Origin of the sequence: Nocardia sp. NPDC057668 (assembly GCF_042799795.1) — a bacterium.
Lineage (GTDB): Bacteria > Actinomycetota > Actinomycetes > Mycobacteriales > Mycobacteriaceae > Nocardia.
In genome coordinates this window covers 1455319-1512989 of record NZ_JBHVIC010000001.1, presented here as the reverse complement: position 1 = coordinate 1512989, position 57671 = coordinate 1455319, and the positions used below count along the sequence as shown (strand labels likewise).

Sequence of the window (57671 nt, the reverse complement as noted above, 5' to 3'; positions counted from 1 at the left end):
GGAACGCCATGCCGCGGCCGGTGTAGCGCTTGGCCAGCGACACCACGAGTCGAAGGTTCGCCTCGAGCAGGTGGTTCTTGGCCCGGTTGCCGTCACGCATGATCCACTGCAGATCACGGCGCAACTGAACGGTGAGCTTCTCGCCCTTCTCCGCGAACTCGCGCAGCTTCTCGGTGGCGTAGAGCCCGGCCTCGATGCGCTTGGCCAGCTCCACCTCCTCCTCGGCGTTCAGCAGCGCGACCTTGCCGATCTGCTTCAGGTACGCGCGGACCGAGTCGGCCGAAGCCGTCAGCTCGGCATCCTTGCGCGCCTGGCGCAGGGCCTCGGATTCCTCCTCGTCCCAGACGAAGTCGCCGGAGGCCTTGTCCTTCTCGGAGGGCTCCTCGGCCTCTTCGGCCTCGGGAGTCTCACCCTCCTCGGCTTCCTCGGCCTCGTCCTCGACGACCTCGTCGACCAGATCGGTCTCGTCGACCTCCAGGTCGCCGAGATCCTCGAGCTCGACCGATTCGTCCTCGGCGATCTCGATCGGTTCGCCGTCGGGCCCGATCTCGGCCTTCTTGGCGCCGGCCTTCTTCGGAGCAGCCTTGGCGGCCTTGGCGGGCGCCTTCTTGGCGGCGACCTTTTTGGCTGCGGCCTTCTTGGCCGCCACCTTCTTGGCCGGAGCTTTCTTGGCGGCAGCCTTCTTGACCGGCCGTGCTGCGGTGGAATCTGCGGAGTCGGCTTCGTCAGCCGATTCGGCGGTCTCTCGGGTATTCGTGGCTACCACGTACGCCCTTTCGTGACGGTCTCGTGCGGCGTCACGCCAGAGTGGTGATCCGGCGGAGCGGTCTGTCGGGGGATACCGGCGCGAGTGCCGGGTTGGTTTTACCGGCTTGCCGCCGGTCTTGTTCCATTGTAACGATCGAACCAGGCTGCTTACGGTGCGATACCGCTAGACACAGCCATCGCGGCTCCGACAATGCCGGCGGTGTTCTTCAAATCCGCTGCCACAACGGGAGTTCGGTTGGTGAGCAAGGGAATCCATTCGTGGTGGTCACGACTGATGCCGCCACCCGCCACGAACACGTTCGGCCAGAAGAGGTTTTCCAGCGTCACGAGCACCTTACTGACTTCCACGGCCCATTCCGGGTAGCTCAGCCCCTGGCGATCCTTGATCGAGGCGGCCGCCCGGTGCTCGGCCTCGCGCCCGTCGACCTCGATGTGGCCGAGCTCGCTGTTGGGCACGAGCACTCCGTTGTACATGATCGCGGACCCGATCCCGGTCCCGAACGTCAGCAACATGACCAATCCGTGCAGATCCTTGGCCGCGCCGTAGGTGTCCTCGGCGAGTCCGGCGGCGTCGGCGTCGTTCAGAACCGTCACCTCGCGACCGCCCAGCGCCGTGCTGAACAGGGCGCGCGCGTCGGCCCCGATCCAGGTCTTGTCGATATTGGCGGCGCTGCGGACCAGCCCGCCGATCACCACGCTCGGCATCGTGATGCCGACCGGGCCGTCCCAACCGGCCTGGGCCACGACCTTGGCCACTGTCTCGGCCACCGCGGCGGGCGTGGCGGGCTGCGGGGTCGCGACCTTGATCCGCTCCTGGATTAGTTCACCGGTAGCCAAGTCCACCGCGGCGCCCTTGACACCGCTGCCGCCGATGTCGATTCCGAACGCGTGGCCCCGCTTGGACATGACGAACTCCCCGTTCTCCCGGCTGATGAGGTGTGGTGTGCACGACAAGCCTAATGCGCGGTGTGCCGGATCTGTGCTGCGATGGGCATCGTGCCGGAATCCGATATCACCACCACCGCATCGAACACCACCTCGACCTCCGCCGTGGCCGACATCGCCGAACTACGCCGCGTAGCGGTACATCTCGCGCAAACCGCCGCCGCACACGTGCGCACGCGCCGCCCCCAGGTCTTCGAATCGGGCGCGGTCGCCGGGGACGCCGTGCAATCCAAGAGCACCCCCACCGACCCGGTCACCATCGTCGACACCGAAACCGAACACCTGGTGCGCCGCCTCGTCGCCGAACTGCGCCCCGGCGACCACGTGGTCGGAGAAGAGGACGGCGGCACCCTGCTGGCGGACCCGGAGGCCGTGCAGTGGGTGGTCGATCCCATCGACGGCACCGTCAACTTCGTCTACGGCATCCCCGCGTACTCGGTCTCGGTGGCCGCGGTGCGCGGCGGGCGATCGGTCGCGGGCGCGGTGGCCGACGTCGCCGGCGGGGTGACCTACAGCGCCGGGCTCGGGCAGGGCGCGCATCGCACCGGCCCGGACGCGTCGCAGATTCCCTTGCACTGCAATCGGATTGCCGAGGTCTCACTGGCGCTGGTGGCGACCGGATTCGGGTACGGCACCCGCCGCCGCGCGCGCCAGGGCGAACTGCTGGCCCAGGTGCTCCCGCACATCCGCGACATCCGCCGCGTGGGCTCGGCCGCCCTGGACCTGTGCATGGTCGCCGAGGGCCGCGTGGACGCCCACTACGAGCACGGGCTGAATCTGTGGGACTGGGCCGCGGGGGCGCTCATCGCCGCGGAGGCGGGCGCGGAACTCATCCTGCCCGAGCCCGGCACCGGGGGAGCGGCGGGCGAACTGGTGGTCGCGGCCGCGCCGGGCATCGCCGGCGAACTGACCGGTCTGCTCGAAAAACTCGGTGTCACGGCCCCTATCCCGCAGTAGGACAGACCCGTTGACAGAACGCGAATCGCCGCGCCCCGGGTGGGGCGCGGCGATCGGTGAAGCGGTCCCGATGGATCGGTGAAAACGGTTCCGAGAGCCGGTCAGGAACCCGGGTTCAGCACTTGGCGTGCCGGGCGGCCGACAGCAACTTGGAGTCGATCGCCGGCGACGTGCCCGCCGGCGCGTTCTTCAACGCCCGCAGCACCTCCTCGGCGTCGGTGCTCGGCCGCAGATCGCGGAAGAGCGAGCCGAGCACGAAATCCACCGTGTCGTCGCCGCGAGAATCCTCGATGAGTTCCGCGCACGGCGCGACCAGTTGCACCGCCGCGGCGGCCGGGCGCCCGCTCACCCCGAACCGAATCTGGCCGGTGCACTCCAGATCTCCGTTGACGTAGACCGGGTCGTTGCCCACCTGCACGTCCGGCGCGCTGGCGAAACCCAGGTCACCCAGGCCCGCCGCGACGTGCGCGGCCTGCCCGCGCTGCCCGTTGGCGTTGAACACGCGCACCTTGGACTGCGACAGCGGCACCGGCTCCACATCGCGCAGGAACCCCTGTCCCTGACGCGTGCCCATCGGGGCCGGAGCGGGCGCGCTGGTGCTGGACGCCGGGCTGGGCGAATTGCAGGACATCGCACCCTGGTCCGATTCGGCCGTCGTGAGCGCGCGGAACCACACCGCGACGCAGATCACGGCTATGACGCCCACCATGGCTGCCCACGGCTCCCAGCGTCGCCGGATGAAGTGCCGCCCCTTGGGGTCGGTCGAGTTGCCTTGGGTGATCAGTGAAACCACGGACATCACTCTACGAACACGAGAGGTCCAGCGCGCGCAAGGCACCGGTAAGCCGCCCTACTTCTCGGCAAGTCGGCCGGATCGTGATCAGGGCGCGGGAAGATCACGGCAGCGGTGAGCTAGGTCTCGGACCGTTCCCCCGGCGGTGACGATTACCCCTCAGTTTCGAATCACGCGTGTTTTGATTGCGACTTTTGGGCCGGGGTCCGCTATTGTCTGGCGGCCCAGATCGTATCGCCCGGGTTGAATCGGGGGTTCGATTTCGGGAACAACAAGGGCATGTCCTGCGTTGACCGAGCGCGATCCGGTGCGGATCAGGAGCATCCGGCCCGATCGGTGACCGGTGTACGTGTGGCGTACACCACGGGCGGGGCGGCGAAGGCCGGTTCGGTTCCCTCGGGAATCGGGTCGCCGGGAGCCGGTCCGGGATCTACGGAGTAAGGACGAGGGGAAGACGACATGGCAACCGACTATGACGCACCACGGCGTAGTGAAACCGACGAAGTGTCGGAGGACTCGCTGGAGGAGCTGAAGGCTCGTCGCAACGAGGCGGCATCCGCCGTCGTGGATATCGACGAATCCGATACCGCGGAGTCGTTCGAGCTTCCCGGCGCGGATCTGTCCGAGGAGGTGCTCTCGGTCCGGGTCATCCCGAAGCAGGCCGACGAGTTCACCTGCTCGAGCTGCTTCCTGGTGCACCACCGCAGCCGTCTCGCCAGCGAGGCGAGCGGGCAGCTGATTTGCATGGACTGCGCGGCCTGAGTACTTCTGCCGAACAGCCCTGAGCAGGAAGTTCCGTCTGCCCGCGCTCGGGACACCGAGCGCGGCCAGTTTCAGCCCGGGTAACAACGAGCGCTGGCCGGTACTGGCCGGCGCTCGACACAACGCACACATCCGGATTCGTTCGGGTCGATGAAACGCTGCCCCATCAGGCAGCGTTTTTTGGCGTCGGAACAGGCGCCGCGGGGGGAGAACTCAGCTCGCGTTCTCGATGCCGAGCGCGGTCAGCACCCGCTCCGGACGACGGGTGCTGACGAGCCAGTACGGCGTCGGGTCATCGGGATCGTCGAGCACGAGCAGCACCAGCGAACCGATCCACGCCCGGTGCTGAACGTAGGCGGCCGGATCGAGCTGACGGCCCAGCGCCGCGCTCTTGGCACTGCCCGGCACGCTCGCGCCACGCGCGACGAAAGTCGCGGGCAGATGCGCGCGATCGACCCGCAACTCCGGCGTCCCCGACGCGTCGCGCACCACCTCGACCCGATGCCGCGACAGCCACAGCAGCACCCACACCGGAATCGGGAACAGCAGCACGTACGGCAGCCACGCCCGGATTCCCGGTGCGCCCATGTGAATTTCGGCGGCCAGCAGGCCGGTGATCGCCAATCCGACGGGCCACCACCACAGTGGCACCCACAGGCGCTCGGAGTAGAGGGGTTCGCTCTGGCGCTGGGGTTCGGTACTCACCTGAGGGGACTGGTCGGACACGACATCAGACTAGGTCAATGAGTTGGACGCCGAACGCGTAGGCTCGGCCCACGTGACCGGTATTCCGACTGTTCCCCTGCTGCGGCTCGATCCCAGCATGCCCGTACCGACGCGCGCTCACGAGGGCGACGCGGGCGTGGACCTGTGCACCACCGAGGACGTCATCATCGAACCGGGAGAACGGGTGCTCGTCGGCACCGGCCTCGCGGTGGCGCTGCCGATGGGCACGGTGGGGCTGATCCATCCCCGGTCGGGGCTGGCGGCCAAAGCGGGCCTGTCCGTCGTCAACACCCCCGGCACGGTCGATGCCGGGTACCGGGGCGAGATCAAGGTGTGCCTGATCAATCACGATCCGCGCACGCCCATCGAGCTCCGGCGGGGCGACCGCATCGCGCAGCTACTGGTGCAGCGGGTGGAACTGGTGGAATTCGTGGAGGTGGACTCGCTCGACGACACCGAGCGTGGCGCAGGAGGATACGGATCGAGCGGTGGGCACGCGAGCCTGACCGCGGGATCCGGTGGGGTGGGCCAGGTTGCCGGTAAGGAGGCATGACGATGTTCGGGAAGAAGAAGCGCAGCGGTGAGCCGGAGGATTCCGGTCAGTACGGCGACGAGTACTACGACGAGTACGACGACGACGCCGAGTACTCCGACGACACCGACGAGTTCGCGACGCAGGGCTACGCCGAGCCCGAGCCCGAGCCCGCGTACGAGGCGCCGGAGCGTGATGACCGCACCGGCCCCTACAACTACGACGACGTCGCCGATCGGCTGGGCACGGTGTCCGAGCAGCGCCTGGATCTGGGATCGGTCATCGTGCCGGTGCCGCCGGGCGGACAGTTGCAGGTCGAGATGACCCCGGACGGCACCCCGCAGGCGGTGCACCTGGCCACCGAGCACGGCCGCATCACCGTGGCCGCCTACGCCGCGCCCAAGTCCGCGGGTCAATGGCGTTCGGTGGCAGCCGATCTCGCCGAGACCCTGCGCAAGGACGGCGCCCAGGTGTCGGTGCAGAACGGCCCGTGGGGCCGGGAGCTGCACGCGGTCACCGAGGGTGCGGACCTGCGGTTCATCGGCGTGGACGGCTACCGCTGGATGGTGCGCCTGGTCGCGGCCGGCCCGTCCGGCGCGGCCGTCGACGGTGCGCCGCTGGTGACCGCGGCCCGCGCGATCATGAGCGAAACCGTGGTCAGACGCGGGGACGAGCCGCTTCCCGTGCGCGAACCGCTCCCGGTGGTCCTACCCCAGGAGCTCGCCGACCAGCTCGCCGCCGCCCATCAGCAGCAGCTGGCCGCTCAGCAGCAGGCCATGGCGGCCCAGCTCGCCGCGATGCAGGGCGGCCCCCAGCCGATCCCGACCGCCGCCCCCCAGGAGCCGCGCCGCGGCGCCGAGGGTTCGGCGATGCAGCAGCTCGGCCTGAATTAGGCAGCCACCCCGCCCCGAACAGGGCGAGTACGCGAACGGCCTTCGCACCCGACGGTGCGAAGGCCGTTCTGCTGTCATGAGATTCGGCACACCGCGAGCCGACAATGCCGGGTCGTGCCGACCGGGTGCGAATCGCTTCTCGCCCCTCGGCGGTTACCCACCGCCCGGGCACGGCTGAAACGTGCACCCGAGCCGGTGCGGGCCGGACGAGGCGAGAAGCAGGCCGCCGGTTACCGAGGGTTGCGGAATTCGGCGGGGACCCGGGTGGTCAGCGCGAGGCGACGCGGGGGAGCAGGCCGGCGATGCCGCGGGCGCCGAGGATCGCGGGGTCCGCGCCGAGCTCGTCCAGGGTGATGCGGTGCAGGCGGGCGTCGGGGATCAGGGCGGTCCAGCGTTCCGCCACGGCGATCGGGTGGACCGGGTCGTCGACCGCGCCCACGATGTGGACCGGGGCGGTGATCGCGGCGAGGAGGCCGGGTTCGGGCCAGGCGTAGGCGGCCGCTTCCTCCAGGGCCGCGGGCAGATCCGGCCACTGGGAGCGCCAGGACCGGGTCAGGGCGTCGGCGAGCCAGGCGGGGCTCGAGGCGCGCATGCGCTCGATCATCGCGTCCAGGCCGTCGGCGCGCAGCTGGGCCGCGGTGGCGGCGGCGCTGAGCGCGGCGGGGCAGCCGGTGGTGTCCGCGCCGGTCCAGGCGGGCAGGGCCGCGACCACGCCGTACGTGGCTTCGGGGTGCCGGGCGGCCCAGTCCACCGCGACCGCCGCGCCCAGGGAGATGCCCGCGATCAGGATCGGGCCCGACCGCGCGGCGGCGTCCAGCGCCGCGTGATAGCTCTCGATCACGCGCAGCGGGTCGGGATCCACCGCGACGCAGGCAATACCGGCTGCGGTGCAGGCGGATTCGAAGGCGCGGCGGGCGAAGTGGGCGTCGGAGCCGGTTCCGGGCAGGGCGACGGCGACCGCCGGAGTGGGGAGATCGGGCACCGGGCGAGCGTACTGCGACGGGCGCGCGTGGCGAGGGGAGGCACTCACCTCTACAGTGGCGGTGTACGGCCACAGCCGATCGCGTGGCAAGAAACGAACGACGTGCGACCCACGCCGTGTTGCTCTACAGGAGAGCGTGCGAGATGCCATCCACGGGTGGGAAGGACACCCCGTCAGGCTATTTCCGGCGATTGAGCCGGCGCCTGACGGCGGATCTGGATCGATTGGATGCCGAAGAGCTCGCCGAGACGTCCGAAGCGTCCGGCGCGTGTCAGGCGTCGCAGTGCAGGCGCGGCGAAGAGGTCACCATGCTCGGGCGGCTGCGCAGCGTCGAGACCTGTCCGAAGTCCGCGGGTGCGGAATTCTCGGCCGAGTTCTTCGACGGCACCGACAGTGTGTCGCTGATCTTCATCGGTCGGCGTCGCATCCCCGGTCTGGAGCCGGGGAGACGTATTCTGGTCCGCGGCCGCGTCGGCGAACGACGCGACGGCGGCAAGGTCATCTACAACCCCTACTACGAACTCCGTGGGAATTCCTGACGCATGTCGATACCGACCAGCAGCAACGACGAGGGCCGCAGGCCCACCGAGACCCGGAGGCCGCTGGAGGATCGCGGCGCGTACTCCGAGAACGGCGCCGAGCTTCTCGAAGCCGACCGCGCCGAGGTCGAGGCCGAGGAACAGCGCGAAGCCGAAACCCAGCAGACGCTGCTCGAGCAGCTGGGCGGTTTCAGCGGCCTGATCTACTCCTCGCTGCCGGTGCTGGTGTTCGTGCCGGTGAACTCCCTGCGCGGGCTGGGTCCCGCGCTCTGGGCCGCCATGGGTGTGGCCATCGCGATTCTGATCTGGCGTCTGGTGCGCAAGGATCCGATCCAGCCGGCGATCTCCGGCTTCCTGGGCGTCGGTCTGTGCGCCTTCATCGCCTGGCGCATGGGTGAGGCCAAGGGCTTCTTCCTGTTCGGCATCTACGCCAGCCTGGTGTACGCGGGCGCGTTCCTGGTGTCCCTGCTCGTGCGCTGGCCGCTGGCGGGTGTCATCTGGGGCATGTTGAACGGGCACGGCAGCGACTGGCGCGCCGATCGCCGCGCGATGCGCCTGTACGACCTGGCCACGGCGGTCTGGGCCGTGGTGTTCGGCGCCCGCTACCTGGTGCAGAACCACCTGTACGCCTCCGACAGCACCGGTCTGCTGGCCGTGGCGCGCCTGGCCATGGGCTGGCCGCTGACCGCGGTCGCGCTGGTGGTGACGGTGTGGGCGGTGCGCCGGGCCGGTCATCTGCCCGTGGCGTCGAGCAAGAGCAAAGCGGCTGCCCGCGACTGATTTCCGCGGCGCGACCCCGCGACAACCGGCCGATCCACCGCGGATCGGCTGTTCAGGACCTCGACAAGGGCCGTTCGAGCATCAGCTCGAACGGTCCTTATCGCGCTATGAGCCCACCGCGCAACACCTTCGGTAACGGTTAGGGGGTGGAAGGGGGTGCCCACCCCACCCCTGGGGTACCTATTTCGGCGGCGCTGATCATCGCAGGATCGTTATGAGACGAAACGGCGAAAGGATCGCGGAGTTGATTACCGACGGCAAGGCAGTGGCAGCGCAGGACCGTAGCGAGGGGCGCGGTGCGGCGGTGCAGGCAACGGCCTCGCGCAGCAGGCATTCAGCGGGGCGGGGCACCACCACCAAGAACAACAGTGCGGCCACCTCGGAATCGCGGCGCGCGGCAGCGGAATTGGAGAAGCTGATCGGTCCCGCCGCGAGCGGTGACAAGCACGCGATCTCCGACATTCTGAAGATCGTGTACCCGCTGGTGCGGCGCTACTGCGCGGCCCGCATGGGCAATGGCGGTCACCTGCACGTGACGGCCGACGATGTGGCACAGGAGATCTGCATGGCGACGGTGCAGGCCATCCCGCGCTACCGGGATCAGGGCAAGTCGTTCCTGGCCTTCGTGTACGGGATCTCGGCCAACAAGGTCGCCGACGCGTTCCGCCGGGCGCAGCTGCACCCGGCCTACCCGGTGGCGGAGTTCCCGGACGAGGCGGGCCACGAGGCCGGCCCGGAGGAGCGGGCGCTGCAGTCCGAAACCCGTGCCGCCACGCGCGAACTCATGAAGGTGCTGGCGCCGACCCATCGCGAGGTGCTGGTCATGCGGATCGTGCTGGGTTGGACCGCGGCCGAAACCGCCGAGGCCATCGGCACCAGCCCGGGCGTGGTCCGGGTCATGCAGCACCGCGCGCTGAACAAGCTGCGCGCCGAGCTGAAGGTCGCCTCGTGATGCGGCCGCGTTCGGCGCTGGCAGATCGATACGTGTCCGCGCTCGCACCGGAACCGGTGTGGGCGCTGGCGCCGGAGCGGGGGAGCGCGGACGCGCTCGCCCCGGCGATCTCAGGCCGTGACGCCGAGGTTGTTGTCGAAACCGTTGACGCCGAGGGCTTTGCGTAGCTCGTCCTCGGCTTCCACGGACGTGACGAACAGCAGTTCGTCCTCTCCTTCGAGCGAGTCGTCGGCCTGCGGGACGATGACCCGGCCGCCACGCAGAATGGTGACCAGCGCGGCATCGCGCGGCAGCTTCAGCATGCGAACGGCCTTGCCCGCCAAGGGCGTATCGGTGGGCAGTGTGATCTCCACCAGATTGGCCTGACCCTGGCGCAGGGTCATGAGCCGCACCAGATCACCGACCGACACCGCCTCCTCGACCAGCGAGGCGAGCAGGCGCGGAGTGGATACGGCCACGTCCACGCCCCACGAGGTGTCGAAGAGCCATTCGTTGCGGGGATCGTTGACCCGCGCCACCACCCGGCCCACGCCGAACTCGGTCTTGGCCAGCAGGCTGAAGACCAGATTCACCTTGTCGTCGCCGGTGGCGGCGATGACCACGTCGTAGGTTTCCAGGCCCGCCTCTTCGAGCGTCTCGAGCTCACAGGCGTCGGCGTGCGTCCAGACCGCGGCGGGCGCGCTGGTGGGGTCGATGTGATCGAGGCGGCGTTCCAGCAGCATGACCTGGTGACCGCCGCGCAGTAGTTCCTGGGCGATGGATCGGCCGACGGCGCCGGCGCCCGCAATGGCTACCTTCATTGCTCAGTCCTCGCTCGCGGGGGGATTTCCGGCCAGGGCCACGGCCTCGCCGACGGTCCCGGAGGTGGCGGCGATGTAGACGGTGTCATCGGCCTGCAGCATGGTCTTGGCGTTGGGGAGCATGCCCTGTCCGAAGCGGATCAAAAACGCCACGCGCGCGCCGATGGTGTTCTCCAGCGAGTGCACCGTGCGCCCGTACCACTCCTCGTGCAGGGTGAGCTCGGTGACCGCGACGGTGCCGGTGGGGTCGCGCCAGGTCGTGGTGGACTGATCGGCGACCAGATTGCGCAGGAACCGGTCGGTGGTCCACGGCACGGTGGCGATGGTCGGAATGCCCAGGCGCTCGTAGACGGCGGCCCGCTTGGCGTCGTAGATGCGGGCCACGACGCGTTCGACGCCGAAGGTCTCGCGGGCCACGCGGGCGGAGATGATGTTGGAGTTGTCGCCGGAGGACACCGCGGCGAAGGCGCCGGCACGTTCGATTCCGGCGCGGGTCAGCACATCCCGATCGAATCCGACGCCGGTGATGCACAGTCCGGGGAAATCGCGGCCCAGGCGCAGGAAGGCACTGGAGTTCTGATCGATCACCGCGACCTCGTGGCCGATGCGGACCAGGGCGCGTGCGAGCGAGGAACCCACCCGTCCACACCCCATGATCACTACGTACACCGTGCTGTCCCCATTTCCGAAAACCGTGGTGTGCGGTCTGGTTGCTTGTCCGGTTCGCAACCGTACCGCTCTAGTTTTTCCCGAGGCTTTTTCCCCCTCCGGTTGGTATTCAAACCGGAGCCGGGAAAAGCTCACAGCGTCTGCCCCCGCTGTCGCACCCGCATCGGCGCTTTTCTCCGGTAGCAAGCGTACGGCCACGAGATGAACCCGTCGCGCCGTGGACGCGACCGCGCTCGCGCTCCCCTATGCTCGCAAAAGTGTCGAAGTTGACGACGGCCGCCAAACGCATGCTGGTTGGCCGCCCCTTCCGTAGTGATTCGCTGGGTCACACCCTGCTACCCAAGCGAATCGCGCTGCCCGTGTTCGCCTCCGACGCGCTGTCTTCGGTGGCCTACGCGCCGGAGGAGATCTTCCTGGTGCTGTCGGTGGCCGGGTTGTCCGCCTACGTGTACGCGCCGTGGGTGGGCCTGGCGGTGGTGCTGGTCATGGCCGTCGTGGTCGCCAGCTATCGGCAGAATGTGCACGCCTATCCCTCGGGCGGCGGCGATTACGAGGTGGCGACCAAGAATCTCGGTCCCACGGCGGGTTTGACGGTCGGCAGCGCGTTGCTGGTCGATTACGTGCTCACGGTCGCGGTGTCGATTTCCTCGGCGGCGTCCAATATCGGTTCGGCCGTGCCGTTCGTCTCCACGCACAAGGTGTTGTTCGCGGTCGCGGCGATTGTGATTCTGACCGCCCTGAATCTGCGCGGTGTGCGGGAATCGGGCACCGCTTTCGCGATTCCCACCTATGCCTTCATGATCGGCATGTTCATCATGCTCATCTGGGGTTTCACCCGGATCGGCCTGGGGCAGGAGGTGCACGCGGAGTCCTACGGATTCGAGCTGAAGGCCGAGAACGACCATTTGTTCGGCATCGCGCTGGTGTTCTTGATCGCGCGCGCGTTCTCCTCGGGCTGTGCGGCGCTGACGGGTGTGGAGGCCATCAGCAACGGCGTGCCCGCGTTCCGCAAGCCCAAATCCCGCAATGCGGCGACCACCCTGTTGTTGCTGGGCACGATCTCCATCACGCTGCTGATGGCCATGATCGTGCTGGCCCAGGAGGTCGGCATCGTCTACGCGCACGACACCAGCCAGCTGGGCGGCGCGCCCGAGGGCTACGAGCAGAAGACGTTGGTCGCGCAGCTGGCCGGTGCGGTGTTCAGCGGCTTCCCGGCCGGGTTCTACTTCATGACCATCGTCACCGCGCTCATCCTCGTCCTCGCGGCGAACACCGCGTTCAACGGTTTCCCGGTGCTCGGCTCGATCCTCGCGCAGGACCGCTTCCTGCCCCGCCAGCTGCACACCCGCGGCGATCGCCTGGCCTTCAGCAACGGCATCATCTTCCTGGCCGGTGCGGCCGTGGCGTTCGTGGTGCTGTTCGGGGCCGAGGTCACCAAGCTCATTCAGCTCTACATCGTCGGCGTCTTCGTCTCGTTCGTGCTGAGCCAGACCGGCATGCTGCGGCACTGGACGCGGCTGCTGCGGACCGAGACCGATCCCGGGCAGCGGGCGCGCATGAAGCGCTCGCGGGTGATCAACGCCATCGGCCTGACCATGACCGCGACCGTGCTGGTGATCGTGCTGATCACCAAGTTCCTGGCGGGCGCGTGGATCGCCATCGTCACCATGGCGGCGATCTTCGGCATCATGAAACTCATTCGCCGGCATTACGACACGGTGTCGCGCGAGCTCGAGGCGTCGGAGTCCGAATGGGACGGGGTGCTGCCGAGCCGGACGCATTCCATCGTGCTGGTGTCCAAGCTGCACATGCCCACCCGGCGGGCGCTGGCCTATGCCCGCGCCGGACGGCCCGACACGCTCGAGGCCATCACGGTCAACGTCGATGAGCCGGACACCCGGACGCTGGTGCGGGACTGGGAGCGCAGCGACATCTCGGTGCCGCTCAAGGTGATCGAGTCTCCCTATCGCGAAATCACCAAGCCGGTGGTCGATTACGTCAAGCGGGTGCGCAAGGACGCGCCGCGTGATGTGGTGACCGTGTTCATCCCCGAATACGTGGTCGGTCGCTGGTGGGAGCAGCTGTTGCACAATCAGAGCGCGTTGCGGCTCAAGGGCCGCCTGTTGTTCGAGCCCGGCGTGATGGTGACCAGCGTGCCGTGGCAGCTCAGTTCCTCGGCCAACGCGCTGCGCCCGACCCGGCAGATCAGCGCGCCCGGTTCGGTGCGGCGTGGATTCGGAGATGATGCGTGAGTTCGGGAATGGATTGGCGCGGAACGACCGTCGAGGTTCGCCTCGGTGCGCCCGGGCACGGCGGGTTCTGTGTGGCCCGGCACGAGGGCCGGGTGCTGTTCGTACGGCACGGGCTGCCCGGTGAGCTGGTGCGCGCGATCGTCACCGAGGATCGCGGCGGCTCGTTCTGCCGCGCCGACGCGATCGAGATCCTGGAGGCATCGGCCGACCGCGTGGACCCCGCCTGCCCGGTGTCGGGCCCCGGCGGTGCGGGCTGCTGCGATTTCACCCACGCCACCCCCGCCGCCCAGCGCGGTCTCAAGCACAGCGTGGTCGCCGAACAACTGCTGCGCCTGGCCGATTGGGAGCCCGATTTCGAGGTGGAGGTGATCCCCGCACCGATGAGCGGGGTATCGGCGCCGCTGAAAGCCGGTGCGGACGGCTCGGTTTCCGGCGTTCCGGCAGCCGCCGGCGCCCCGTCCCCGTCCGTGAGCGGGACAACTCGGGATGCGGCCGCGGATCGGGCGGGTTCCGGACCCGCGGTGAGTGGCGCGCCCGCCGGTGTCGCTCCCGCTGCCGCCGGTGGCTGGCGCTCGCGGGTGCGCCTGGTCGTGGACGCGCAGGGCCGCGCGGGTGTGCACCGGTATCGCAGCACCGATGTGATCCCCGACCTGCGCTGCCCCCAGCCCATGGCCGGGGCGATGGAGGGCATTGCCGAGCGCACGTGGAAGCCCGGCGCGGATCTCGTGATCGCCGTGGACGGTGACGGCATGCGGCATCTGCTCGAGTTGTCCCCGGTGGTGCAATCGGGCCGGAGCAAGCGCGGCGGCAACGGTTTCCGGCGCGGGAGCGACCGCAACAGCACCGTCGCCCGCCGGGCCGCCGCGCACAGCCCGCGCGTGGAGAAGGTGTTCGACGGCACCGGCCGTGCCGTGCAGTACGTCGGGGGCCGTCGCTGGGAACTCTCGGCCACCGGCTTCTGGCAGCCGCACGCCGGTGCCGCGCAATGCTACTCGGATGTGGTGGCGGAGTGGTCAGACGCTGCCCCCGGGGCATTGACCTGGGATCTGTACTGCGGCGTGGGCGTTTTCGCGGCCCGGCTGGCCGGCCAGGTCGGTCCCGCGGGCGGAGTGCACGGCGTGGAATTCGCCCGCACCGCCGTCACCGAGGGCAAATCCGCCCTGCGCGACCTGCCCTGGGTGGACCTGCGCGCCGAACGCGTGGAGCAGTGGATAGTCGAGCAGCCGCCGACCGCGCCCGATGTGGTCGTCCTGGACCCGCCCCGCGCGGGCGCGGGCAAAGAGGTGATCAGCGCCCTCACCGAGCGCACTCCCCGCCGCATCATCCACATCGGTTGCGACCCCGCCTCGTTCGCCCGCGACCTGGGCCTGTACCGCAACGCCGGCTACGAGCCCGCCGCCCTGCGAGTCTTCGACGCTTTCCCCGGCACCCACCACGTGGAGTGCATCGCCCTGCTGGAACGCTGACTCCGAGTCCGCCGCGCGACGGTCGGCGGTGATGGCGGCGAATGGCGTGGTTCGTTGCCGCCGGTGGCAATGGGGTACGGCGTGCGCACCCGTCCTGTTCGTTCCCCGCGGCGGGCTCGAGCCGGATGTATCAGCCGAGCTGCCAGGTCACCCGGACCTCGGCCGACAGTTCGCTCTCGCCGAGCTCGACGGGGATCGCGGCGGAGTCCATCGGGGCGGACTTCGCGGCGAAGGCGATGCGCGGGGCGGGAAGTGATGCGCCCGAGGTGTTCTCGGTGATCTCGAGCACCGGGCCGAGCGTGCGCCCGGCCCGCGCCGCGTACTGTTCGGCCTTGGCGCGGGCGTGATCCCAGGCCGCGTCGCGGGCCCGGGTCAGCAGGCTCTCCTCGTCGGCGACGCCGAGCGTGAGCCCGCCCAGTCGCACTTCGTCCCCGCCCGCGTCGACGGCGTGCGCGATGATCGCCGCGGGCCCGGGTTGCGCGGGCTTCTCCTCCGCCTCGATGTCGCGCAGCACGACGGTGAGCGAGGTGCTCGCGACGTATCCCACGACCTGCTCGCGATTGGCCTCGGTCCACACGGTCTCGGTGCGAACCGACAAACCGCTGGTCGAGACGTCGCGAGCGGGCACCCCGTCCCCGCGCAGCGACAGAATCAGCGCGTCGGCGCGCGCCCCGGCGCCGGCGTAGGCGGCGGCCACGGTGTCGGCCTTCTTCTCCACGGAGATGCTCACCCGCATGAGATCCGGTGTGGCGCTCGCACTTCCGGCGCCGAACGTGGTGATGGTGCCGGTCTCGCTCACACTGCTGGTCACTACGTCCTCCTAGATCGGTTCCGGGGGCATCCCGATGCTACCGACGCCCGCCCATCCACCCCGCCCGCCGCGCGCCACGAGGCCCGATCCGCTCCGGCTTCCCGGCCCCGCGGCTCACCCCCGGGACCGGCCCCGCCGAACCCCGGCGACTGGCACCACCGAGTGAACGAGCGTACTCTCCATCTATCGCGGTAGGTGCGTTTACAGTGGATACAAAGGGGTTCCAGGGTATGAGATCTCACTATTTCGGTGAACAAGCGTACGTTGAATCGGCGGTTCGGGGGGCGATCCGATGAGCGCCTTCGGCGAACTCGTCCAGGAACTCGCGCAGGCGGGCCGCCGCAGCGGCCGCCGTCTGTCCCGCGTCCGCGTCGACGCCACCCAGCGCACCGTCCTGGAGGTCCAGGACCTGCTCTCGGAGAGCCGCGACATCCTCTTCGGCGCGCTCCGCGCCAAGACCGACGACCTGCGCGCCAAGACCGACGACATCCGGATCAAGACCGAAGACCTGGCGTCTCGCAAGAAGCGCTACTGATCGCTGCCGGGCCGCCACGCAGCCGTGGCGGGAGCGGCGGCCCGGCCCGAGCATATCGGCGAGTTCCCGGCCGTCACCAGGCTGTTCGTCTGGTACGGGCGAAATTGGCGGGTCGGGTCAGCCGCCACCCTCGCGGCGGTCCCGGCACTCGGATATCGGCGAGTGAGCCCCCGGCTGCGGACCATCCGCCGTGACCGGTCGCCGGTCCCGCGCCGCGCCATCGAGCAGGGGCCGCGGGGCGCGACGGTCAGGCCCCGCCGTGCGCCGCCAATGCCCGCACCGCCGCGTCCGTCTGCGAATACGCGGCCGTCGCAAGGCGCTCCAGCAGAGCCAGTTTCACCTCGGGGGCCTGGCTGGTGAGCCGATCGAACTTCTCCGGGGACAGCACGGCCAGGCGGACGGTGGTCTCGGCGTAGATGTCGTTGCTGAAATGCACGCCGGTGAGCAGGGAGATCTCCCCGAAGGACATGCCGGGGGAGAGCGTGATCAGGCGGTGCCGGCGACCGGCGTTGTCCTCGAAGGTGATTCGGACCCGCCCGTCCAGAATGAGGAACAGCCCCGCGCGCGGACTGTCGCGGGCGATCACCAGTTCGCCGCGCGCGATCGTGCGGATCTCGAATTCCCGTGCCAGCCGCACACATTCGTCGTCCGGCAGTTCGGCCATCGCCGGATGCTCCTCGACCCGCAGTGCGGCGGGCACGGTGTATCCGGGCGGCCGGTGCCTGTCGAGCACGAGCTGCTCGCACCATTCGGTGGCGCTGTCCCGGTCGACGAACACCCGTCCCACCGGATCGGCCGGATCCAGGCTCGACGACATGTGCCCGAGCTTGGCGTCCGGATCCACCAGTGCCACACGGCATCCCGCCGCCGCCAGTTCGGCCTGTACGTCGGCGAGCATGCGCGCGGCGATATCGCTGACGTCGCCGACCTCGCGCAGGTCCAGCACCAGCGCCTCCAGGTCTCCGGGCAGCTGTTCCACCGCGCGCACGGTGGACTCCGCGCCCGCGAACAGCAGGTCGCCGGCCAGTTCGACGATGCGCACCCGGTCGCCGTGGGCGCGCAGCAGCTCGAGCTCCTCGGGATCGCGCCGCAGCCGCGAGGGCGCCTCGGCCACCGAGTACGAGGCGCGAATCGCGGTGTGTGCGCCGCGGGTGACGTGCAGGAAGTGCAGGCCGAGTCGATGCGACAGTTCGCGGCACGCCATGACCCCGCGCACGCTGCTGCCGTGCTCGTCCAGTCGCGGCGAGTACACCGCGATGCCGAGCTGTCCGGGCAGCACGGCCAGAATCCCGCCGCCCACGCCGCTTTTCGCGGGCAGCCCGACCGTGGTGACCCAGTCGCCGGCGGCGTCGTACATGCCGCAGGTGGTCATGACGCTGAGAACTTGCTCGACGAGCGGGGCGACCAGGGCGCGTTCGTGGGTCAGCGGATGCACGCCGTTGTTGGCCAGTGTCGCGGCCATGAGGGCGAGATCACGGCAGGTGACGTCAAGTGAACACTGCCGGAAGTATCGATCGACCGCTTCGTCGGGATCGCCGTCCACAATCCCGACCCCGCGCAGCAGATATCCGATGGCCCGATTGCGAAATCCGGTGCGCGCTTCCGAGGCGTAGACGGCCTCGTTGAGTTTCAGTTCCCGCCCCGCGAATCGCCCGTAGCTGCGTTGTATCCGAGCGAACCGGTCGGCCGGGTCACGACCCTCCACGAGCGAGGCCGCGGTGATCGCGCCGGCGTTGATCATCGGGTTGCGCGGGCGCTGTGTCCGGGGGTCCAGACTGATTTCGTTGAACGGTTCTCCGGTGGGCTCCACGTCGATACGCTGCGCGACCGCCGCCGGTCCGCGGTCCGCCAGGGCCAGCGCGTAGGTGAAGGGTTTGGAGATCGATTGAATGGTGAACGGGGTGTGCACATCCCCGCTCCCGTACACCTGACCGTCCGCGGTTGCCAGGCAGATGCCGAACGAATCGGGTTGCACCGCCGCGAGTTCCGGGATGTAGTCGGCGAGTTCACCGGAGGTGTCGGTCCGGCAGAGTTGATATACCTCGTCGATGAGCCGGGCCACCACGCCGGGGGCGGCCGAAATCGGATTTGCTGCGGTCGAATCGGAGTGGACCACGCGGCCACTGTATCCGGGTAATGTGTGTGGAGCCTCACATCTGAAGTGGATGTCGCAGGTGGCGTTCAGTTCCTGACTTAGCGGGCCGGTCGCGGCTCCGTAGACTGTTGCAAACACAGGAGACATCCGGAGGGAGCAATAGCCGTGGGAGTGCTTTCCCGGGTCGACATGCCCGAGGACCTGCGCCGGCTGTCGGTATCAGAGCTGCGTGAGTTGGCCGAGGAGATTCGTGAGTTCCTGGTGCGGAAGGTCGCCGTCACCGGCGGGCACCTGGGTCCGAACCTCGGCGTCGTAGAGCTGACCATCGCGCTGCACCGGATCTTCGACTCGCCTGCCGACCCGATCATCTTCGACACCGGTCATCAGTCGTACGTCCACAAGATCCTGACCGGTCGCAAGGACGGGTTCGACACCCTGCGCAAGGAGGGCGGCCTGTCGGGCTACCCGTGCCGTGCCGAGAGCGCGCACGACTGGGTGGAGTCCTCGCACGCCTCGGCGTCGCTGTCCTACGCGGACGGTCTGGCCAAGGCGTTCGCGCTGACCCGGCAGAAGCGCAGCGTGGTGGCGGTCGTCGGCGACGGCGCGCTCACCGGCGGTATGTGCTGGGAGGCGCTGAACAACATCGCCGCCGGGCAGGACCGCTCGGTGGTGATCGTGGTCAACGACAACGGCCGCTCCTACGCCCCGACCATCGGCGGCCTGGCCGACCGGCTCAGCGCGCTGCGCATGCAGCCCGCCTACGAGCAGGCCCTGGACGCGACCAAGCGCATCGTGCAGTCGATCCCGGGTGTGGGGGAGTCGGCCTATTCGATGCTGCACGCGCTCAAGACCGGCATCAAGGACGCGGTCGCCCCGCAGGAGCTGTTCGGCGACATCGGGCTGAAGTACGTGGGCCCGGTGGACGGGCACGACACGGTCGCGCTGGAGGCGGCGCTGCGGCGTGCCAAGGATTTCGGCGGCCCGGTGGTCGTGCACGTGGTGACCCAGAAGGGCCGCGGCTACAAGCCCGCCGAGGATCACGTGGCCGATCAGATGCACGCGATCAGCCGCATCGATCCCGAGACCGGTGAGCCGGTGGGCGGTTCGTCCGCGCCGAGCTGGACCTCGATCTTCTCCCAGGAGCTGATCGCGCAGGCCGAGCAGCGGGACGACGTCGTCGCCATCACCGCCGCCATGCCCGGCCCGACCGGTTTGTCCGCGTTCGGAAAGCGCTTCCCGGAGCGCATGTTCGACGTCGGCATCGCCGAACAGCACGCGATGACCTCCGCGGCCGGTATGGCCCTGGGCGGTCTGCACCCGGTGGTCGCCATCTACTCCACGTTCCTGAACCGCGCGTTCGATCAGCTGCTCATGGACGTGTCGCTGCTGAATCTGCCGGTGACCCTGGTCCTGGACCGCGCGGGCATCACCGGCGACGACGGCGCGAGTCACAACGGCATGTGGGATCTGTCCGTGCTGGGCATAATCCCGGGCATCCGGGTGGCCGCCCCCCGTGACGGCGCGACCCTGCGCGAGGAACTGGGCGAGGCGCTGCACATCGGTGACGGCCCGACCGCCATCCGATTCCCCAAGGGTAGTGTCACGGAGGACATCTCCGCGGTGGAGCGCCTGGACGGGCTGGACGTGCTGCGCATGCCCGAGCTGCTGGACGGCGATTCGGCGCAGTCGGTGCGCGGCGACGTGCTGATCGTGGCCGTCGGCGCGTTCGCGGGCCTGGGCCTGCAGGTCGCCGATCAGCTGGAGGCCGACGGCGTCGCGGTCACCGTCGTGGATCCGCGCTGGGTGCTGCCGGTCAACGACGCCCTGGTGAAGATGGCCGAGAACTATCGCCTGGTGGTGACGCTGGAGGACAGCGGCCTGCACGGCGGCATCGGCTGTACCGTGTCGGCGGCGCTGCGCGCGGCGGGCCTGGACATCCCGACCCGCGATATCGGTGTGCCGCAGCAGTTCCTGGACCATGCCTCGCGCGCGCGGGTGCATCAGGATCTGGGTCTGACACCGGACGATGTGACCCAGCGGATCAGCGGCTGGCTCGGCGGCAACGCCACGGTCGAGCTCGATCAGGTCGGCGCCGATTCGGTGCTGGTCATCGAGCCCGAGCGGGCGCTCGCGGAATAGGCCGGCACCGGCGGCTTTTCGGGCATGGGCCGCCGGTCTCGCACCGGCGGCATTCCCGGACGGGGTGGGCGCGAATCGCGTAAATTCTGGAACAGGTTTCAGTTTTCTGGTTCAGGAGTTGCGTATGTCCGAAGTCGACCCAGCGTTCGTGCTCGTCGAGAAGCCGCGACCGGGCATTGCGCTGGTCACCCTCAATCGTCCCGACCGCATGAACGCCATGGCCTTCGACGTCATGGTGCCGCTGCGCGAAACCCTCGAGGCCGTGGCCGCGGACAACGAGGTGCGGGTGGTGGTGCTCACCGGCGCCGGGCACGGCTTCTGCTCGGGCGCGGATCTGCAGCACGCGGGCCGGGTCCCGGGGGTGGAGGGCCTGACCAAGACCTCGGTCGCCCGCCGGTCCATGGATCTGCTCAACAACGTCATGCTCACCATTCGGCGCATGCATCAGCCGGTCATCAGCGCCATCAACGGCGCGGCCATCGGCGGCGGCTTCTGCCTGGCGGTCGGGACCGATGTGCGGATCGCGGCCGAGGACGCGTACTTCCGTGCCGCGGGCATCAACAATGGGCTGACCTCGGCCGAACTGGGCATCAGCTATCTGCTGCCGCGCGTGGTCGGCACCACGCGGGCCTTCGAGATCATGCTCACCGGGCGGGACGTGGACGCCGCCGAGGCCGAGCGCATCGGCCTGGTGTCGCGGGTCGTGCCCGCGGACAAACTGCTGGAGAGCTGCTACGACACCGCGGAGCAGATGATCCGCTGGAGTCGGGTCGGCACCGAGCTGACCAAACGCATGCTGTGGAGCGGGCTGGAGGCGAGCAGTTTCGAATCGCATATGCAGCACGAGGGCACCGCGCAGCTGTACGTCCGCCTGACCACCGAGAATTTCGACGAGGCCATTCGCGCTCGGCGCGACCGCCGTCCACCGGTCTTCGAGGACTGAAGTCGGCCCGCCCGGGTCTTCCCGGCGTGCGACGGCTAGATCTCTACCGTCCGGTATGGATTTCGGCCCAGGACGCGCCGGGATACGGATTCGGCCGACGGCCGGTCCCGGGGTGCGGATCCGGGCTAGGAAGCCTGATCTTTCGCGGGGTAGAGCGCCCCGGCCAATCTCGGCACCGATAGCTCGCGCTGCCAGTCCCGCGCGCCGCCCGCGAGCAGGAAGTCGTCGATGAGCACCGGCGCGTCGCCGTTGGCGGCGGTGCGCGGCAGCCCGTCCCAGCACATGCGGCGCAGCAGGTCCGGGGTGAGCAGGTTCTCGACCGGCACGGAAACCTCGGTGGACAGTTCGGTCATGGCCGCGCGGGCGCGCTGCAACCGGGCGGCGGCGGCGGGGTCGCGGCGTTCCCAGCGATTGACCGGCGGCGGCCCGTCGAACGGCTGGGTCAGCGGCGGCAGCTCGTTGTCCGGCAGGGCCCGGGCGCGCTCGACCGCGCCGAGCCATTCGCGCGAGTAGCGGCGCTGACGCGGGCCGCCGTACACCGGCAGCGCGCGCAGCTGTGCGATCGACTTGGGTTCGCTGGTGGCCGCGGCCACGATGGCCGAATCGGGCAGTATGCGGGCGGGGGCGACGTCGCGGGACCGCGCGAGCCGATCGCGGGTGGTCCACAGTTCGCGCACGATGCCCAGTTGCCGGGTGCGGCGCAGGGTGTGGATGCCCGAGGTGCGCCGCCAGCGATCCGATTTCGGCGCGGACGGTTCGGCCAGTCGCACGTGTTCGAATTCCTGTGCCGCCCAGTCGGTCTTGCCCTGTTCCGCCAGTTCGGCGGCGACCGCGTCGCGCAGTTCCAGCAGCAACTCCACGTCGAGGGCGGCGTAGTTGAGCCATTCGTCGGGCAGCGGGCGCGTGGACCAGTCGGCCGCGCCGTGTCCCTTGCGCAGTTCGCGCCCGAGGAGCCGTTCCACCATGGCCGCGAGTCCGACGCGTTCGTAGCCGGCGAGCCGGCCGCCGAGTTCGGTGTCGAACAGCCGCGCCGGGTACAGCCCGAGTTCGGCCAGTCCCGGTAGATCCTGGTCGGCCGAGTGCAGCACCCATTCGAGCCCGTTGATGGCCTCGGCCAGCGGGGTCAGGTCGCCGTCCACGGGAATGGGGTCGATGAGGAAGGAGCCCGCTCCGGCGCGTCGCAGCTGGATCAGATAGGCGCGATTGGAGTAGCGGAAGCCGGACGCGCGTTCGGCGTCGACGGCCAGCGGGCCGGTGCCGGCGGCCAGCCGGGCGGCGGCCGCGGCGATGTCGGAGGCAGTGTCCAGTACCGGTGGTACACCGTCCGCGGGCGCGAGCAAGGGGACCGCTGCGGTGGCTTCGGGCTCTTCTGGTACGGACATGGTCTTGAACTCTACGTGTAGGACAGGGGCGGCCTGCGTCACGTCGAGTAAACGTCGGACCGCGACACGGCGCCGGGCTGTTCGGAATCGTAGTTGCCCGGCGCCGATTTGGTTGCGGTACACGTGTTCCCGAGCGCGCCACGCCGAGGGGCCGGCGCGGGCGCGTTCAGTTCGTGTCGTCGCCGGGCCGGACGTCCAGCGCCGTGACCCCGGCGGGCGGGAGCCCGGCGGCGTAGGCGAGCACCTCGGCGAAGGCTTCCACGTGCGGGCGCATCTCGGTGTCGCCGACCGTCCAGGAGGCGCGGACCTCGAGCTGATGCGCGCGTGGCGGCCCGGCGATGTCGCCGTAGCGCACCGAACTGGTCGCGGTGACCGTGCCGCCGAGGGCGGTGAACGGTGTCCGTGACTCGAGCGCGTCCACCAGCCAGCTCCACGCCACCTCGGGCAGCAGCGGGTCGGCCGCGAGCGCGGAGTCGATGTCGGCCTGGAGGTAGGCGACCAGCCGGAACACGCCGTGCCAGGCTTCCTGCCCGTCCGGGTCGTGCAGCAGGATCAGCCGCCCGAAGGCGTCACCGTCGGAGTCCACCGGGACCACGTTGGTGTCCGGGCGGGTCACCTCGGCGCCCAGGGCGTAGGAGTAGGGGGCCAGGCGCTGCGGCGGCCGGATCGGAGCTAGCTCGATCCTTGGATGCACGGTTGCGGTTCCCATCGCATCGACCGCGGCGCGGAACCCTGTGGGTTCTTCTGGCTCCGGGGTCGGTGCGGCGCCGTCGCGGAAGTCGAGCGGTGTCACGTATGAGGACGGTAGACCTCTCGGGTGCGGTGTAGTGAGAGGCGCGCCGCCGGGGGCATTTACGATGGGCTGCGATGAGCACTCACAGCCGCCGCCACTTGCCCGATGCCCCCCTTCTCGTCGCCGCGTCCGGTGGCGTCCCGCATCGGCGTCCGGTGTGGTTCATGCGCCAGGCCGGACGTTCGCTGCCGGAGTACCGCGAACTCCGCAAGGGCGTGGGCATGCTCGAGTCCTGCTTCGATCCGGAGCTGGTGTGCGAGATCACCATGCAGCCGATCCGCCGCCACGATGTGGACGCGGCAATCCTGTTCTCCGACATCGTGGTTCCGCTCAAGGCCGCGGGCATCGATCTGGACATCGTGGCCGGCGTCGGCCCGGTGGTGGCCAACCCGGTGCGGACCGTCGCCGATGTGCGCGCGCTGCCGCGTCTGCGCGCGGAGGAGGTCGGCGCGGTGACCGCGGGTATCGGCCTGCTGCTGGACGCGCTGGATCAGACCCCGCTCATCGGTTTCGCCGGTGCGCCGTTCACCCTGGCCTCGTACCTGGTCGAGGGCGGCCCGAGCAAGAACCACGAGCGCACCAAGGCCATGATGCTCGGCGATCCGGAGACCTGGCATCAGCTGCTGGGCGTGCTCACCGACATCACCATCGAGTTCCTGCAGGCGCAGATCGCGGCCGGCGTGGACGCGGTGCAGCTGTTCGACTCCTGGGCGGGCGCGCTGACCCTGGCCCAGTATCGCGAGTTCGTGATGCCGCATTCGGAGCGCGTGTTCGCCGAGGTCGCGTCGGCGGGCATCCCCCGCATCCACTTCGGCGTCGGCACCGGCGAGCTGCTCGGCGCGATGGGTGAGGCGGGCGCGGACGTGGTCGGCGTCGACTGGCGCGTCCCGCTGACGGACGCGGTCCGCCGCGTCGGCCCCGGAAAAGCCTTGCAGGGCAACCTCGATCCGGCCGTCCTGTTCGCCGGCCCGGAGGCCATCGAGTCCGAGGTGCGCCGGATCGCGCACGAGGCCGACGAGGCGATCGCGCTGGGCGCGACCGGCCACATCTTCAACCTCGGTCACGGCGTGCTGCCGAACACCGACCCCGAGGTCATCACCGCGGCGGTGAAGCTGGTCCACAGCCTGCCTTCGCCGCTCTGACAACGTCTTTCGCAACCCGCCACGACGCGGTCACCACCCCGCCGGGGTGACCGCGCCGTGCCGGTGCAGGTGGCCGAGCGCCGGCCGGTTGCGCTGGGCGTCGCGCTGCAGCACGCGCAGTGCGAGGCGCTCCACCACCTGCGGCAGGGTCAGTCCCAGATCCGCCGCGCGCGCGGCCGCCAGCTCCAGGACCAGTTCGGGATCGGCCGGGTCCGGATCGCTCAGGACCTCGTCCAGCACCATTCCGCTGATGGCGGCCTGCCGCGACAGCCGGCGCTCGGGCAGCCAGCTCAGGACCCAGTCGCCCTCGGATGCGGCTACGTGCCAGGCGATTTCGGGCGTGATGTCGCTGGTGACCAGCCCTGGCGAGAATGTGAGTGCCATCTGCGAAGCGCCTCCTTGCGTGCCCGGGCCTCGCTGCGCGGCCCTGATACCATCATGCGTTGCGCTGCCACGTGGTGATAGAAACTAAGCACAAAGTTCCCGGGTCGATGCACACCCAAACATTCTTATCTAAGCTCTTGAGATGAACGTAGTTGTGCGGTAACAGCACTCGGTCAACCGGAATCGTTCTGCCCGGCTTCAGGCCCGGTGTCACGCGCCCGCGGGCATCGCCGCAGGTCACGAGTTACCGGTGAGTTTCGACGTGCGGATGATATTTAGATGCTTAGACTCTGTCCCAGCGTGGCACTGGACGCATCATGCACACGACACGAATGGGAGAAGCGCTATGTCCGACTCGCCCGCGGGTGAGGAGCAGATCGGCCAGGTGATCCGCCGGTTACGCAAGGAACGCGGCCTCACCCAGGCGGATCTCGCGGCCGGGGTGGGCCGTTCCCGCAGTCTCATCCAGCAGATCGAGAACGGCACCCGCATCCCCCCGCAGGACGTGCGCGAGCACCTGAGTTCGCTACTGGGCGAGGCGCTCTCGGCCCCCGACACCGAGGACGCGGACCGGGCGTCCAATGATCTGCGCATGCAGTTCAACGTGCTGCTCGGCAAGGATCCCGACGCTGTCGCCCGCGGCATGGCCATCGCCCAGAACCTCATCGACGCCGCCGCCATCCCCGAGCAGTACTTCCCGCTGCGCGAGATCGCGGAGCGCCAGCTCGAGCAGGCCGAAGAGGTGCTGGTGCAGGTGCCCTCGGGCAATGCGCAGGTGCGCGAATGGAATACGGTGCACGACTGGCTCACCGTGCTGCGCTGCGCCCGCACGTCGGTGCGCGCCATCCACACCGCGGACCTGGGCACCATCACCGGCGACGTGGGCGACGAGTATCTGGAGGAGATCCTGCGCCTGGCCCGGACCGGCGTCTCGGTGCGCCGCCTGTACGTGGTCGACGCCATCGAGGACGTGTTCGCCTACGGCATCGGCCTGTGGCGCCAGGCCCGGGCGGGCGTGGACGCGGGCCTGGTGGATCGCCGCTTCGCCCCGAACGCGCCCAGCATGCTCGTGGTGGACAACGGCTACGTGGTGCGTGGTGATTACGACTTCTCCCGCCGCGAACGCACAGCGACTCGCTTCTCCACGCTCAAGCACGACATCCAGTTCGCCATCCGCGGCTTCGACAAGCTCGACAGCTTCCGCACCACCGGAAAACTGGTGGAGATCAACAACATCGTCCGGCAACCCGAACTGGCCGACTATCAGCACCTGGACGAGAAGGGTCAGGGCCTGTTCCGCGCGGCCCTGCGCCGGGCCTGGGAGCAGGCCGGTTCGGACTCCGAGACAGGTGGTGGCGGCCGGTGATCGAACCCACGGCCGCACTGTCCGCTGTGGATCCTCTCGCCGCCGAGTTCTCCGGCGCCCGCCCCCGGTTCCCGGGCGCCGATCGCCGCGCGTACCAGGGTGTCATCGACGCCTACCACGGTGAGACCGGCCTGCCGCTGGACCCGCGCGCCGCGCAGGCCCTCGACACCGCGTGGCACGAGGTGCGGACCGGAACCCAGGGCGCGGACTACCGGGACCGCGATCTCTACGACAAGCATCAGCCGCTGATCCTGCGAAATCTGGCGGCGGACCGCCTCTTTCAGCGCCTGCGCGCCCCCGGCGGTGACCTACCCGGGGTGCGGGTGGATCCCGGCGAGGTGATCGTCTGCCCGTACTCGAGCACGGTGCTGCTGGAGGAGGCGGTGGCGACGCTCGCCCGCCCCGGCGGGGTCCTGGTGTGTCCCGAGGGCTACTACAAGAACGCCGAGTCGCACGTTGCGAAATACGGCATGCGGTTGGTGTCGAGCCCGTCGACCGCCGACGACCGCTTCGCCATCGACCCCGATGCCCTGGCCCGCTGTTTAGAACAGCATGCGCGCCAGGGAAATCTGTGCGGGGTCCTGCTGACCCTGCCCGGCAACCCGGTCCTGACCGAGTACACGGTGGAGGAGCTGACCGCGATCGGCCGCGTCCTGACCGCGTCCCGCGTCCCCGTGATCTGCGATATGTCCTTCGATCTGCTGAGCGCCGCCCACGTCCCGATCGCGGCCCTGACCGTCCCGACCCCCGGCGGCCCGGTCCGCCTGTACGACCGGGTCCTGACGATCACCGGAAACTCCAAGGCGTTCAACGCCTTCGGCCCCTGCAAGCTCGGCGCGGCCTGCACGGGTGACAGCGCGTGGCTGGCCCGAATCGAGGCGCGCTTGCGGGTGTCGTTCCAGCGCGAGAGCACCCACCTGACCCGCGCGGTGCTCGAACACACCACCCCCGAGTACCTCGCCGCGAACCGGGATCGCCTGCGCCGCCGGGTGGAACACGCTCGCGACCTCGTGGCGGGCATCAACGTCAGGGCCGGATCGACCGTGCTGCGCCCGCTCGGCAGCTCCGACGGCATGTTCCTGACCGTGGAATTCGCGCCCGGGCCGCAGCTTTCGGCCCGGGCGCGCACGAGCGCGGAGCTGGAACGGCTGCTGCTGACCGAGGCCGGAATCGAATGCGTTGCCTTGGATCGCACCGGTTCGTCCCGCCTGGGCGTGCGGTTCAATGTGGTCGCGCCCCGTCTGGGTCCCGGCTTGGAGTCGCCGGCGCTGCTGGACGAGCTGTTCGATCGCCTCGAAGGTCTGCTCCAGCGGGTAGGGGCCGTGCCCGTGCGCGGAAATGCGGTGCCGGAGCACCGGATTCCCGTGCTCGCCTCATGATCGTCGGGGTACCCCGGGAGACAGCGGCACGCGAGTCGAGGGTGGCCCTGACGCCGCCGGACGTGCGCACCCTGGCGGGCAGCGGCATCCGGGTGGTGGTGGAGCTCGGTGCGGGGGAGTCGGCCGGTTTCTCGGACGCGGCCTACGCGGCCGCGGGCGCCTTCCCGGCGTCCTGCCCCGAGCGGGTGTTCGACGGCTGCGATGTCGTGGCCTGGGTGAAACCGCCCGCCTACGAACTGTCTTCGATGCCGCTGCGTTCGGGCCACGTGCTGCTGGGCTTCCAGGATCCGGTGCGCCGCCGCGACCCCATCGACCGGCTGCGCGCCCGGGGAGTGGAATCGGTTGCGTTCGAGCTGATCTCGGATCCGCTGGGCCGGGATCCGCTGTCCGCCATGAGCGGCATCGCCGGGGCGGTCGCGTATCGGGAGGGCCGGGCGCTGGCTCGCGACGCACTCGGCGCGCGGCTCACCACGGTGGTGGTGGGCTGCGGCCACGCGGGTCTGGCGGGAATCGCCGAGGCGGCGCGCCACGGTGATCGGACGGTGGCCGTGGGCTCGCGCCTACACCGGGGCCCGGCCGCCATCGAGCGCGGCGCCGACGAATTCCAGCTGGCGGCAAGCCCGGAGTCTCTCGATCACCTGCTGGCGCGGATCTCGCCGGACCTGATTCTCACGGCGGCCGGCAGGGGGACGCTCGCCCCGTTGCTCCTGACCCACCGGACGCTCGGCCGGCTGCGTCCCGGCACGGTTGTGGTCGACCTCGCCGGGAAGGCGGGCGGAAACTGCGCCGCTACGTACTGTGATGACACCTATACGCTCGCCAATGGTGTTGTCATCAGTCATCGGTCGAACTATCCGGCCGACCTTCCTCATGTTGCCAGCCGAGCTTTCGGGGCTGCATCGGTTCGGATTCTGCTCCGCCTGGATGAATTCCGTTCCGTTGGGGAGTTTTCGCGTTCGGAAGAGAATTCTGATCGGTATGATTGTGTGAAAATGGTTGTATCACAATCGAATTGAGCTATTCCCGGTTGCTATTGGGGAGTAGAATGGGGGTATGAATTCGGGAAGGGAATCCGCCATCGCGCAGAGTGCACAAGCATTCGCTGCCGCGGTGGAAGGGCTTCTCGAATCTCCCCTGTATTCGTTGTCCGATGACGAGGTCATCGAGATCATGCAGGACATCGAAATCGGCTTCCGCAAGCTCGAAGTGGCGAAGCAGCGTTTCGCTCTCGAATGTGGTGCGCGGGGGCTGTCCTCTCGGGCCGGGATCAAGAGCCTGATCGTGTTCCTGCAACAAACGCTGCGGATCTCGCATTTCGATGCCGCTGCCCGGGTGCGGAACGCGGACCGGCTCTCGGCCGTGTCCGAAGGGTCGGTTCAGCGGCCGCCGGTGTTCCCGCACATCGCCGCCGCTCAACGCGCCGGGGAGATCTCCGCCGACCATGTGCAAGCGATCGTGAAGGTCCTGGACCGGATCCCCGCCAGCGTGGAACCGACATTGAAGGAACTCGCTGAACGCTCCCTGACCGACTACGCGCGCACCGGCGACCCCAAGGGTGTGACCACACTCGGAGTGCGGGTACTGGCATACACCGACCCCGACGGGGTGTTGACCGAGGACAACGACCGCCAGCGGATGCGCGGGATCTGCATCGGCCGCCAGCGCGCGGATGGAATGTTCCCGATCTCGGGTTTGCTGACTCCGGAGTTGGGTGCGGTGTTCCTGCCGATGTTCGCCAAGTTCGCCCGGCCCGGCATGTGTAATCCCGATGACCCGGAAAGCCCGCACACCACCGCGGAACTCGGGATCGACACCGAGTCCGAAGCCGATGACAGTGACGCCGATGCTGCCACCGTCACCGCGCGTGCAGTGTTGCGGGCTGCTGCCAAGCGTGATCACCGCTCCGAAGCGCAACGCAATCACGATGCGCTGCTTCGGTTCCTGCACCCCGACATGGGACCCACCAAGCTCGGCTACCACCGCGGCCTGCCGGTCTCGACCGTGGTGACCATGCGCCTGACGGACCTCGAGCAGCGGACCGGGCTCGCTACCACGAACACCGGGGGCACGCTCTCGATCACCGAAGCGATCACGTTGGCCGCGCGTTCGACCCCGTACCTGGTGATCGTGGATGCCAACGGCCGTCCCCTGCACCTCTCCCGTGGTCAACGCCTGGCATCGGTAGAGCAGCGCCTGGCACTCACCGCGGTCGAGCGCGGGTGCACCCGCCCCGGGTGCGACGCCCCCGCCACCCGCTCAGCGGTCCATCACATCACCGAGTGGGCTGATGGCGGCGACACGGACATCGAGAACCTGACCTTCGCGTGCGATGCCTGCCACGCACAGATCAACACCGGCCCGAACGGCTGGAAAACGATCACCATGCCCGATGATTCGGAGCATCCGGGCAAAACCGGGTGGATACCACCACCACACATCGACCCAGCTCGCAGACCACGCGTGAATTTCAGTCATCACCCGCGTGTGCCGAGTCCTTCGGGGATTCCGGGTATCCCGGCGCGGCGACTCTGCTAGAGCGCTGCCCTACAGCCGGAACCCAAACCCCAAGAGCCAAGAGACAAAGAGCGGCATCGGTGTTCACTCCAGTGGCCGACGTAGCCGAGACCCGCACGCACCCTTCGCGTTCCGGCGGGGTTCGGGAGAACAAGCAAGAGCAACGAGGCAGTGCTGGTCACTTCGCCTGCCGTACCCGACCTCGGCTCCCCAGCCGGGAGCGCTTTCACCCTTCCAGCGTGGCTGGATGACTGTGGAACCTTCTCGAGCTTTACAAACACAAGACCCGTCATCGCTGAATACTGGTACTGCCTTAAGGGTGATTGTGGTGAGCGGTAATCGATTCGAGGGTTGCTTGTACCCCCGCCGGTGGTGGATCCCTTTTATCGGCCCGGTAGGGCTGGTATCGCCGTCGAGGCTCCGAACCGGTCCCCGCTGCTACTCCGTTATCCAGGCTGCTTTGCCCCGGGAGGGCTGGAACCGTAGTCGAGGCTCTCAACCGGTCCCCGCTGCTACTCCGTTATCCAGGCTGTTTTGCCCCGGGAGGGCTGGAACCGCAGCCCGACTCTCCCCAACCGCACTCCGCTGGTTCTCGTTATCCAGGCTGCTCTCCCTGCGGGGGCTGGGACCGCAGCGAGACCCCCGACCGATCCCCGCTGGTTCTCGCTATCCAGTCGTCTGTCAACGCAACCAGCCCCCAACGCGCCGATACCCCGAAAACCTGGCAACGCATCCATAAATCCCGACCCCGTCTATCGGCCCGGCAGCCACGGCCCCCGCAGAACCCCTCCCCACCGGCACCCGGGTTCCCGCCGCAAAGCCCCAACGTCATCGCCCACGCCCCCTCCGATCCCCCCACCCCCTCCCGGAGTAGTTTCGACCTGACCCCACCCCACCAAGGAGCCCCCCGATGCGCATAGCGATAGTCGGCAGCGGAATCAGCGGCCTGACAGCCGCCCACCGCCTCCGCAAAACCCTGGGCCCCACCCCAGAGCTACTGCTCATCGAACAACGGGACCGCATAGGCGGAATCCTCTACACGACCCCCCTGGCAGGCGATCCGATAGATCTAGGCGCTGAAGCCTTCGTGGGCCGCCGCCCGGAAATTCCAACCCTGATGCGCGAGCTGGGCATCGAGGATCAACTCGTCTACCCCGCGGGCCGCCGCCCCCTGGTCTGGTCCGCAGGCAGCACACACCCTCTCCCCGCTGCCACTCTCATGGGCATCCCCGCTACCGCTGAATCGGTCTCCGGCCTGGTGGACGCCGACACTCTGACTCGCATTTCCGAAGAACCGAATCGCCCCCTGACCTGGCAGCCCGGCACGGATATCTCGGTAGGCGCACTGGTGGCGGATCGCTTCGGCGAACAGGTGGTGCGCCGCAGTGTGGACCCCCTACTCGGCGGCGTCTACGCGGGCACGGCCGATTCGATCGGTGTGCGAGCCGCGCTCCCCACCCTGGCCGCTGCCCTGGACGCAGGCGCGCAGAGTCTCACGCAAGCTGTCGCCGATGCCCTGCCCCCGCCCTCCACCGCTCCGGTCTTCGGCGGTATTCGAGATGGCTATGGCGTGCTGTTGGAGGCGCTGCGAGCGGCTGCCGACGCGAAGGTCGAAACTCACACCGAGGCAATAAATCTCACTCGCGCTCCCACCGGCTGGCACCTGGATCCGGTGGGCGCGGTGGATGCGGTGATTCTCGCTACTCCCGCTCCAGTGACCGCTGCCTTCCTGCGCACGATTGCCCCCGAAGCAGCCGAATTGGCCGGCGCTATTCAGCTGTCCTCGTCTGCGGTCGTGGCACTGGCTCTCCCGCGTGAAACCGCTCTGCCCGATAATTCCGGCATTCTGGTCGCTACCGATGAATCGTTGAGCGCCAAGGCTTTCACGCTCTCCAGTCGCAAATGGCCACACTTGGCCGAGCGCGATGTAGCCCTGGTCCGCGCGTCCTTCGGCCGCTTCGGCGATGACACCGCACTGTCCCGCTCGGATGCCGAGTTGATCGCCGCTGCCGTTGCCGATCTCACCACTGTCACCGGTGTCGAGATCGAACCCGTGAGCACGGTGGTGCAGCGCTGGCCCGGCGGTCTCCCGCAGTACGCTCCCGGTCACACGGATCGCATAGCCGAACTCCGCACGGCGACAGCCGGACTCGATCGTCTGGCGCTGGCCGGTTCCTATTTGAACGGCGTAGGCGTACCGGCCTGTGCGGCTTCCGGCGCTGCGGCCGCCGATCGCATTGCGGCTCAACTGAGCTGACGCCGGCGCCTTCGGAGTCGGACACGGAGACGGCTGTGACGATCGTGCCAGCGGGCCGGGCTCGATGCGGTCGCTCGGTTCTCGCCGATGCGGTGGCTCGGGAACTTCTCGGCCCGGGGCCGCCGGATGCGTGTGCGGCTCTCTCGCTGCCCCCGTGCTTGCCCTCGTCGTCCGGCTGTCCGGCCGGACGACGCGCGGCCCGCAGATCCGACATCCACTGCTCGATTGTGCTGCGATCGTCCCCGGTCGGCTGATTCTCGAGCGCATCATGGGCCGGATGCGGTTGATCCGCACTCGACCGGCCGCGCGGTTACGTCAGATCCGACGTATCGGTGTTCGCGCCACACAGCACCACGGCGATTCGCTCACCGGCCGCGGGTCGATACGCTCCCGACAGCAGTCCCGCCAGAGCTGTCCCCGCCGCATGCTCGACCGCGAGTCGGTAGTCGGCCCACAGTGCACGCCGCGCTGCGATGATCTGCTCATCGGTCACCAGTATCGATCGCACATCGGCCACACTCGCCGCCGCGAGAGCCATGTCCGATGTCCGTTGTGCGCCCAGTGAGTCCGCTGCCACCGAATCGACGGTGACGTCCACCGGATGTCCCGCTGCCAGCCCGGCATTGAAGGCTCGGCAGTTCTCCGGTTCGACCGCGATCACGCGAATGCCGTGGTGCGCCGCTGCCGTGGCCACTCCGGTCAGTAATCCGCCACCGCCGACCGCGATCACGATCGTGTCGAGATCCGGTACCTGATCGACGATTTCGTCCAGCAGTGTCCCCGCTCCCGCTGCGATGTACGGGTCGTCGTACGCGTGCGAGCGCAGTGCGCCCGATGCCGCGGCGTAGCGCTCGCATTCGCCCGCTGCCTCGGCGTACGAATCGCCGCCGGTGAGTACCTGTGCTCCGAGTTCGCGCAGTCGCGCGACTTTCACGGCCGGTGCGGTGGCGGGCAGGAAGACGGTTGCGGCGGAATCGACCTTGTGTGCCGCCCACGCGCACGCTACGCCCGCGTTGCCGCCCGAGGCGATGGTCACGCCGGTGCGGGGCAGTGTGCCCGATTCGCGATGCGCGAGTGTGAAGTTCACCGCGCCGCGGGCTTTGAAGCTGCCCGCGTGCTGCAGATGCTCGAGTGCGAGCCAGACCTGGCAGGTGCTGTCGCCGGTGGGAATGCCGCCCGGGTCCATGGGTGCGAGCAGGACCGGGCGGATGTGGCCGGCGATGCGATCAGCGGCTGCTTTCACGTCGGCGTAGGTCGGTTGCACTGCGTTTCCTTCGCGGGTCGGTCGGGATAAGCGGTCGGGGAGATGCGGTTCCGTTGTGCGGGCACACGACTGGCTCCGGACCGATGCACTGGATAGTTACACTGTAACTTACGCTGGTTGCATGCCCAGGACGTCGAAGTCGCTCGAAGAGGCAACGCCGGAAGCCATTGCCCGCGCGGGTTTGGCGATCATCGATGCGCGCGGGGCCGCGCAGCTCAGTTTCCGGTCCATCGCGACCTATCTGCACGTGTCGCACACCACGGTCGTGCGCCGCGGTGGCGGTGATTTCTCGGGGCTGCTGGATCTGATCGCCGATCATCTGGCCGAGGAATTGCCGGAGATCGATCGCACGATGGGTTCCTGGGATGCGCGCACCGAACAACGCTTCGCGGCCTGGTACGAGTTGCTCGCCGCGCGTCCCGGTCTGGTGCTGCTGCGCGGTACGCGCCCGCTGCTGGGTCCCCGGCTGCTCGCACGCCTGTCCGAACCGCAATTGGCCGATAATCTTTCAATCGGCCTGCCCATGCCCGCGGCGTTGCGCGCCTATCGCCAGATGTACCTGTACACGCTCGGCTGCGCGGCGCTGGTGGAGTTGCACGATGCGAAAGCCGTTCGGCTGCGCACGCGTTCCGCGCTGGCGGCGCTGGATCCGGAGGAATTCCCCCTGCTCTCGGGCAATCTGGACGGGGTGATGGACGCGATCACCGATGAGTCGGTGTTTCGCGATGGTCTGCGCAGGCTCATCGAGTCCTGGGCGGCTCAGGCCTGCTGATCCGGCGGTGAACGTGCGTGTGCCGTCCCGCGATATCAGGCAGTATCGCGGGAATGGCGGATGGCGGGCAGGAGAGGCGAATGGTGTCCGGGATGGGAACGCTCGAACGGCCGGCGCGCTGGGATGTGCTGCGTGATCGCACGGTGTGGACGGTGGCCACCCTGAGTTTTCCGCTGGTCTTCGCCGCGCTGTCGGTGGTGCTGGTGACGTGCGAGGTGATCGCGCGGCGCGCCGGGGTCGACGCGGGGCTGGTCACTCTGATTCAGCCCGGGCTGCTGCTGGGATCCGCCGCGCTGGCGGGGCTGCTGTACTGGCTCGGCGGTCCCGCGATGCGGGGTCTGGCCGTGGCGCTGGCCGTGGACGCGGTGCTGCTCGCACAGTGGGTGCTGTTCGAATGACGGCGCCGAGCTCTCCCTCCTGGTTCGGCCCCGCTGGTTTCCTGAGTGCGATCGTGGCGTTCGAGCTGTACTGGCGCAATGCCGAACATCTGGGCGTGCCGTTCAGCGTGGATCCGATCTGGCTGCTCTGTCAGATCGGAATTCCGTTCGTGCTCATGATCTTCCGCGGGCTGCCCCGGCAGATCGGCTTCGGTCTGCTGATCGGCTGGCTCGGGCATCTGCTGGTGATCGGCCTGCTCATGGCGGCCGGCGGTATTCTGGCCTTCGCCCCGGTCACGACCGCGCCGCCGTTCCTGCTGGCGCTGGTGGCGGTGGTGCCGATGCTGGTGCTGGCCGCCGTCTGCTTCGGATGGGACCGCCGCCGACGGCGCTGACTCGCGATGGCACGATGGGGGCATGGCGCGACTCGATTACAAAGCCCTCAACGACACCATCCGCTACCTCATGTTCTCGGTGTTCCAGGTGGAGCCCGGTGTGCTGGGGGATGATCGGACGGCCGCGATCAAGGAGGCGCGCGAGTTCTTCGATTCGCTCGAGGATCGCGGTGTGGTGGTGCGCGGTCTCTACGATGTCGCGGGCATGCGCGCCGATGCCGATTTCATGATCTGGTGGCATGCGGAAAAGATCGAGGAGATTCAGGCCGCGTACGCCGATTTCCGCCGGGTCACCGAGCTGGGCCAGGCCAGCAATCCGGTGTGGAGCAATGCCGCGCTGCACCGTCCCGCCGAGTTCAACAAGAGTCACGTGCCGGCGTTCCTGGCGGGCGAGGAGCCGGGCAATTACATCTGCGTGTACCCGTTCGTGCGGTCCTACGAGTGGTACCTGCTCCCCGATGAGGAGCGGCGCAAGATGCTCGCCGATCACGGCAAGGCCGCGCGCGGCTACCCCGATGTGCGCGCCAATACCGTGGCGTCGTTCGCCCTCGGTGATTACGAGTGGCTGCTGGCCTTCGAGGCGCCGGAGTTGCACCGCATCGTGGATCTGATGCGCGATCTGCGCGCGACCGAGGCTCGCCTGCACGTGCGCGAGGAGATTCCCTTCTTCACCGGCCCCCGCGTGGAGGTCGAGCAGCTCATCGCGTCCCTGCCGTGAATTAGCCCACACTCCCGCCACTTCCGCGTCCCGGCCGTAGATTTCGGCCGGGCCGCCCCCTTTTCCCGGGTCGCCGCCCCGTAGCTCGACGGTGCCCGAAAAATTCGGGGCATGCGCACCCCCGCATACGAGCCGTATTCTGCTGCCGGACTCGATCTCCCCGCGACGACGTCGGCCGCGGCAGGGCCGGCTACCGAGGGGTGCCGCCGCGGGGAGATCGAGCGGTGGACGGCCCACCCGTTCAGTGCGGAATAACCCCCGCGGGCCGCGGAGCGCTCCGCCCGCCCAGATGCGCTTCGATGACCCGCACGACTTCGTGCATCTCCTCGGTCTCGACCAGCGCCGGCAGATATTCCACTGTTTCCGCCAGCGCGGGCAGATCCACCGCCAAATACATTGCCATCAGCGGGTTCACGAACAGCTCGGTGCCGCCGGTGCGATCGGTGGCGTGCACGTTCCCGAATTCCCCGCGTATGGCCCCGGCGATCTGCGAATGAACGATGCTGGGCCGCAAGGGCGTAGTGGCCAGCGCGTGTTCGACCGCGTCGCAATAGGCCGCCCCTTCGGCGCTGTCCGGTGAAATCGACAGCGCGCCGAGAAACGCGTTCCGCCGCTGGAGTGCTGCGAGATTCTCCAGGACATGCGCGTGACACACGCCGTGATAGGCGTCGATTCCGAATCCGATCGACACCACCAACCGGTTGAGGCCGTCGAGTCCCGCGGTGGCCGCGAGACTGGTCATGTCCTCGTGCGGGGTTCCCAGCGTCGCTTCGTCGCCGCGCAGCAGAATGTCCGTACCGCCGTCGATGAGCACGAGGGCGTCCGCGCCGAGGTGCTCGATGAGCGCGCGGTAGGCCGAACGCAACGGTCGCACGCCCGATTTCGGGAATGCGTACACGAGGGCCTCGCGCCCGGTGCCGGCCAGCCAGCGCGCGAGGGTCCGCTCGGGGAAGTAGTCGTCATTACCGGCGGTCTCCGGGGTGACCGCGGCGACGCCGGGCGCCAGCCAGTCCTCGAGCGGAGTGTGCCGTAGATCGCTGAACGACAGGTTCGCCAGGTGCACCCGCTTGCCCTGGGCCGAGAGCGCGATCGCCAGCGGCAGCCCGCCGTAGACGTCGAAGCCGCCGCCCGCTCCGGCGATGAGGATCGTGGACGCGTCCCGTAGCCGGGTGAACAGGGGTGGCTCGGCCAGACGGAACATACTCACCTCGCCATCATGCGTGGGAAAAGCGGTTGCTGCCAGGGGATTTCGCCGGAGTGGGTGGTGGCCCCCATGAATTGGGGGCAGTGCTGATCCTTCCGAATGGGGACATCGAACCTTAGGTTCGGACCGTCACCGGTGCGCGGTGGCCGATGTCGGTGAGGGTGAGGCGGATCCATTGGGCGAGTTCGGCGATTCGGAATTCGGGGCGGTTGTGCCCGCGCCGGAATTGGTGGAGCGATTGCGACGCCACTTCAGCACCATCACCGGATCCGAACTCGGGCCCGATGACGACTATTTCGCGCTCGGGCTCGTGAATTCGCTGCGCGCGATGGAAATCGTCGCCTACCTCGAGCGCACCTTCGAATTCGAGGTCGATATCGAGGATCTCGACCTCGCCAATTTCCGGACCGTGCACCGGGCCGCCGCGTTCATCGCCCGCAAGTGCGCGGCGGGCGTGGCGACGAACGGCGTCCGGTGACCGATCTCGGCGCGCTGCTGCTGGCAGCCGAGACCGATGCCGCGGCCTGGGATCGCGCCGGGCTGCCGGGCGAGGTCATCATGACCGCCGCCGCCTCCGGCCTGCTCGGCCTGGATCGGCCCGGCCGCTTCGGCGGCGGTGACGCGGATGCGCTCGAACTGGGTCGCACCGCGGCGCGGCTCGGCGCGGTGTGCACGTCGCTGCGCTCGCTGTTCACCGTGCAGACCATGGTCGCGGCCACCGTGGATCGCTGGGGCACCCCCGCGCAGCGGGAGACTTGGCTGCCCGCGCTGACCGCCGGCGATGCCATCGCCGGTCTCGCGGCCACAGAGTTGGGCGCGGGCAGTGATCTGTCCGGTGTGCGAACGACTTTCACCGGCGACGGCGAGCTCCTGCGGGTCTCCGGGCGCAAGCTGTGGGTCACCTTCGGCGCGGTCGCCGATGTGCTGCTGGTGCTCGGCAACGCGCCCGACGGTCCGGTCGCGGCCCTGGTGCGCACCGATCAGCCCGGTGTCACGGTGGAGCCGGTGGCCGATCAACTCGGGCTGCGCGGTGCGCGAGTGGCCCACATCGACCTCGCCGATGTGGCGGTCCCGGCCGATCACCTGCTCGCGCGCCCCGGCTTCGGTCGCTCCCACGTGATCGGCACGGCCCTGGATCACGGCCGTTTCACCATCGCCTGGGGCTGTCTGGGCATGGCCGAAGCCTGCCTCGCCGATGCGAGCGCACACGCGCGCGAGCGCACCCAGGGCGCTACCCGCCTCGCCGATCACCAGGCGGTGCGCGCCATGCTGGGCCGCAGCTGGGTGGATATCGAAGGGGCGCGGGCGCTGTGCGAACGCGCCGCCGATCAGCGCCGTACCCGCGAGCCCGCGGCCCTGCTGTCCACGATCGCCGCGAAGTACGCCGCCGCTGCCGCCGCGGCGACGGTGAGCGAGCGCACCGTGCAGATTCTGGGCGCGGCCGGGTGCGCCCCGGATGCCCGCGCGGGCAGGTTCTTCCGGGACGCCAAGATCATGCAGATCATCGAGGGCGCGCGCGAGATCGCCGAACAGGACATCGGCGAGTTCGTGCTGCGCCGCGCCGAACCGCTCACCAACGGACTCCCGCGATGACCGCCGCCACGCCGATCACGCTCGGCCCGGCCGCCCTGGTCTTCCCGGAAACCACCTGTGCGGTAGCCGATCTGGCCGAGCTGGAGCTGCTGCCCGAACAGCGCCGCGCCCACGCGCTCGCCCTCGGCATCGACCGGATCCCTTGCGCGCCGGACAGTTCCGAACTCGATCTCGCCGCCGAGGCCGCGTCGGCCGCGCTGACCCGATCCGGTCTCCCCGCCGCCGAACTCGATGTCCTGCTGCTCGTGGGCGGCCGCGCCCCGCAATACCTGCTCGCCTCCGAGGCCACCCGCCTGCAACACGGCCTCGGTGCGACCCGCGCCTTTGTGACCAGCGTCGGCGACCTGGGCTGCGTGTCGATCTCGGCCGCCTTCACCGTGGCCGCGGCGCTGCTGCGCGGCAGCGATCAGGTCCGCACGGTGCTCGTGGTCACCGCCGCGAAAGCACCGACTCCCGCCCGCTATCGGGCGCCCATGACCCTGCTCGGCGATGGCGGCGGCGCGGTGCTGCTGACGAAGGACACTCCCGCGGGCCGCTACGAACTGACCGACCACCTGGTGCACAGCGACGGCCGCTACGCCGACCTGTTCCGCATCGACTATCGCGACGTCCCCGTTCGCGACTGGACCGAGGACTGCGCCGACGAGGCCACCTACAGCTTCCGCCTCGCGGTCGAGAGCCGCAAACGCTTCGAGGCCATGAACGCCGAGGTGCTGGCCCGCAACGGCCTGCAACTGTTCGACATCGAATCCGTGCTGATGCAGAACCTTTCGGCCGGCGCCTTCGCGTTCTGGGAGGAAGCCCTCGGGGTGCGCATCGACCGGGCCTGCCGGGACAACCTGGCCCGGTACGGCCACCTCGGCTCCCTGGACGTGCTGGTCAATCTGGAACTCGCCGCCGCGCAACAGCATCCGGGCGATTACGCGCTGCTGATGAACAGCAGTCCGGTCGCCGCCTGGAGCACCACCCTGCTGCGCCGCCTGCCCGACTCGATCACCGGAGGAACCCCGCTGTGACCGCCGTTGTGAAATGCCTCGTCTGGGATCTGGACGACACCGTATGGGACGGGGTGGTCCTCGAGCGGGACGCGGGGGAGCCGCGGCCCGAGGTGCGCGCGGCACTCCGGGCGCTCGACGACCGCGGCATCGTGCACGCGGTGGCCAGCCGCGGTGAAAGCGGTCCCGCCACGGCGCATTTGCGCGCGCACGGGCTGGCGGAACTGTTCACGGTGCTGGAGATCGGCTGGAACGCCAAGTCCGAGGCCGTGCGCCGGATCGCCGAAACCCTGAACATCGGCCTGGACGCGATCGCGTTCGTGGACAACGATCCGGTCGAACGCGCCGAGGTCGCCGCGGCGCTGCCGCAGGTCCGCTGCTACGACGCGGACGAGGTGTCCGGCCTGCCGGACCGGCCCGAGTTCACCCCGGGGGTGGTGACCGAGGATGCCCGGCGGCGGCGCGAACGCTATCGCGCCGAGCTGGATCGGCGCGATACCGAGGCCGCCTTCACCGGTTCGGACGCCGACTTCCTCGCCTCGCTCGGCCTGGTGCTGACCGTGCGCCGCGCCACTCCCGCCGATCTGGACCGCGCGCACGAACTCACCGTGCGCACGAATCAGCTCAACACCACCGGCCGCACCTTCGACGCGGCCGAACTGCGCGAGCTGATCGATTCCGGCACGCACGAGGTGCTGGTGGCCGCCCTGCGCGACCGTTTCGGCTCCTACGGCACCGTCGGCCTGGCCGTCACCGAGTTCCGCGACGGTGATTCGGTGCTCCTGCTGCTGCTCATGTCGTGCCGGGTGATGTCGCGCGGGGTCGGCGGCGCGCTGCTGGCCCACCTGATCGACCGGGCCCGGACGCGCGGGCACCGCTGCGTCGCGGAGTTCACCCCGACCCCGGTGAACCGAATCATGCTGGTGACACTGCGATTCGCCGGATTCAGCCCGGTCGAGTCGCCCACCGATCAGGTGCTGCTCGTGCACGAGCCGACCGCGACCGCGCCGAGCACCGCCCACGTTCTGCTGCGCAGCCCCGATTCCGCAGTGCGCCCGGGCGATTTCGCCACCGCGCTGCTCGGCCAATTCACCCGCGTTCCCGATCGCGTCGCCGTGCGGGTCGGCGACCACACGCTGACCTACCGCGAATTGGACACCGCCACTGCGGCTCTCGCCGCCCGCCTGACCGGCGCGGGCGTGCGCCCCGGCCGAATCGTCCTCTGCTATTTCCGCCAGAGCCCGAACACCGTCGTCGCCATGCTCGCGGCCCTGCGCGCGGGCGCGGCCTGGTGCGTGATCGAACCCGGGCATCCGGAATCCGCGCTGCGCACGCTGCTGGACGACATCGACTGCGGCGCGGTGATTTACGACCCGGCCGAACCCGGCACCTCCCCGGACGAGATGGCGGCGCTGTTCGCCGGGCGCCGGCCCGCCCTGCTCGCGGTCGGCGGACAGACCCCCGTCGCCGATCTCCCCGGCCCGCAACCGCCCGGTGCGCCCATCTACGTGCTGACCACCTCCGGCTCCACCGGCACGCCCAAGGCCGTGGTGGTCAGTCACGCGAACGTGGCCGCCATGCTCGCCGGCCGTGAATACCCCCACCGCGACGGCGAACTCGTCACCCTGTCCACCTGGCGGCTGACCGCCGACGGCGCGCTGATCCTGAGCCTGTGGGCGCTGACCCGGGGCGGCACCGCCGTCTTCCCCGCCTATCGCGAGCTACCCGACGCGGCCGCGGTCGGCGCGCTCATCCGGTCGGCGGGGGTCACGCACCTGTCCGCGACCCCGTCGTTCTATCGACTCCTGCTGCCGCACCTGGCGGTCGACGCCGCGCCCGAACTGGTCTCGATAGCGGGTGAGGCGTTCCCGCCGCCGCTGGCCGCCCGGCATCGCGAGGCGCTGCCCGAGGCCGTCCTGCTCAACGAGTACGGCCCGACCGAGGCCACGGTGAGCTGCCTCTGGCACACCGTCCTCGCCGGGACCGATCCCGAGACCGTGCCGATCGGCACCCCCGTACCGGGCTCGTCCGCCTATGTTCTGGGCCCCCAACTGATTCGGCTCGCGCCCGGTGAGATCGGCGATCTCTACATCGGCGGCGATCAGATCACCGACGGCTACGCCGCCCGCCCCGCGCTCACCGCGGGCCGCTATGTGGCCGACCCCTTCACCGAGGATCCGGGCGCGCGGATGTACCGCACCGGCGATCTCGCCCGCGTGGACGAGCGGGGAGAGATCGAGTTCCTCGGGCGCGACGACGCCCAGATCAAGATTCGCGGGGCGCGGGTGGAGCGCCACGCGGTGGAGGCGGTCATCGAAACCCATCCCGCCGTCCGGCACGCGGTCGTGCTGGATGTGGCCGATGCGGACGGCATCACCGAGCTGTTCGCCTTCGTTGTCCCACGGGATGTTTCGAGCCGGCTGGACACCGTCGAGCTGACCCGGTTCTGCGCCGGGCAGCTGGTGCCCATGGCGGTGCCGAGCCGTTTCCTGCCCATCGACACCCTGCCCATCGCCGCCGCCGGAAAGCTCGACGAGGCGGCCCTGCGGGCCCGGGCCCGCCGGCGCGCCGCGGGCGCCGCCGTCTCGCGGGCGGGCTGGCGCGAGCGCGAGCGCGAACTCGCCGAACTCTGGGAGCTGGTCCTCGAGCACGGCGAATTCGACCGGGACGACTCGTTCTTCGAACTGGGCGGCAATTCCCACCGGGTCGTGTTCCTGCACCTGCAGCTCGAACAACGCTGGCCGGGCGCGCTGCGCGTGGGACGGCTCTTCGATCTGCGCACCATCACCGAACAGGCCGAGGCCATCGACGCCGCCCGCACCGGGCCGGCCGATCCGCCCGGCCCCGATCACCCCGGATCCACAGGCGATTCCGCGCTCGCGCCCACCGGCGCGGTCACCACCGCGGCGTTCGAGCTGTGATCCGGCAGGAGCACCTCATGTCCGACACCGTCAGCAGCAGTGCCGATTTCGCTGCCCGGGACGGCGATATCGCCGTCGTCGGCATCGGCGCGCGCTTTCCCGGCGCCGCCGATCTGGCCGAGTTCCGCGCGAACCTGCGCGCCGGGCACGACGCGGTCGGCCCCATGCCCGCCGAGCGCATCGCCGCCACCGGCCTGGATCCCGCCGCCGGGTACCTGCCCATGGGCCACCTGACCGAGATCGAGCAGTTCGATCACCGCTTCTTCAACCTGTCCCGCCGCGAAGCCTCGGTGATCGACCCGCAGCAGCGCATCGCCCTGTCGCTGGCGCAGCGGGCCGTCGAGGACGCCGGGTACCCGATCGCGCACCTGGCCGCGAGCGATACCGCGGTTGTGCTCAGCGCCTCGCAGTCGAGCTACCACGCCTTCGCCGTCGATCCCGGACCGCTGAGCCTGCTCGGCAACGCCGGATTCGCCGGCGCGGCCCGGATCGCGCATCTGCTCGGGCTCACCGGACCGTGCTACAGCGTGGACAGCGGTTGCAACAGCGCCCTGGTCGCGGTGCACCGGGCCTGTCGCGAATTGTCCGGCGGGGACGCCGATTACGCGCTCGCGGGCGGAGTGTCGGTGCGCGTGCCCGGCACTCCGTCCTGGGGCGGCGGCGTCTTCACCGAGATCCTCTCGCCCGGCGGCCGTTGCCGGGCCTTCGACGCCGACGCGGACGGCACGGTCGGCGGTGAGGGCGGTGCGGTGCTGCTGCTGACCACCGTGGCCCGGGCTCGCGCCGATCGCGCGCCCATCCACGCCGTCATTCGCGGCAGCGCCACCCTGCACAACGGGCACGCCGCGGCCACCATCAGCACCCCCAGCGCCACCGCCCAGGCTCGGGTCATCGCCAAGGCGTGGCGATCGGCCGGGGCGAGCACCGCGGCGGCGGGCTATCTGGAGACGCACGGCTCGGGCACCCGGCTCGGCGATGCCATCGAATTGGAAGGCATCACCGCCGCTTTCGGTGATCACCCGCTGCTGCCGATCGGTTCGGTGAAGACCAATATCGGCCACCTCGACCACGCCTCCGGTATCGCGGGCCTGGTCAAGGCCGTGCTGGGCGTCGCACACGCCGAGCTGTACCCGAGCCTGCATTTCAGCAGGCCGACCGGCGACATCGATCTCGCGGCCGCCCGTATCGAGGTGCTGACCGCGGCCCGCCCGTGGCCCGGCGACGCACCCCGGATCGCGGGGGTGAGCTCGTTCAGCCTCGGCGGCAGCATCGCGCACTGCGTCGTGGCACAACCACCCGCCGAACCCGCCCGCCCGGACCGGGGCGCGGATCGGCCCCGCCTGGTCGGCATCTCGGCGCGCACCCCGCGAGCCCTGGCCGCCTTGACCGCCGATCTCACCACCGCCCTGTCCGCACCGGAGCCGCCGGCCCTGGACGACATCGCCTTCACCCTCGGCGTCGGCCGCGCCCACTACGCCCACCGGTACGCGGTAACCGCGTCGAGCACAGCGGATCTCGTGCGGCGACTGCGGGCACTGCCGCCCGCCGACCGCACGGCCGCGACCCGCCCGCCCCGGGTGGTGCTGCTGCTGTCCCCGGACGCCCAGCCGATACCGGTCGATTCCGGCGCGGCCCTGCCCGCCCAGCTGCCCGCGACCGGCGCCACCGCGGCGGTGCTGGCGGGCCAGTGCGCGATCCACGATCGCCTGCGCGACTGCGGCATCGAGTTCGCCGCCATCCTCAGCGCCGGCTCGTCCCGCTTCGTGTCCCGGTACCTGCTCGGTTCGCGGGCCGAGGTCACCGCCGCCGAGATCGAGGGCGCGGCCGCGACCGTGGACATCGAACGACTGGCGCACGCGGCGCGCACCCTGACGACCCAGGGCCCGGTCGTCTTCCTCGAACCCGCTCGCGGGGGCCGGCTCGGCCAGCTGCTCGCCGCCGAACTGCCCGAGGCCGAAATCATCGGCCCCGCCGACGATTCCGCGGGTCTGCCGGGCCTGCTCGGACAGCTCTACACGGCCGGGGTCGATCTCGACTGGGGTGCCTTCGCACCGGCCGACGCCCGGCGTATCCGGTTGCCCGGGCATCCGCAGCTCACCTCCCGCTGCTGGATCGACATTCCCAGCCACTGGCATACCGGCGCACAGCCGCCCGCGGACACCGCGGCCGCGTCCACCTCCGTCGTGGCATCCACGGCCGCCGGACCTGATCCGGACCGCTGGCTGCGCGCCACCCTGGGCGAATTGCTCGGCGCGGACACCGATCTCGACGGCGACGCCGACTACTTCGAGCTGGGTGGCAATTCCATCATCGCCGTGCAGCTGGTGGAACGCATCGAGGAGGCCTTCGGCTTCCGCCCCAAACTCCTCGATATCTATGAGCGGCCCCGGCTTTCGGAGTTCAGCGCGCTGCTGGCCGCGGGCGCCGGCCGCGCCGCGGTGCCCGCGCGCGCGGCGATCCCGGCCCTGGTGGCCCATGACGAGCCGGTCATGTCCTCGGGGCAGGAACGGATGTGGTTCCACCACCAATTCGATCCCGGCACCACGCTCTACAACTATCCGGTGGTGCAGCTGCTGCGCGGCGGCATCGACATCGATGCCCTGCACGGCACTTTCGAGGATCTGGCCGAACGGCACGAGACGCTGCGCTACAACTTCGCCGAGCAGGACGGCACGCCGGTGCTGCGGATTCGGCCCCGGCTGGGGGAGTTCTTCCGCCGCGTGGACGTCTCGGCCGCCCCCGATCCCACCGCGGCCGCCCACGAACTGGTCCGTGCCGCGGCGCAGCGGCCCTTCGACCTGGCGAACGATCCGCTGGTCCAGGTGCTGGTGATCACCATCGCGCCCGAAACCCATGTGCTCCAGCTCAGTTGCCACCACGCCGTCACCGACGGGGCGACGCCGACCATCCTCGCGCGCGAGATCCCCGAGCTGTACGCCGCGCGCCGGGCGGGCCGCCCGCACACCCTGGCCCCGCTGCCCATCCGGTACCGCGACTACGCCGCCTGGCACCGCGAACTGCTGGCCGGTTCGGCACTGGATCACGAACTCGCCTACTGGACAGCGAAACTGGCGGACGCGCCACTGCTGCACCTGCCGACCGACTTCCCGCGTCCGGCCCGCAAGACCTTCGTCGGCGACCTGTACCCGTTCACCATTCCCGGTGCGCTGCTGAACGATCTGCGCGGCCTGGCCCAGCGCGAGTCGGTGTCGCTGTTCGTGGTGCTGCTCAGCGCGCTGTACCTGACCCTGGCCCGGCACAGCGGTCAGCGCGACATCGTCGTCGGCACCCCGACCACCGGCCGGGGGCGGCGCGAATTCGACGATCTCATCGGCTATTTCAACAGCACCGTCGCCCTGCGCGCCGACTTCGGCGGCGATCGCGAACTCCCCGAACTGCTGGCCCGGGTTCGGTCCGTGGTCCTGGAAGCCCTCGAACACCAGCAGATTCCCTTCGACCGCGTGGTCAACGCCCTGGTGGAGCGGCGCGATCTCGCCCGCACCCCGCTGTTCGACGTCCTCTACATCCACCAGGTGACCCCGCGCCTGAAACGCGTCGACGAGGCCGCCACCGAACTGTTCGACCCCGATCACTCGGCCGGTCACGAGTACGGCGGATTGCCCACCGGCACCGCGAAATTCGATCTCACCCTGGTCACCTTCGAGTTCACCGACGACCCGGACGCCGATATCGGGGCCTGCTGGGAATACAGCACCGAGCTGTTCACCCGGCAGACCGTCGCCCGGGTCAACGCCGATTTCCTGCGCATCCTCGAAACGATGGCCGAGGCCGCGGTGAACGCCGTCGCGCCGCCCGTCCTGGCCGCCCTCATCGACGATCCGCGCGCCCGGACGCCGGAAACCCAGGTGCCCACCGACTTCCCGCGCACGGGGCTGACGAGCCACACCCTGGATACGGTGTCGGACACCGTGCGGCCGGCGGAGGTGTACTCCGAATCCGCGCTGCACGACACGGCCCTGGCGGCCTTCGCGGTGCTGCTCACCTGGTACACCGGCGCCGATCGGGTCGCGATCGGGCTGCCGGAAACGGTTACGGGACAGCCGGGTACGGCCGAGCTCGACCTGAGCGGCGATCCGACCTGGACGGGCCTGCTCGAGCGGGTGGGCGCGGCGGCGCAGGCTCCCGCGGTCGGCGGCGCACCCGCGGCGGTGAGTTTCCACGGCACGTCGACCGGCCCGGTCTCCGCCGAACCTCGAACCGAACTGGCGCTGTCCTGCACCCGGACGCACCCCGGCACCGTCGTGCTGCGCCTGCACTACGCGGCCGAACTGTTCGAACACGCCTCGGCCCTGGCCATGCTGGCCGATCTGCGCAGGCTGTTCGAAGCCCTGCCCGCGCGGCCGGCCGCCGCGGTCCTCGAGACCGCGAGCGCGGCCCTCGACAGCGAATTGGAGGTGATTCCGTGAGCACCGAAACCCTGGTCGGCGTCGTCGGCGCGGGCGTGATGGGAACGGGTATCGCACAGTGCCTGGCCCAGTCCGGCATTCCGGTGGTCGTGGTGGAATCCGACGCGACCGCCATCGCCCGCGCGCAGCGGGAACTGCGCTCGGCGCTGCGCCTGGCCGCCCTGCTCGGGCGCGGTGCGCGCGGCACGACCCTGGAAGCGGTCTCCGGGCGGATTCGCTGGTCCGCCGACCTGGCCGAGCTGTCCGAGGCGAGTTTCGTCATCGAATCGGTGACCGAGCGCATCGATCTCAAGCGTGAGATCTTCGGCGCGCTGGATCGGCACTGCCCGCCCGGCACGATCTTCGCCACCGGCACCTCCGCCGTCCCCGTCGCCGATCTGGCCGCCCGCACGAACCGGCCCGATCGGGTGCTCGGGCTGCACTTCATGAACCCCGCCCCGCTGACCGAGGTGGTGGAGGTGATCACCGGCGCGCAGACCGCCCCCGGCGCCCTGGCCCGCGCGCTCGCGCTGCTCGACGCCCTCGGCAAACAGGGCATCGTGGTCGGCGACGGTCCCGGGTTCGTCATCAATCGGATCCTCATGCTGTGCATCGCCGAAGCCGCCGAGGTCACCGCCACCGGCGTCGACGCGGACACCGTCGACGCCTTGTTCGAGGGCTGCCTCGGGCACCGCATGGGCCCGCTGCGCACCGCCGACCTCATCGGTCTCGACAATGTGCTCGACACCCTCACCGTGCTGCGCGAGACGACCGGCGACGATCGCTACCGCGTGCCGGGCCCGCTGGCCGATCTGGTGGCCGCAGGCCGCTTCGGCCGCAAGACCGGCGGGGGATTCCATGACTACGCGTGAGACGACCGCGCCCGCGGCGGCGATGCCCGCGGGCCTGGCCGATTCGCCCCTGCTCGACGGCCTCGCCGGGCTGGGCTCGCTGGCCCGGCGCAGCGGCGGGGTGGCGGCGGTGGTGCTGGCCGGACTGGCGGTGCACGCGCACCGCCGCACCGGTGCGACCCGCGTGACGGTCGGCCACCGCTTCGGCGCGAACATCCTGCCGGTCGCGGTCCCGCTGCGCCCGCTGGAGAGCTTCGACGTCATCGCCAAGCGCGTGGGCGCGGAGTTGCGCCGCGGCCGCGACGAGACCCGCGCCGGGGGCACACCGGACGAGCCGCCCGCATTGATTGCCGCGCAGCACGATTCCGGGTGGCGCGCCGAGGTGCCGCGCGCCGAGCAGCCGGCGTTCCTGCGCCTGTTCACCGCGCTCCTGCTCACCCCGGCCACGCCGATAGCCCACCTGGACATCGTCACCCCGGATGAGCTGCGCAGGCTGCGCGAGATCAACGACACCGCGCACGACATCGGCGACGGCGCGGAGCCGGCGGTGATGACCGCGATCACCGCGCAGGCACGGGGCGACTTCGACGCGGCGGCACAGGACGACCCTGCGGATGTGGCATCGGGCGTTGCGGCGGCGCAGCGTGACGCTGCGGCAGTGGCACCAAGTGTTTCTGCGGCGGCGATAAAGGGTGTTTCGGCGGCAGAGCGGCAGAGCCTTTCCACCGCAACGGCTTTGGACGGATTCGAGGCCGCGGTCCGGCGGCAGCCCGGGGACGTCGCGCTGGTGCTGGGCGATCGGACCCTCACCTACGCGGAACTGCACGCGCGCGCCGAGCGCACGGCCCGCTGGCTGCGCGGGCAGGGCGTCGAGCCCGAGGCGGTCGTGGGGCTGGCCCTGGACCGGTCGATCGAGGCCATCGTCGCCACCTACGCGGTGCTGCTGGCGGGCGGGGCGTACGTGCCCCTGGACACGGCCCAGCCACCCGAACGCCTGGAACGCATTCTGCGGGTTGCCCGTCCGCACTGCGTGCTCAGCGACGGGCGCACCGACTTCGCGGCCGCGGGTGTGCCCGTGCACCGGATCGGCGACCTCGATCTCGACGCGTCCGACGACACCCCGCTCACCCCCGGCGCTCGTCCGGACAATCTGGCCTACCTCATGTTCACCTCCGGATCGACCGGGGCCCCGAAGGGCGTCGCCGTCACCCACGCCGCGCTCACCGCGCACCTGGCCTGGATGACCCACCACCTCGGCCTGGACCGCACCGACGCGGTGCTGCAGAAGACCCCCGTCACCTTCGACGTCTCCATCTGGGAACTGTTCTGGCCCTTGCACATCGGCGCGCGCCTGGTCATCGCGCCACCGGGGGCCCAGCAGGATCCGGCGGAGCTGGCCCGCCAGATCACCGCCCACCGCGTCACCACCGTGCAATTCGTCCCCTCGACCCTGACCGCGCATCTCAACGCCACCGCCGAGGTCCCCGCCGGGCTGCGCCGGGTGCTGCTCATCGGCGAGACGCTCACACCCCAACTCGCACAGCGCTTCACCGCCGCGAGCCCCGCCGAGTTGCACAACCTGTACGGTCCGACCGAGGCGACTGGCGCGGTCTCGGGCTACCCGGTGCCCGCGGGCCCGATCGCGCACGTCCCGATCGGCGGGCCCGGCTGGAACACCCGCGCCCACGTCCTGGACGCCGCCCTGCGTCCGGTGCCCGACGGAACCGACGGCGAGCTCTACCTCGCGGGAGTTCAGCTGGCCCGGTGCTATCGGGACGACCCGGCCCGCACCGCAGCGCATTTCGTCGCCGACCCGTTCGGCGCCGGCGGCCGCCTCTACCGCACCGGCGATATCGTGCGCTGGAACCTGGCCACCGGTGAACTCGATTACGTCGGCCGCCGCGACTTCCAGATCAAACGCCATGGCGTGCGCATCGAACTCGGTGAGATCGAAGCGGCCCTGGCCGCCTGCGCACCGGTCGCGCAGGCGGTGGCCGTGCAACGCGCCGAGGGCCGCGTCATCGGCTACGTCGTCCCGGTGCCGGGCCGGGTGTGCGCCGAATCCGCACTGCGCCGCGAACTCTCGGACCGGCTGCCCGCCGCCATGCTGCCGGACGACTTCGTGGTGCTGGACGCCCTGCCGATGAACCCCGCGGGCAAGGTGGATCGCGCGGCCCTGCCCGCGCCCACGGCGCAGGTCTCTACCCGTGCGCCGCGGACGCCCGCCGAGGTCGAGCTGGCGGCGGCCTTCGCGGAGGTGCTCGGCCGCGACGGCGTCGGCGCCGACGAGTCCTTCTTCGCACTCGGCGGCGACAGCGTCATGTCGATCCTGCTGGTGTCCCGCGCCCGTGCCCGCGGCCTGCTGTTCACCGCCCAGCAGGTGTTCGAGTTCCCCACCGTCGCGGGTCTGGCCGCGGTCGCGACCGGCGAAACAGCCGACGTCCCGGCGGAATTGCCCGGCGGGGGAGTGGGTGAGGTGCCGCTGACCCCCGCGATCGCGGCGTTGATCGCGCACGCCGGATCGGCGGGCCGTGACGCCCAGGCCGGCTTCCGCCGCTACGCCCAGACCATGGTCCTCGAGCTGCCCGCCGGCCTCGCCGCGGCCACCCTGCACGCGGTCCTGGGCGCGGTCCTGGATCGTCACGAGATGTTGCGCGCCCGCCTCTACCGGGACGCGAGCGGAACGTGGCGGCTGTTCGCCGACCCGGTCACGGCCGTCGACCTCGGCGCGATCCTGCGCCGGGTCGAGATGCCTATCGACACAAGCGATTCCGAGCGCGTCGAGATCCTCGCCCGCGAGTTCGACGCCGCCGCCGATCGCCTGGATCCGGCGAACGGTCTCGTACTCCAAGCCGTCTGGCTCGAGCCCGCCGACGGCGGTCTCGGCCGACTGCTGGTGGTCGTGCACCACATCGCCGTGGACGGCGTGTCCTGGCGAATCCTCGTGCCGGACTTCATCTCCGCGTGGACGCGGATCGGCGCGGGCGCCCCCGCGACGCTGCCCGCCGGTGGTACCTCCATGCGGCGGTGGGCGCACATCCTGCACGAGCAGGCGGTCACCGCGGACCGCGCCGCGGAGCTGGAGCACTGGCGGGACCTGCTCACCGTTCCGCAGCTGCCGTTGGCCGGCCGCCCCCTCGACGCCGCCATCGACACCGCGGCGACCGTGCGCCGGATCCAGGTCGACCTCGACGAGACCGCCACCACCGCGGTGGTTTCCACCATTCCGGACCTGTACCGCACGACCGCCAACGTCGCGCTGCTCACCGCGCTCGCGGTGGCCGTCACCCGCTGGCGGCACACCCGCGCGGACACCGGGAGCACGCTGCTCGTGCACCTCGAAGCGCACGGCCGCGACGCCGAAGTGGCTCCGGGCGTTGACCTTTCCCGCACCGTCGGGTGGTTCACCGCGGCCTTCCCGTGCCGTTTCGATCTCACCGGCATCGACCTGGACGACGCCCTGGCGGGCGGCCCGGCCCTGGGCGCTGCCGTGCGGGCGGTGAAGGAACAGCTACGCTCGATCCCCGGCACCGGCCTGGGCCACGGTCTGCTGCGCCACCTGAATCCGGCGACGGCGGGCGAGCTCTCGGCCGAACCGGCCCAGCTCGCCTTCACCTATCTCGGTGCGATCGCCACCATCGGCTCGGGCCCCTGGCTGCCCACCGGCGAGTTCACCGCACCCGCGGCGCTGCCACCCGCCACCGCGCTGTCGGTCGACGCCCTGGTCGCCGATCACCGTCTGCGGGCGGGCTTCTCCTTCCCCGAGACGCTGTTGCGCGCCGCGGAGATCCACGCGCTCACCGGCCTCTGGTCGAACGCGCTCGCGGCCCTGGCCCGGCACAGCGTCCTCCCCGGCGCGGGCGGGCACACGCCCTCGGATTTCCCGCTGGTCACGCTCACCCAGCACGACATCGACACGCGCACGGCGCGATTCCCCGGCCCGATCGACATCTGGCCCCTCACCCCGATTCAGGACAAGTTCGCCCGGTACGCCCTGCACGAGGTCGACACCGTCGACCCGCACACCATGCAGCTGCTGCTCACCGGCACCGGCGCTCCGGACCTGACCCGGCTGCGGGCCGCCGCCCAGCACCTCGTCGACCGGCACGCGACCTTGCGCACGGCGTTCGTCGACACCGCCGCCGGACACCCGGTGCAGATCGTCACCGCGGCCGCGGCGGTGCCCTGGCGGGAAATCGACCTGCGCGCACGGCCCGGCGAGATCGACGCCCTGCTGCTGGACGAGCAACTCCGGCCTTTCGATCTCGAGACCCCGCCGCTGCTCCGATTCCTGTTCCTGCGCGTGGACGACACGCACTGGCGGCTGTCGGTCACCAATCACCGCCTGCTGTTCGACGGCTGGTCCTTTCCCGTGCTGATGCGCGAACTGCTCGTCGCCTACGCCGCCGGTCCCGAGGCGGCCCCGGACGACGCCGGAATCTTCCGGGCCTTCCTGCGCTGGCGGAGCGAACAGGACGACCGGGCGACCGCACGGGCCTGGCGCGCCGAGCTGTCCGAGCCGAGCGCGCCGACCCTGCTGACCGCGCCCGGAGCGGAGCCCCCCGACCCCGCCGTCCCGCAGGCCGAGCACCGGAGCACGCTGGCCGGGGCTACAGCCCGCGGATTGTCCAGGCTGGCAACCGAAGTCGGCGTCACCCTCAACACCATCGTGCAGACCGCGTGGGGCCTGGTGCTCGGCGAGCTGACCGGCGAAACCGACGTGCTGTTCGGCACCGTGGTGTCCGGGCGGCCCGCGCACCTGCCCGGCATCGAATCCGCGGTCGGCCAATTCATCAACACCGTGCCGGTGCGCGTGCGGTGGGATCCGGCCCGGCCGATCGGGGTCCTGCTCACCGAACAGCAGGCGGCCCAGGCCCGGCTGCTCGATCACCAGTACGCCGGTCTCGCGGAGATCGAGGACGCGGCCGGTGTGCCGGTGCGGGCCGCGTTCGACACCCTGCTGCTGTTCGAGTCCTATCCCGTCGACGTGGAAAGCCTCTATGCCGCAGCGGCATTCGACGATGTCGCGCTCACCCGCCTGGAATCGCGCGAGGCCACCCTGTTCCCGCTCATGGTCACTTTCTGGCCGAACGACGGTCTGCACCTGGCAGTCAACTGGCACCGGTCGCTGGTGCCCGCCGACGTAGTCGCCCGCGCCGTCGAGCACCTGCACACCGTCCTGGACCTGCTGGCAGCGCCGGGGTCCGCCGAAACCACCGTCTCGGCGCTGAACACGAAGGGCCGCAATGTCTGAACACAGCCACCCCCTGACCGTCGCGCAGCAGGAGGTGTGGGCCGGAGCGGTACTCGACGAATCCGGCCGCAAATATCTCAACGGCGGCTACGTACACATTCGGGGACGGATCGACGTCGCGATCTTCGAACAGGCGCTGCGCACGGTCATCGCGGGCAGCGAGACCCTGCGCGTGCGAATCGACGCGACCGGCCCCGAACCGCGCCAGCTCGTCACCGAGCTCGCGGACTGGCCGTTGCGCCGCGGGGACTTCAGCGCCGAGCCCGATCCGATGGCCGCGGCCCTGGCGTTCATCGATCACGAACTCACCAGGCCCTTCGACATGGCGGCCGCGCCGCTGTTCGACCATCACCTGCTCGATCTCGGCGCAGCGGGCCACCTGTGGAGCGTGCGAGTTCATCACGTCATCTGCGACGGCGCGTCCTCGCTGGCCATGGTGCGCCGGGTGGCGAGCGTCTACACCGAACTGCTTGCCGGGCAACCGGTCTCGGAAGCCGTCTTCGACACGGTCGCAGCCCTGCTCGACGCCGACACCAAATACCGTGCCTCGCACCGGTATGCCGGCGATCGAGAGTTCTGGTCCGGCCGCCTCGACGGCGTCGGCGAAGCGCCCGCCTTCACCCAGCCGCCCGTCCCCGAACACGCCGCCGAACCGATTCGGCACTCCGGATACCTCACCGCGGAACAGTGGCGGCGGGTCCGCGCCGGAGCCGACCGCTTCGACGTGAGCTGGCCCGCCCTGCTGGCCGCGACCACCGCGCTGCTGCTGCACGCCGACACCGGGGCGCGCACGGTGGTGCTCGGGTTGTCGGTCCCGGCCAAACGGTCCTGGCACGCCTTCGGCATGACCTCCAACGTGGTGCCGCTGCGCCTGGACATCGATCCCGCGGGCACCGTCGGCGACCTGGCCCGCGCGGCCCAGACCGAGTCCCGAATCATCCTGCGGCACCAGCACTATCGCTGGTTCGACATGCTCACCCACGGACTGGTCCCGGACAATCTCGGCTGGGCCGCCGGTCCCATGCTCAACATCCTGCCGATGGCGCGGGAACTGGCCTTCGGCCCCGTTCGCGGCACCCTGCACCACATTTCGGCCGGCGCGCCCGCCGACTTCGGGATCGGCGTCTACGACAACGGCGACGGCCCGCTGCGCATCGACTTCGACACCGCCTCCGATCGCTGGCCCGCGGCCGATCTCGCGATTCGGCACGACCACTTCCTGGCCACCCTGACCGCCGTCGCCGACGCCGCCGACGACCAGGTGCTCGCCGGCATCCGCAGCGGCCGCGAAGCGGACGGCGCGATCGGGCGCGGACCCGTGATCGAGATCGGCGACCGGCCGGTGGCAGCGGTTTTCGAAGCGGTCGCGCGCGAGCATCCGGACCGCCCCGCGCTGTGGGCAGCGGGCGGCGAGCACACCTATCGGGAGCTCGATGCCCGGGCCAACCGGCTCGCGCACCACTGGGCGCGGGAGCACGACGTCCGGCTCGGCACCCCGATCGGCATCGGCCTGCCGCGCTCCCCGGAGCTGATCGTGGCCTTCCTGGCCATCCTCAAACTCGGCGCGCTGTGCGTACCGGTGCACGACGACGATCCCGGCGAACGGGTCGAACAATTGATGCGGCACACCGGAACCCGGCTCCTGCTGCGCGCGCACGCCGACATCGTGGCGGCCGAGCGGGCCGCACGGTCGTGCCCCGAGACCGATCCCGGCTGCGTGATCCCGATGGATCTCCCGGCCTGGCTGATGTTCACCTCCGGCTCCACCGGCATGCCCAAGGGTGTCGAGATCACCCACCGGGCGCTGGTCGAGCGGGCACTGGACAGCATCGGCAGCGGCCCCGAACACGCACGGCTGCTGTTCCATTCGCCCTACAACTGGGACATCGCGGCGTACGAGCTCTGGATGCCGCTGCTCACCGGCCGCACCGTCGTCATCGCACCCCCGGGCCGGCTCTCGGCGGGTGACTTCCGGGACGTGCTGGCCGCGGGCGAGGTCACCGCGGTCTTCCTCACCGCGGGACTGCTCCAGGTGCTGGCCGAGGAGATCCCGGACAGCCTCGGGCGGCTGCGCGTGCTGTCCTCGGCGGGGGACGTGGTGCCGCCGGACGCGGTGCGCGCGGTGCACGCCGCCGGGCCCGAGGTGCAGATGCTCAACCACTACGGTCCGGTCGAGGCCACCGCCTTCGCCACCGCGCAGGTGATCGCGGACGCCGGGGACGGCGACGAGCCGCTGCCCATCGGGACCGCGGTCGACAACACGATCGTGCTGGTGCTGGACACCATGCTGCGACCGGTGCCGCGCGGCGCCGTGGGCGAGATCTACCTCGCCGGTGCGGGATTGGCGCAGGGCTACCACCGGCTGCCGGGGCTGACCGCGCAGCGCTTCGTCGCGGACGTCTCCGGGGCACCCGGCGCGCGCATGTACCGCACCGGCGATTACGGCCGCTGGGACGAGCGCGGCGCATTGCGTTTCCTGGGTCGCGGGGACCGGCAGGTCAAGATCAACGGCATTCGGGTCGAGCCCAGCGAGGTCGAGGCGGCGCTGCGCCGCGCACCCGGGGTCACCGCGGCCGTGGTCACCGTCCATCGCGGCCGTGCGGGAAAGTCGTTGCACGCCTACGTGGTCGCCGATACCGAGATCGACCCGGTGCGCTTCCGGGCCGAACTGGCGCTGTCCCTGCCCGGCTACCTGGTCCCGACCGCGATCGTGCAGATCCCCGAGCTGCCGATCACCGCCCGCGGCAAGGTCGACCGCAACGCGCTGCCCGCGCCGGCCGACACCGCCGGGGCGCAACCGGCGCGCACCCCGCGCCAGCAGATCCTCGCGGGCCTGTTCGCCGCGGCCATCGGCGTGGAACGGGTCGGGATGCACGACGACTTCTTCCGGCTCGGCGGTAATTCGCTCTCGGCCATCCGTCTGGTCGGCTCGGTCACCGAGACCATGAACACGGTGGTGACCCTGCGCGATGTCTTCGAGGCGCCGACCGTGGCAGATCTGGAACGCCGCCTGCTCGATCGGCACGGCGACCCGGTCGCCGCGCGGCCGCGGCTCGGCGAACTGCCCCGGCCCGCCGCGATCCCGCTGAGCCCGGCCCAATTGCGGCTGTGGACGGTCAACTACCTGAGCGAGGGCCGGGCCGACTACCTGCTGCCCGCCGCACTCGACCTGCACGGCGACATCGACCCGGACGCGGTGCGCGCCGCCGTCGACGATGTCGTGCGCAGGCACGAGGCGCTGCGCACGGTGCTGCCGTACACCGCGGCCGGTCCGGTCCAGCGGATCGCCGAGTTCGCGCCCGGGGCAACCGATTTCGAGGTGATCGAGATCGGCTCGGAAGCCGCCGACGCGGCCGTGGCCGCCGAGACCCGGCGCGGCTTCCGGCTCATGACCGAACCGCCGCTGCGCGTCCGGCTCTACCGCCTCGCCCCGGACCGGCATCTGCTGCTGGTGGTGCTGCACCACAGCGCGGGCGACGGGGAGGCCATGGTCACCCTGTTCCGCGACATCGAATTCGCCTACCGGGCAAGGGCTCTGGGAAGCGAGCCGGAATGGGCCGCGCCCGCGGTGCAATTGGCGGACTACACGGTGTGGCTCGAGAGCGTCACCGGGAACGAGGCCGATCCCGCCGGCACGGCCCACCGAGCGGCCGCGTACTGGAACACCGAACTGGCGGACCTGCCCGCCGAAGCCGCGCTGCCGACGGACCGGCCGCGCACCGAGCGCACCGACAGCTCGGTCGGGTCGGTGGCGCTGGCCCTGTCGCCGCACACCCACGCGCGCGTGCTCGATACCGCCCGCCGTTGCGGCGCGAGCACCTACACCCTGCTGCACGCCGCGCTGGTGTGCGCGCTGCAACGGCTCGGCGCGGGGCAGGATCTGCTCGTCGGCACCGCGCTGAGCGGGCGCGACACCGAGGAACTGGATTCGGTGCTCGGCTGCCTGGTGCACACCGTGCTCATTCGCACCCGCACCGCCGAGACCCGGACCTACCGCGACCTGGTCCGACAGATCCGGGACCGCCTGCTCGACGCCCACGAGCACAAGGAGTACCCGTTCGACCGGCTGGCCGAGCGCCTGCGCCCGGCCGGGGCCGCGGCGAACCATCCACTGCCGCAGATCATGACCACCTACTCCCGCGATATCGAACCCGCCGGCGACGACGCCGGGCTCGGCGTGCGCCTGCGCACCCTCGCCCAGCACCGCATCGAATTCGAGCTGCTGCTGGACCTGCGGGAGATGGTGACCGGGGTGGGCGCGCCCGGCGGCATTCGCGGTGATCTGCGCTACGCCGCCGAACTCTGGTCACCCGAGACCATGAATGCGCTGGCCACCGCCATGACGGAGGCCCTCGAGGCGATGTG

44 protein-coding genes (2 of these 44 only partly in view) are annotated in these 57671 nt (G+C 70.1%); 30 read left to right on the top strand and 14 right to left on the bottom strand.

All coding sequences use genetic code 11. The features are described from left to right. Both ACFVBH_RS06930 and ppgK read right to left on the bottom strand, forming a co-directional pair. On the bottom strand, window positions 1-766 hold the 5' portion of the coding sequence (locus ACFVBH_RS06930) for an RNA polymerase sigma factor (protein ID WP_354991603.1). 635 nt of this gene lie to the left of the window's left edge; only the first 766 of its 1401 coding nucleotides appear in the window; the start codon lies at window positions 764-766; the stop codon falls past the left edge of the window. A 149-nt stretch (window positions 767-915) separates the two neighbouring features. Next, window positions 916-1674: a polyphosphate--glucose phosphotransferase gene (gene ppgK / locus ACFVBH_RS06925; RefSeq protein ID WP_354991602.1), complete on the bottom strand. Its 759-nt coding sequence runs from the start codon at window positions 1672-1674 to the stop codon at window positions 916-918. Between the two features lie 81 nt (window positions 1675-1755). Between ppgK and ACFVBH_RS06920 the strand changes: the two genes are divergently transcribed. After that, window positions 1756-2670 (top strand): inositol monophosphatase family protein, encoded by a 915-nt coding sequence (locus tag ACFVBH_RS06920; protein ID WP_379000474.1) that lies wholly within the window; start codon window positions 1756-1758, stop codon window positions 2668-2670. A gap of 115 nt (window positions 2671-2785) precedes the next feature. Here ACFVBH_RS06920 and cei read toward each other — a convergent pair whose 3' ends face one another. After that, entirely contained in the window at window positions 2786-3463 is a 678-nt protein-coding gene (gene cei / locus ACFVBH_RS06915; RefSeq protein ID WP_354991601.1) for an envelope integrity protein Cei, read from the bottom strand. 459 nt (window positions 3464-3922) lie between these two features. Between cei and ACFVBH_RS06910 the strand changes: the two genes are divergently transcribed. Then, window positions 3923-4225 (top strand): DUF4193 domain-containing protein, encoded by a 303-nt coding sequence (locus ACFVBH_RS06910; RefSeq protein WP_327145210.1) that lies wholly within the window; start codon window positions 3923-3925, stop codon window positions 4223-4225. A 213-nt stretch (window positions 4226-4438) separates the two neighbouring features. Here the strand turns inward: ACFVBH_RS06910 and ACFVBH_RS06905 are convergent, their stop codons facing one another. Next, window positions 4439-4951, bottom strand: a complete 513-nt coding sequence (locus ACFVBH_RS06905; protein ID WP_379000471.1) for a DUF3093 domain-containing protein — start codon at window positions 4949-4951, stop codon at window positions 4439-4441. A gap of 52 nt (window positions 4952-5003) precedes the next feature. Here ACFVBH_RS06905 and dut point away from each other — a divergent pair, with 52 nt between their 5' ends. Then, a complete protein-coding gene (gene dut / locus ACFVBH_RS06900) occupies window positions 5004-5504 on the top strand; it encodes a dUTP diphosphatase (RefSeq protein ID WP_354991599.1) in 501 nt (166 codons plus the stop codon). Window positions 5505-5506: 2 nt separating this feature from the next. Further along, a complete protein-coding gene (locus ACFVBH_RS06895) occupies window positions 5507-6376 on the top strand; it encodes a DUF3710 domain-containing protein (RefSeq protein WP_354991604.1) in 870 nt (289 codons plus the stop codon). 268 nt (window positions 6377-6644) lie between these two features. On the opposite strand, the gene ACFVBH_RS06890 is transcribed toward ACFVBH_RS06895, so the two are convergent. Continuing rightward, window positions 6645-7358 (bottom strand): alpha/beta fold hydrolase, encoded by a 714-nt coding sequence (locus ACFVBH_RS06890; RefSeq protein WP_379000467.1) that lies wholly within the window; start codon window positions 7356-7358, stop codon window positions 6645-6647. Between the two features lie 143 nt (window positions 7359-7501). Between ACFVBH_RS06890 and ACFVBH_RS06885 the strand changes: the two genes are divergently transcribed. From ACFVBH_RS06885 to ACFVBH_RS06875, 3 genes are all read left to right on the top strand, one after another. Continuing rightward, window positions 7502-7897 carry an OB-fold nucleic acid binding domain-containing protein gene (locus tag ACFVBH_RS06885; RefSeq protein WP_379000465.1) on the top strand — a complete coding sequence of 132 codons (396 nt, stop codon included), beginning with the start codon at window positions 7502-7504 and terminating at the stop codon, window positions 7895-7897. A 3-nt stretch (window positions 7898-7900) separates the two neighbouring features. Further along, complete coding sequence (locus tag ACFVBH_RS06880) at window positions 7901-8677, top strand: DUF3159 domain-containing protein (RefSeq protein ID WP_354991596.1); 777 nt, start codon at window positions 7901-7903, stop codon at window positions 8675-8677. A 304-nt stretch (window positions 8678-8981) separates the two neighbouring features. Continuing rightward, window positions 8982-9629 carry a sigma-70 family RNA polymerase sigma factor gene (locus ACFVBH_RS06875; protein WP_354984241.1) on the top strand — a complete coding sequence of 216 codons (648 nt, stop codon included), beginning with the start codon at window positions 8982-8984 and terminating at the stop codon, window positions 9627-9629. A 110-nt stretch (window positions 9630-9739) separates the two neighbouring features. Here ACFVBH_RS06875 and ACFVBH_RS06870 read toward each other — a convergent pair whose 3' ends face one another. Both ACFVBH_RS06870 and ACFVBH_RS06865 read right to left on the bottom strand, forming a co-directional pair. Beyond that, window positions 9740-10429 (bottom strand): TrkA family potassium uptake protein, encoded by a 690-nt coding sequence (locus ACFVBH_RS06870; protein WP_354984231.1) that lies wholly within the window; start codon window positions 10427-10429, stop codon window positions 9740-9742. A 3-nt stretch (window positions 10430-10432) separates the two neighbouring features. Further along, entirely contained in the window at window positions 10433-11098 is a 666-nt protein-coding gene (locus ACFVBH_RS06865; RefSeq protein WP_379000461.1) for a potassium channel family protein, read from the bottom strand. 257 nt (window positions 11099-11355) lie between these two features. On the opposite strand from ACFVBH_RS06865, the gene ACFVBH_RS06860 reads away from it, so the two are divergent. Continuing rightward, a complete protein-coding gene (locus ACFVBH_RS06860; protein WP_354984229.1) occupies window positions 11356-13350 on the top strand; it encodes an APC family permease in 1995 nt (664 codons plus the stop codon). A gap of 8 nt (window positions 13351-13358) precedes the next feature. Further along, window positions 13359-14816 (top strand): class I SAM-dependent RNA methyltransferase, encoded by a 1458-nt coding sequence (locus tag ACFVBH_RS06855; RefSeq protein ID WP_379001622.1) that lies wholly within the window; start codon window positions 13359-13361, stop codon window positions 14814-14816. Between the two features lie 130 nt (window positions 14817-14946). On the opposite strand, the gene ACFVBH_RS06850 is transcribed toward ACFVBH_RS06855, so the two are convergent. Then, window positions 14947-15627 (bottom strand): SIMPL domain-containing protein, encoded by a 681-nt coding sequence (locus ACFVBH_RS06850; protein WP_379000458.1) that lies wholly within the window; start codon window positions 15625-15627, stop codon window positions 14947-14949. Window positions 15628-15919: 292 nt separating this feature from the next. Here ACFVBH_RS06850 and ACFVBH_RS06845 point away from each other — a divergent pair, with 292 nt between their 5' ends. After that, window positions 15920-16162, top strand: coding sequence for a hypothetical protein (locus ACFVBH_RS06845; protein ID WP_354984227.1), 243 nt, complete (start codon window positions 15920-15922; stop codon window positions 16160-16162). A gap of 247 nt (window positions 16163-16409) precedes the next feature. Here the strand turns inward: ACFVBH_RS06845 and glsA are convergent, their stop codons facing one another. After that, window positions 16410-18278 carry a glutaminase A gene (glsA, locus tag ACFVBH_RS06840; RefSeq protein ID WP_379000456.1) on the bottom strand — a complete coding sequence of 623 codons (1869 nt, stop codon included), beginning with the start codon at window positions 18276-18278 and terminating at the stop codon, window positions 16410-16412. Between the two features lie 144 nt (window positions 18279-18422). Between glsA and dxs the strand changes: the two genes are divergently transcribed. Further along, window positions 18423-20396 carry a 1-deoxy-D-xylulose-5-phosphate synthase gene (gene dxs, locus ACFVBH_RS06835; protein WP_354984226.1) on the top strand — a complete coding sequence of 658 codons (1974 nt, stop codon included), beginning with the start codon at window positions 18423-18425 and terminating at the stop codon, window positions 20394-20396. Between the two features lie 124 nt (window positions 20397-20520). Next, window positions 20521-21339, top strand: coding sequence for an enoyl-CoA hydratase (locus tag ACFVBH_RS06830; RefSeq protein WP_379000453.1), 819 nt, complete (start codon window positions 20521-20523; stop codon window positions 21337-21339). A 125-nt stretch (window positions 21340-21464) separates the two neighbouring features. Here ACFVBH_RS06830 and ACFVBH_RS06825 read toward each other — a convergent pair whose 3' ends face one another. Both ACFVBH_RS06825 and ACFVBH_RS06820 read right to left on the bottom strand, forming a co-directional pair. Beyond that, window positions 21465-22721 (bottom strand): HRDC domain-containing protein, encoded by a 1257-nt coding sequence (locus ACFVBH_RS06825; RefSeq protein WP_379000450.1) that lies wholly within the window; start codon window positions 22719-22721, stop codon window positions 21465-21467. Window positions 22722-22887: 166 nt separating this feature from the next. Next, complete coding sequence (locus ACFVBH_RS06820) at window positions 22888-23514, bottom strand: DUF3000 domain-containing protein (protein ID WP_379000448.1); 627 nt, start codon at window positions 23512-23514, stop codon at window positions 22888-22890. Between the two features lie 74 nt (window positions 23515-23588). Between ACFVBH_RS06820 and hemE the strand changes: the two genes are divergently transcribed. Beyond that, window positions 23589-24656 carry a uroporphyrinogen decarboxylase gene (gene hemE / locus ACFVBH_RS06815; RefSeq protein ID WP_354984222.1) on the top strand — a complete coding sequence of 356 codons (1068 nt, stop codon included), beginning with the start codon at window positions 23589-23591 and terminating at the stop codon, window positions 24654-24656. A gap of 30 nt (window positions 24657-24686) precedes the next feature. Here the strand turns inward: hemE and ACFVBH_RS06810 are convergent, their stop codons facing one another. Further along, window positions 24687-25040, bottom strand: a complete 354-nt coding sequence (locus tag ACFVBH_RS06810) for a hypothetical protein (protein ID WP_354984221.1) — start codon at window positions 25038-25040, stop codon at window positions 24687-24689. A 346-nt stretch (window positions 25041-25386) separates the two neighbouring features. Here ACFVBH_RS06810 and ACFVBH_RS06805 point away from each other — a divergent pair, with 346 nt between their 5' ends. The 5 genes from ACFVBH_RS06805 to ACFVBH_RS06785 all read left to right on the top strand — a co-directional run bounded on the left by ACFVBH_RS06805 (window position 25387) and on the right by ACFVBH_RS06785 (window position 32556). Further along, complete coding sequence (locus ACFVBH_RS06805) at window positions 25387-26406, top strand: multiprotein-bridging factor 1 family protein (protein ID WP_379000445.1); 1020 nt, start codon at window positions 25387-25389, stop codon at window positions 26404-26406. Continuing rightward, window positions 26403-27785, top strand: a complete 1383-nt coding sequence (locus tag ACFVBH_RS06800) for a pyridoxal phosphate-dependent aminotransferase (protein WP_379000443.1) — start codon at window positions 26403-26405, stop codon at window positions 27783-27785. The genes ACFVBH_RS06805 and ACFVBH_RS06800 overlap by 4 nt, the downstream gene beginning before the upstream one ends. Next, entirely contained in the window at window positions 27782-28801 is a 1020-nt protein-coding gene (locus ACFVBH_RS06795; RefSeq protein ID WP_379000440.1) for a hypothetical protein, read from the top strand. Before ACFVBH_RS06800 ends, ACFVBH_RS06795 begins: the two co-directional genes overlap by 4 nt. A 37-nt stretch (window positions 28802-28838) precedes the next feature. Then, window positions 28839-30320: a DUF222 domain-containing protein gene (locus ACFVBH_RS06790; protein WP_379000438.1), complete on the top strand. Its 1482-nt coding sequence runs from the start codon at window positions 28839-28841 to the stop codon at window positions 30318-30320. Between the two features lie 889 nt (window positions 30321-31209). Beyond that, window positions 31210-32556: a protoporphyrinogen oxidase gene (locus ACFVBH_RS06785; RefSeq protein ID WP_379000436.1), complete on the top strand. Its 1347-nt coding sequence runs from the start codon at window positions 31210-31212 to the stop codon at window positions 32554-32556. Window positions 32557-32866: 310 nt separating this feature from the next. On the opposite strand, the gene ACFVBH_RS06780 is transcribed toward ACFVBH_RS06785, so the two are convergent. Further along, complete coding sequence (locus tag ACFVBH_RS06780; RefSeq protein WP_354984215.1) at window positions 32867-33820, bottom strand: threonine/serine dehydratase; 954 nt, start codon at window positions 33818-33820, stop codon at window positions 32867-32869. Between the two features lie 121 nt (window positions 33821-33941). Here ACFVBH_RS06780 and ACFVBH_RS06775 point away from each other — a divergent pair, with 121 nt between their 5' ends. The 4 genes from ACFVBH_RS06775 to hemQ all read left to right on the top strand — a co-directional run bounded on the left by ACFVBH_RS06775 (window position 33942) and on the right by hemQ (window position 36082). Beyond that, complete coding sequence (locus ACFVBH_RS06775) at window positions 33942-34592, top strand: TetR/AcrR family transcriptional regulator C-terminal domain-containing protein (RefSeq protein ID WP_379000434.1); 651 nt, start codon at window positions 33942-33944, stop codon at window positions 34590-34592. A 92-nt stretch (window positions 34593-34684) separates the two neighbouring features. Next, window positions 34685-34990: a hypothetical protein gene (locus ACFVBH_RS06770; protein ID WP_379000432.1), complete on the top strand. Its 306-nt coding sequence runs from the start codon at window positions 34685-34687 to the stop codon at window positions 34988-34990. Between the two features lie 53 nt (window positions 34991-35043). Further along, the gene (locus ACFVBH_RS06765; RefSeq protein ID WP_354984212.1) at window positions 35044-35364 is read left to right on the top strand and encodes a hypothetical protein; all 321 of its coding nucleotides are present in this window, start codon (window positions 35044-35046) and stop codon (window positions 35362-35364) included. A gap of 22 nt (window positions 35365-35386) precedes the next feature. After that, window positions 35387-36082: a hydrogen peroxide-dependent heme synthase gene (gene hemQ / locus ACFVBH_RS06760; protein ID WP_354984211.1), complete on the top strand. Its 696-nt coding sequence runs from the start codon at window positions 35387-35389 to the stop codon at window positions 36080-36082. 241 nt (window positions 36083-36323) lie between these two features. Here hemQ and ACFVBH_RS06755 read toward each other — a convergent pair whose 3' ends face one another. Then, complete coding sequence (locus ACFVBH_RS06755; protein WP_379001620.1) at window positions 36324-37283, bottom strand: DUF1152 domain-containing protein; 960 nt, start codon at window positions 37281-37283, stop codon at window positions 36324-36326. A 145-nt stretch (window positions 37284-37428) separates the two neighbouring features. Between ACFVBH_RS06755 and ACFVBH_RS06750 the strand changes: the two genes are divergently transcribed. The 8 genes in view from ACFVBH_RS06750 to ACFVBH_RS06715 are tightly spaced (at most 17 nt apart) and all read left to right on the top strand, a layout consistent with a single transcriptional unit that may run on beyond the window. Further along, window positions 37429-37764, top strand: a complete 336-nt coding sequence (locus tag ACFVBH_RS06750) for an acyl carrier protein (RefSeq protein WP_379000429.1) — start codon at window positions 37429-37431, stop codon at window positions 37762-37764. Continuing rightward, entirely contained in the window at window positions 37761-38879 is a 1119-nt protein-coding gene (locus tag ACFVBH_RS06745; RefSeq protein WP_379000427.1) for an acyl-CoA dehydrogenase family protein, read from the top strand. Before ACFVBH_RS06750 ends, ACFVBH_RS06745 begins: the two co-directional genes overlap by 4 nt. After that, a complete protein-coding gene (locus tag ACFVBH_RS06740) occupies window positions 38876-39895 on the top strand; it encodes a 3-oxoacyl-ACP synthase (protein ID WP_379000424.1) in 1020 nt (339 codons plus the stop codon). Before ACFVBH_RS06745 ends, ACFVBH_RS06740 begins: the two co-directional genes overlap by 4 nt. Then, window positions 39892-42795, top strand: a complete 2904-nt coding sequence (locus ACFVBH_RS06735; protein WP_379000422.1) for an amino acid adenylation domain-containing protein — start codon at window positions 39892-39894, stop codon at window positions 42793-42795. The genes ACFVBH_RS06740 and ACFVBH_RS06735 overlap by 4 nt, the downstream gene beginning before the upstream one ends. Window positions 42796-42812: 17 nt before the next feature. After that, entirely contained in the window at window positions 42813-47222 is a 4410-nt protein-coding gene (locus ACFVBH_RS06730; RefSeq protein ID WP_379000419.1) for a condensation domain-containing protein, read from the top strand. Next, window positions 47219-48073 carry a 3-hydroxyacyl-CoA dehydrogenase family protein gene (locus ACFVBH_RS06725; protein WP_379000417.1) on the top strand — a complete coding sequence of 285 codons (855 nt, stop codon included), beginning with the start codon at window positions 47219-47221 and terminating at the stop codon, window positions 48071-48073. Before ACFVBH_RS06730 ends, ACFVBH_RS06725 begins: the two co-directional genes overlap by 4 nt. Further along, window positions 48060-53306: an amino acid adenylation domain-containing protein gene (locus ACFVBH_RS06720; protein ID WP_379000415.1), complete on the top strand. Its 5247-nt coding sequence runs from the start codon at window positions 48060-48062 to the stop codon at window positions 53304-53306. Before ACFVBH_RS06725 ends, ACFVBH_RS06720 begins: the two co-directional genes overlap by 14 nt. Continuing rightward, window positions 53299-57671, top strand: partial view of an amino acid adenylation domain-containing protein gene (locus tag ACFVBH_RS06715; RefSeq protein WP_379000413.1) — the 5' portion only. It continues 52 nt past the right edge of the window; the window shows 4373 of its 4425 coding nt (coding positions 1-4373); the start codon lies at window positions 53299-53301; its stop codon lies beyond the right edge, outside the window. The genes ACFVBH_RS06720 and ACFVBH_RS06715 overlap by 8 nt, the downstream gene beginning before the upstream one ends.

Excerpts from the sequence above, each read along its gene's own strand:
- ppgK (WP_354991602.1), bottom strand. The coding sequence starts at position 1,674 with ATGTCCAAGCGGGGCCACGCGTTCGGAATCGACATCGGCGGCAGCGGT.
- ACFVBH_RS06920 (WP_379000474.1), top strand. The coding sequence starts at position 1,756 with ATGGGCATCGTGCCGGAATCCGATATCACCACCACCGCATCGAACACC.
- ACFVBH_RS06910 (WP_327145210.1), top strand. The coding sequence starts at position 3,923 with ATGGCAACCGACTATGACGCACCACGGCGTAGTGAAACCGACGAAGTG.
- ACFVBH_RS06895 (WP_354991604.1), top strand. The coding sequence starts at position 5,507 with ATGTTCGGGAAGAAGAAGCGCAGCGGTGAGCCGGAGGATTCCGGTCAG.
- ACFVBH_RS06885 (WP_379000465.1), top strand. The coding sequence starts at position 7,502 with ATGCCATCCACGGGTGGGAAGGACACCCCGTCAGGCTATTTCCGGCGA.
- ACFVBH_RS06880 (WP_354991596.1), top strand. The coding sequence starts at position 7,901 with ATGTCGATACCGACCAGCAGCAACGACGAGGGCCGCAGGCCCACCGAG.
- ACFVBH_RS06870 (WP_354984231.1), bottom strand. The coding sequence starts at position 10,429 with ATGAAGGTAGCCATTGCGGGCGCCGGCGCCGTCGGCCGATCCATCGCC.
- ACFVBH_RS06855 (WP_379001622.1), top strand. The coding sequence starts at position 13,359 with ATGGATTGGCGCGGAACGACCGTCGAGGTTCGCCTCGGTGCGCCCGGG.
- ACFVBH_RS06845 (WP_354984227.1), top strand. The coding sequence starts at position 15,920 with ATGAGCGCCTTCGGCGAACTCGTCCAGGAACTCGCGCAGGCGGGCCGC.
- ACFVBH_RS06830 (WP_379000453.1), top strand. The coding sequence starts at position 20,521 with ATGTCCGAAGTCGACCCAGCGTTCGTGCTCGTCGAGAAGCCGCGACCG.
- ACFVBH_RS06825 (WP_379000450.1), bottom strand. The coding sequence starts at position 22,721 with ATGTCCGTACCAGAAGAGCCCGAAGCCACCGCAGCGGTCCCCTTGCTC.
- hemE (WP_354984222.1), top strand. The coding sequence starts at position 23,589 with ATGAGCACTCACAGCCGCCGCCACTTGCCCGATGCCCCCCTTCTCGTC.
- ACFVBH_RS06810 (WP_354984221.1), bottom strand. The coding sequence starts at position 25,040 with ATGGCACTCACATTCTCGCCAGGGCTGGTCACCAGCGACATCACGCCC.
- ACFVBH_RS06805 (WP_379000445.1), top strand. The coding sequence starts at position 25,387 with ATGTCCGACTCGCCCGCGGGTGAGGAGCAGATCGGCCAGGTGATCCGC.
- ACFVBH_RS06795 (WP_379000440.1), top strand. The coding sequence starts at position 27,782 with ATGATCGTCGGGGTACCCCGGGAGACAGCGGCACGCGAGTCGAGGGTG.
- ACFVBH_RS06790 (WP_379000438.1), top strand. The coding sequence starts at position 28,839 with ATGAATTCGGGAAGGGAATCCGCCATCGCGCAGAGTGCACAAGCATTC.
- ACFVBH_RS06785 (WP_379000436.1), top strand. The coding sequence starts at position 31,210 with ATGCGCATAGCGATAGTCGGCAGCGGAATCAGCGGCCTGACAGCCGCC.
- ACFVBH_RS06775 (WP_379000434.1), top strand. The coding sequence starts at position 33,942 with ATGCCCAGGACGTCGAAGTCGCTCGAAGAGGCAACGCCGGAAGCCATT.
- ACFVBH_RS06770 (WP_379000432.1), top strand. The coding sequence starts at position 34,685 with ATGGGAACGCTCGAACGGCCGGCGCGCTGGGATGTGCTGCGTGATCGC.
- hemQ (WP_354984211.1), top strand. The coding sequence starts at position 35,387 with ATGGCGCGACTCGATTACAAAGCCCTCAACGACACCATCCGCTACCTC.
- ACFVBH_RS06755 (WP_379001620.1), bottom strand. The coding sequence starts at position 37,283 with ATGTTCCGTCTGGCCGAGCCACCCCTGTTCACCCGGCTACGGGACGCG.
- ACFVBH_RS06740 (WP_379000424.1), top strand. The coding sequence starts at position 38,876 with ATGACCGCCGCCACGCCGATCACGCTCGGCCCGGCCGCCCTGGTCTTC.
- ACFVBH_RS06730 (WP_379000419.1), top strand. The coding sequence starts at position 42,813 with ATGTCCGACACCGTCAGCAGCAGTGCCGATTTCGCTGCCCGGGACGGC.
- ACFVBH_RS06720 (WP_379000415.1), top strand. The coding sequence starts at position 48,060 with ATGACTACGCGTGAGACGACCGCGCCCGCGGCGGCGATGCCCGCGGGC.